Origin of the sequence: Planomonospora sp. ID82291, assembly GCF_015711645.1 — a bacterium.
In the GTDB taxonomy this organism is placed as follows: domain Bacteria; phylum Actinomycetota; class Actinomycetes; order Streptosporangiales; family Streptosporangiaceae; genus Planomonospora.
Window position 1 is genome coordinate 284,359 of the sequence record NZ_JABTEX010000002.1, and the last position, 57,263, is coordinate 341,621.

General features: G+C 72.5%; 53 protein-coding genes and 1 tRNA gene (2 of these 54 only partly in view). 35 read left to right on the forward strand and 19 right to left on the reverse strand.

Annotated features, from left to right (window positions below; translation table 11 throughout):
- From pth to HS045_RS12280, 8 genes are all read left to right on the forward strand, one after another.
- Nucleotides 1-387, forward strand: partial view of an aminoacyl-tRNA hydrolase gene (gene pth / locus HS045_RS12245; RefSeq protein WP_196451402.1) — the 3' portion only. The gene continues 228 nt to the left of window position 1, outside the view; only the last 387 of its 615 coding nucleotides appear in the window; the start codon falls outside the window, past its left edge; its stop codon occupies nt 385-387.
- Between the two features lie 126 nt (nt 388-513).
- Nucleotides 514-1,959 carry a sugar transferase gene (locus HS045_RS12250; RefSeq protein ID WP_307827485.1) on the forward strand — a complete coding sequence of 482 codons (1,446 nt, stop codon included), beginning with the start codon at nt 514-516 and terminating at the stop codon, nt 1,957-1,959.
- Complete coding sequence (locus HS045_RS12255) at nt 1,959-2,813, forward strand: 3'(2'),5'-bisphosphate nucleotidase CysQ (protein ID WP_196451404.1); 855 nt, start codon at nt 1,959-1,961, stop codon at nt 2,811-2,813. The genes HS045_RS12250 and HS045_RS12255 overlap by 1 nt, the downstream gene beginning before the upstream one ends.
- A 33-nt stretch (nt 2,814-2,846) precedes the next feature.
- Nucleotides 2,847-3,761 (forward strand): sulfate adenylyltransferase subunit CysD, encoded by a 915-nt coding sequence (gene cysD, locus HS045_RS12260; RefSeq protein WP_196451405.1) that lies wholly within the window; start codon nt 2,847-2,849, stop codon nt 3,759-3,761.
- Between the two features lie 61 nt (nt 3,762-3,822).
- Entirely contained in the window at nt 3,823-5,085 is a 1,263-nt protein-coding gene (cysN, locus tag HS045_RS12265) for a sulfate adenylyltransferase subunit CysN (protein ID WP_196451406.1), read from the forward strand.
- A gap of 111 nt (nt 5,086-5,196) precedes the next feature.
- Nucleotides 5,197-6,159, forward strand: coding sequence for a sulfotransferase (locus HS045_RS12270; protein WP_196451407.1), 963 nt, complete (start codon nt 5,197-5,199; stop codon nt 6,157-6,159).
- The gene (locus tag HS045_RS12275; RefSeq protein WP_196451408.1) at nt 6,156-7,100 is read left to right on the forward strand and encodes a glycosyltransferase family 2 protein; all 945 of its coding nucleotides are present in this window, start codon (nt 6,156-6,158) and stop codon (nt 7,098-7,100) included. The genes HS045_RS12270 and HS045_RS12275 overlap by 4 nt, the downstream gene beginning before the upstream one ends.
- Nucleotides 7,101-7,210: 110 nt before the next feature.
- Complete coding sequence (locus tag HS045_RS12280) at nt 7,211-8,116, forward strand: WecB/TagA/CpsF family glycosyltransferase (protein ID WP_307827486.1); 906 nt, start codon at nt 7,211-7,213, stop codon at nt 8,114-8,116.
- A 16-nt stretch (nt 8,117-8,132) separates the two neighbouring features.
- On the opposite strand, the gene HS045_RS12285 is transcribed toward HS045_RS12280, so the two are convergent.
- The 5 genes from HS045_RS12285 to HS045_RS12305 are packed head-to-tail and all read right to left on the reverse strand — an operon-like array spanning nt 8,133 to nt 13,290.
- Nucleotides 8,133-9,035 (reverse strand): sulfotransferase, encoded by a 903-nt coding sequence (locus tag HS045_RS12285; protein ID WP_196451409.1) that lies wholly within the window; start codon nt 9,033-9,035, stop codon nt 8,133-8,135.
- Nucleotides 9,036-9,060: 25 nt separating this feature from the next.
- On the reverse strand, nt 9,061-9,918 hold the full coding sequence (locus HS045_RS12290) for a sulfotransferase domain-containing protein (protein WP_196451410.1): 858 nt from the start codon (nt 9,916-9,918) through the stop codon (nt 9,061-9,063).
- Complete coding sequence (locus HS045_RS12295; protein WP_196451411.1) at nt 9,915-10,814, reverse strand: hypothetical protein; 900 nt, start codon at nt 10,812-10,814, stop codon at nt 9,915-9,917. Before HS045_RS12295 ends, HS045_RS12290 begins: the two co-directional genes overlap by 4 nt.
- Nucleotides 10,811-12,106 (reverse strand): O-antigen ligase family protein, encoded by a 1,296-nt coding sequence (locus tag HS045_RS12300; RefSeq protein ID WP_196451413.1) that lies wholly within the window; start codon nt 12,104-12,106, stop codon nt 10,811-10,813. Before HS045_RS12300 ends, HS045_RS12295 begins: the two co-directional genes overlap by 4 nt.
- Complete coding sequence (locus HS045_RS12305; protein WP_196451415.1) at nt 12,103-13,290, reverse strand: YveK family protein; 1,188 nt, start codon at nt 13,288-13,290, stop codon at nt 12,103-12,105. Before HS045_RS12305 ends, HS045_RS12300 begins: the two co-directional genes overlap by 4 nt.
- 325 nt (nt 13,291-13,615) lie before the next feature.
- On the opposite strand from HS045_RS12305, the gene HS045_RS12310 reads away from it, so the two are divergent.
- Nucleotides 13,616-14,689, forward strand: coding sequence for a hypothetical protein (locus HS045_RS12310; RefSeq protein WP_307827487.1), 1,074 nt, complete (start codon nt 13,616-13,618; stop codon nt 14,687-14,689).
- Here HS045_RS12310 and HS045_RS12315 read toward each other — a convergent pair.
- From HS045_RS12315 to HS045_RS12325, 3 genes are all read right to left on the reverse strand, one after another.
- A complete protein-coding gene (locus HS045_RS12315) occupies nt 14,573-15,526 on the reverse strand; it encodes a sulfite exporter TauE/SafE family protein (RefSeq protein WP_196451417.1) in 954 nt (317 codons plus the stop codon). The two genes, HS045_RS12310 and HS045_RS12315, sit on opposite strands and share 117 nt — an antisense overlap.
- A gap of 133 nt (nt 15,527-15,659) precedes the next feature.
- A complete protein-coding gene (cysC, locus tag HS045_RS12320; protein WP_196451419.1) occupies nt 15,660-16,946 on the reverse strand; it encodes an adenylyl-sulfate kinase in 1,287 nt (428 codons plus the stop codon).
- A 78-nt stretch (nt 16,947-17,024) separates the two neighbouring features.
- Nucleotides 17,025-17,741, reverse strand: a complete 717-nt coding sequence (locus tag HS045_RS12325) for a bifunctional 2-polyprenyl-6-hydroxyphenol methylase/3-demethylubiquinol 3-O-methyltransferase UbiG (RefSeq protein ID WP_196451421.1) — start codon at nt 17,739-17,741, stop codon at nt 17,025-17,027.
- A 155-nt stretch (nt 17,742-17,896) separates the two neighbouring features.
- Between HS045_RS12325 and mfd the strand changes: the two genes are divergently transcribed.
- From mfd to HS045_RS12395, 14 genes are all read left to right on the forward strand, one after another.
- Complete coding sequence (gene mfd / locus HS045_RS12330; RefSeq protein WP_196451423.1) at nt 17,897-21,481, forward strand: transcription-repair coupling factor; 3,585 nt, start codon at nt 17,897-17,899, stop codon at nt 21,479-21,481.
- A gap of 28 nt (nt 21,482-21,509) precedes the next feature.
- A complete protein-coding gene (locus tag HS045_RS12335; RefSeq protein WP_196451425.1) occupies nt 21,510-22,136 on the forward strand; it encodes a SurA N-terminal domain-containing protein in 627 nt (208 codons plus the stop codon).
- Nucleotides 22,137-22,157: 21 nt separating this feature from the next.
- Nucleotides 22,158-23,108, forward strand: a complete 951-nt coding sequence (locus tag HS045_RS12340; RefSeq protein WP_196451427.1) for a MazG family protein — start codon at nt 22,158-22,160, stop codon at nt 23,106-23,108.
- A 147-nt stretch (nt 23,109-23,255) separates the two neighbouring features.
- Nucleotides 23,256-24,533: a phosphopyruvate hydratase gene (eno, locus tag HS045_RS12345; protein ID WP_196451429.1), complete on the forward strand. Its 1,278-nt coding sequence runs from the start codon at nt 23,256-23,258 to the stop codon at nt 24,531-24,533.
- A 423-nt stretch (nt 24,534-24,956) separates the two neighbouring features.
- Nucleotides 24,957-25,457 (forward strand): septum formation initiator family protein, encoded by a 501-nt coding sequence (locus tag HS045_RS12350; protein ID WP_196451430.1) that lies wholly within the window; start codon nt 24,957-24,959, stop codon nt 25,455-25,457.
- 67 nt (nt 25,458-25,524) lie between these two features.
- On the forward strand, nt 25,525-26,070 hold the full coding sequence (locus HS045_RS12355) for a DUF501 domain-containing protein (protein WP_196451431.1): 546 nt from the start codon (nt 25,525-25,527) through the stop codon (nt 26,068-26,070).
- On the forward strand, nt 26,067-27,026 hold the full coding sequence (locus HS045_RS12360) for a Ppx/GppA phosphatase family protein (protein WP_307827488.1): 960 nt from the start codon (nt 26,067-26,069) through the stop codon (nt 27,024-27,026). Before HS045_RS12355 ends, HS045_RS12360 begins: the two co-directional genes overlap by 4 nt.
- A gap of 167 nt (nt 27,027-27,193) precedes the next feature.
- Complete coding sequence (locus HS045_RS12365; RefSeq protein ID WP_196451433.1) at nt 27,194-28,396, forward strand: hypothetical protein; 1,203 nt, start codon at nt 27,194-27,196, stop codon at nt 28,394-28,396.
- Nucleotides 28,397-28,540: 144 nt separating this feature from the next.
- Entirely contained in the window at nt 28,541-29,338 is a 798-nt protein-coding gene (locus HS045_RS12370; RefSeq protein ID WP_196451434.1) for a uracil-DNA glycosylase, read from the forward strand.
- A 171-nt stretch (nt 29,339-29,509) separates the two neighbouring features.
- Nucleotides 29,510-30,826 (forward strand): NAD(P)/FAD-dependent oxidoreductase, encoded by a 1,317-nt coding sequence (locus HS045_RS12375; protein ID WP_196451435.1) that lies wholly within the window; start codon nt 29,510-29,512, stop codon nt 30,824-30,826.
- Between the two features lie 149 nt (nt 30,827-30,975).
- Nucleotides 30,976-31,048: transfer RNA gene (locus HS045_RS12380), tRNA-Leu, on the forward strand.
- 219 nt (nt 31,049-31,267) lie between these two features.
- Nucleotides 31,268-32,050, forward strand: coding sequence for a Bax inhibitor-1/YccA family protein (locus HS045_RS12385; protein WP_196451436.1), 783 nt, complete (start codon nt 31,268-31,270; stop codon nt 32,048-32,050).
- 182 nt (nt 32,051-32,232) lie between these two features.
- Entirely contained in the window at nt 32,233-32,469 is a 237-nt protein-coding gene (locus HS045_RS12390; RefSeq protein ID WP_374191379.1) for a DUF4287 domain-containing protein, read from the forward strand.
- A 70-nt stretch (nt 32,470-32,539) separates the two neighbouring features.
- A complete protein-coding gene (locus tag HS045_RS12395) occupies nt 32,540-32,950 on the forward strand; it encodes a PPOX class F420-dependent oxidoreductase (protein ID WP_196451437.1) in 411 nt (136 codons plus the stop codon).
- A gap of 19 nt (nt 32,951-32,969) precedes the next feature.
- On the opposite strand, the gene HS045_RS12400 is transcribed toward HS045_RS12395, so the two are convergent.
- From HS045_RS12400 to HS045_RS12410, 3 genes are all read right to left on the reverse strand, one after another.
- On the reverse strand, nt 32,970-34,190 hold the full coding sequence (locus tag HS045_RS12400; RefSeq protein ID WP_196451439.1) for an acetyl-CoA C-acetyltransferase: 1,221 nt from the start codon (nt 34,188-34,190) through the stop codon (nt 32,970-32,972).
- Nucleotides 34,191-34,403: 213 nt separating this feature from the next.
- Complete coding sequence (locus tag HS045_RS12405; protein ID WP_307827489.1) at nt 34,404-35,747, reverse strand: PQQ-binding-like beta-propeller repeat protein; 1,344 nt, start codon at nt 35,745-35,747, stop codon at nt 34,404-34,406.
- Nucleotides 35,748-35,805: 58 nt separating this feature from the next.
- Nucleotides 35,806-36,780, reverse strand: a complete 975-nt coding sequence (locus HS045_RS12410) for an SGNH/GDSL hydrolase family protein (protein ID WP_307827490.1) — start codon at nt 36,778-36,780, stop codon at nt 35,806-35,808.
- Nucleotides 36,781-36,973: 193 nt separating this feature from the next.
- Here HS045_RS12410 and HS045_RS12415 point away from each other — a divergent pair, with 193 nt between their 5' ends.
- A complete protein-coding gene (locus HS045_RS12415; RefSeq protein ID WP_196451444.1) occupies nt 36,974-38,344 on the forward strand; it encodes a cystathionine beta-synthase in 1,371 nt (456 codons plus the stop codon).
- Nucleotides 38,345-38,520: 176 nt separating this feature from the next.
- Here the strand turns inward: HS045_RS12415 and HS045_RS12420 are convergent, their stop codons facing one another.
- Complete coding sequence (locus HS045_RS12420; RefSeq protein WP_196451446.1) at nt 38,521-39,666, reverse strand: sensor histidine kinase; 1,146 nt, start codon at nt 39,664-39,666, stop codon at nt 38,521-38,523.
- A 138-nt stretch (nt 39,667-39,804) separates the two neighbouring features.
- Between HS045_RS12420 and HS045_RS12425 the strand changes: the two genes are divergently transcribed.
- Both HS045_RS12425 and HS045_RS12430 read left to right on the forward strand, forming a co-directional pair.
- Nucleotides 39,805-40,068, forward strand: coding sequence for a hypothetical protein (locus HS045_RS12425; protein ID WP_196451448.1), 264 nt, complete (start codon nt 39,805-39,807; stop codon nt 40,066-40,068).
- A gap of 223 nt (nt 40,069-40,291) precedes the next feature.
- Entirely contained in the window at nt 40,292-41,431 is a 1,140-nt protein-coding gene (locus HS045_RS12430; protein WP_196451449.1) for a cystathionine gamma-synthase, read from the forward strand.
- 41 nt (nt 41,432-41,472) lie between these two features.
- Here HS045_RS12430 and HS045_RS12435 read toward each other — a convergent pair whose 3' ends face one another.
- Nucleotides 41,473-41,895, reverse strand: coding sequence for a DUF2269 family protein (locus tag HS045_RS12435; protein ID WP_196451450.1), 423 nt, complete (start codon nt 41,893-41,895; stop codon nt 41,473-41,475).
- A gap of 389 nt (nt 41,896-42,284) precedes the next feature.
- Here HS045_RS12435 and HS045_RS12440 point away from each other — a divergent pair, with 389 nt between their 5' ends.
- Nucleotides 42,285-42,707 carry a DUF6292 family protein gene (locus HS045_RS12440; RefSeq protein ID WP_196451451.1) on the forward strand — a complete coding sequence of 141 codons (423 nt, stop codon included), beginning with the start codon at nt 42,285-42,287 and terminating at the stop codon, nt 42,705-42,707.
- A 320-nt stretch (nt 42,708-43,027) separates the two neighbouring features.
- On the opposite strand, the gene HS045_RS12445 is transcribed toward HS045_RS12440, so the two are convergent.
- Both HS045_RS12445 and HS045_RS12450 read right to left on the reverse strand, forming a co-directional pair.
- The gene (locus HS045_RS12445; RefSeq protein ID WP_196451452.1) at nt 43,028-43,174 is read right to left on the reverse strand and encodes a hypothetical protein; all 147 of its coding nucleotides are present in this window, start codon (nt 43,172-43,174) and stop codon (nt 43,028-43,030) included.
- A gap of 13 nt (nt 43,175-43,187) precedes the next feature.
- Nucleotides 43,188-43,445 (reverse strand): hypothetical protein, encoded by a 258-nt coding sequence (locus HS045_RS12450; protein ID WP_196451453.1) that lies wholly within the window; start codon nt 43,443-43,445, stop codon nt 43,188-43,190.
- Between the two features lie 199 nt (nt 43,446-43,644).
- Here HS045_RS12450 and HS045_RS12455 point away from each other — a divergent pair, with 199 nt between their 5' ends.
- The 3 genes from HS045_RS12455 (at nt 43,645) to HS045_RS12465 (ending at nt 45,600) form a co-directional block, all read left to right on the forward strand.
- Entirely contained in the window at nt 43,645-44,436 is a 792-nt protein-coding gene (locus HS045_RS12455; RefSeq protein ID WP_196451454.1) for a GntR family transcriptional regulator, read from the forward strand.
- 78 nt (nt 44,437-44,514) lie between these two features.
- Complete coding sequence (locus HS045_RS12460) at nt 44,515-44,925, forward strand: DUF6292 family protein (protein ID WP_196451455.1); 411 nt, start codon at nt 44,515-44,517, stop codon at nt 44,923-44,925.
- Nucleotides 44,926-45,042: 117 nt separating this feature from the next.
- Complete coding sequence (locus HS045_RS12465; protein ID WP_196451456.1) at nt 45,043-45,600, forward strand: N-acetyltransferase; 558 nt, start codon at nt 45,043-45,045, stop codon at nt 45,598-45,600.
- Here HS045_RS12465 and HS045_RS12470 read toward each other — a convergent pair.
- Nucleotides 45,566-47,590 carry a hypothetical protein gene (locus HS045_RS12470; RefSeq protein ID WP_196451457.1) on the reverse strand — a complete coding sequence of 675 codons (2,025 nt, stop codon included), beginning with the start codon at nt 47,588-47,590 and terminating at the stop codon, nt 45,566-45,568. The two genes, HS045_RS12465 and HS045_RS12470, sit on opposite strands and share 35 nt — an antisense overlap.
- Nucleotides 47,591-47,693: 103 nt before the next feature.
- Nucleotides 47,694-49,091: a sigma 54-interacting transcriptional regulator gene (locus HS045_RS12475; protein ID WP_196451458.1), complete on the reverse strand. Its 1,398-nt coding sequence runs from the start codon at nt 49,089-49,091 to the stop codon at nt 47,694-47,696.
- Between the two features lie 186 nt (nt 49,092-49,277).
- On the opposite strand from HS045_RS12475, the gene HS045_RS12480 reads away from it, so the two are divergent.
- The 3 genes from HS045_RS12480 (at nt 49,278) to ilvA (ending at nt 52,847) form a co-directional block, all read left to right on the forward strand.
- Nucleotides 49,278-50,477, forward strand: coding sequence for an FIST N-terminal domain-containing protein (locus tag HS045_RS12480; protein ID WP_307827491.1), 1,200 nt, complete (start codon nt 49,278-49,280; stop codon nt 50,475-50,477).
- On the forward strand, nt 50,478-51,512 hold the full coding sequence (locus HS045_RS12485) for an ROK family protein (RefSeq protein WP_196451459.1): 1,035 nt from the start codon (nt 50,478-50,480) through the stop codon (nt 51,510-51,512).
- 126 nt (nt 51,513-51,638) lie between these two features.
- Complete coding sequence (gene ilvA, locus HS045_RS12490; protein WP_307827492.1) at nt 51,639-52,847, forward strand: threonine ammonia-lyase; 1,209 nt, start codon at nt 51,639-51,641, stop codon at nt 52,845-52,847.
- Nucleotides 52,848-52,932: 85 nt separating this feature from the next.
- On the opposite strand, the gene HS045_RS12495 is transcribed toward ilvA, so the two are convergent.
- Entirely contained in the window at nt 52,933-54,420 is a 1,488-nt protein-coding gene (locus HS045_RS12495) for a M1 family metallopeptidase (RefSeq protein ID WP_196451460.1), read from the reverse strand.
- An 82-nt stretch (nt 54,421-54,502) separates the two neighbouring features.
- On the reverse strand, nt 54,503-55,612 hold the full coding sequence (gene hppD, locus HS045_RS12500) for a 4-hydroxyphenylpyruvate dioxygenase (protein ID WP_196451461.1): 1,110 nt from the start codon (nt 55,610-55,612) through the stop codon (nt 54,503-54,505).
- 102 nt (nt 55,613-55,714) lie between these two features.
- On the opposite strand from hppD, the gene HS045_RS12505 reads away from it, so the two are divergent.
- Complete coding sequence (locus HS045_RS12505) at nt 55,715-56,194, forward strand: Lrp/AsnC family transcriptional regulator (RefSeq protein ID WP_196452750.1); 480 nt, start codon at nt 55,715-55,717, stop codon at nt 56,192-56,194.
- 104 nt (nt 56,195-56,298) lie between these two features.
- Nucleotides 56,299-57,263, forward strand: the 5' end (the start) of a protein-coding gene (locus tag HS045_RS12510) for a transglycosylase domain-containing protein (protein WP_196451462.1). 1,258 nt of this gene lie beyond the right edge of the window; the window shows 965 of its 2,223 coding nt (coding positions 1-965); the start codon lies at nt 56,299-56,301; its stop codon lies beyond the right edge, outside the window.

The following is a 57,263-nucleotide window of genomic DNA, read 5'->3' on the forward strand; positions in this document are numbered from 1 at the left end:
GGCGGCCCGGTGAAGGCGCTGGCGGACTTCTACAAGGCCGATCCGGCGCGGGTGGTCGTCGTCCACGACGAGCTGGACGTGCCGTACGGCGCGCTGCGGGCGAAGTTGGGCGGGGGCGACAACGGCCACAACGGGCTGAAGTCGATCACGAAGTCGCTGGCGACCCGGGACTACCTGCGGGTGCGGTTCGGCATCGGCCGCCCGCCGGGCCGGATGGACACCGCGGCGTACGTCCTGCGGGACTTCGCGACCGCGGAGCGCAAGGACCTGGCGTTCCTGGTGGACCGGGCGGCGGACGTGGTGGAGTCGCTGGTCCGGGTGGGGCTGGAGGCGACGCAGAACGCCTTCCACGCCGTCGATCTGAAACCGTCGGGTCCGCCCCGCTAGCGGAGGCGCCCCGCGGGCCGGGGGCGGCTCGCGGAGGCGGGTGTTCGGGCGTTCGCCCCCCGTTCCTTCTCCTCGCCGATACCATTCCATTACTGTCCGTAGGTGAATGGTTACGCGGAGGGGTGCGTGCGCGACGTAACGGCTCTCCATGTGGTGTCGGGGCCCGTGCCGGCGGCGCGCTGGCGGGAGCCGGGCTGGGTGCGCGGCCATCGGGTACGGGCGGTCGTCGCCGACTTCGGGTGCGCCTCCCTGTCGGGCGCCCTGGCGTTCTTCGTGCGGTTCGGCGAGGTCACGCCGTACGTCGTCCCCTATGTGGTGCTCAGTGCGGCGCTGCCCGTCGTGTGGGTGTGCGTGATCGCGCTCAACCGGGCCTACGAGGCGCGGTTGATCGGTCTGGGACCGGAGGAGTTCCAGCGGGTCCTGCAGTGCGGCTTCATGATCACCGCGGCGCTCGCGGTCGGTGCGTACGTGACGAAGACCGAGGTGGCGCGCGGTTACGTGGTGCTGGCGGTCCCGCTGGCCACGGCCCTGACGCTGCTGGCGCGCTACCGCCTGCGCCGGGCCCTGCACCGCAGGCGGGTGCGGGGCGGGTGCATGCGGCGGGTGGTGGCGGTGGGCCACCGGGCGGCGGCGGCGGAACTGGTCGGCCGGCTGCGCCGGGAGCGCTACCACGGCATGGAGGTCGTGGGGGTGTGCGTGCCGCGCGGCGGCGGTCCCGAGGTGGCGGGGGTGCCCGTGCTGGGCGGCCTGACGGACGTGCCGCTGGTGGTGGGGCAGGCGGAGGCGGACACGGTGGCGGTGCTGGCCTGCCCGGAGATGGACGGCACGGCGCTGCGGCGGCTGGCCTGGCGGCTGGAGAAGACGCACACGGACCTGGTGGTGGCTCCGGCGCTGATGGACGTGGCCGGGCCGCGGACCACGATCCGCCCGGTGGCGGGCCTGCCGCTGCTGCACGTGGACCACCCGGAGCTGGCGGGGCTCCGCCAGGTGGTCAAGACGCTCTTCGACCGGGTGGGGGCGGGGGCGCTGCTGGTGCTGCTGGCGCCGCTGCTGCTGGTGCTGGCGCTGGCCGTACGGGCGTCGGGGCCGGGACCGGTGCTGTTCCGGCAGACACGGGTGGGCCGGGACGGCGCGGAGTTCACGATCTACAAGTTCCGGACGATGGTGACCGACGCGGAGCAGCGGAAGATCACCCTGATGAGCGACGACGGGGGGGTGCTGTTCAAGATCCGGAACGATCCGCGGGTGACCCCGGTCGGCGCCTGGCTGCGCCGCCACTCCATGGACGAGCTGCCGCAGCTGATCAACGTGGTGCTCGGCCACATGTCGCTGGTGGGCCCCCGGCCGCCGCTGCCGGAGGAGGTGGCCCGGTACGGTGACGACGTCCGGCGGCGGCTGCTGGTCCGGCCGGGGATGACGGGGCTGTGGCAGGTGAGCGGGAGGTCCGACCTGGGCTGGGAGGAATCGGTCAGGTTGGACCTGCGTTACGTGGAGAACTGGTCCCTCATGCTGGACCTGCAGATCCTGTGGAAGACTTGGTCGGCTGTCGCGCGAGGGGCTGGAGCTTACTGATGACGATTCGCGACGATCATGTCCTGGCCGGGGATCTGGCGGCGGAGGCCGGTGAGAGGCTGCTGGCGCTGCGGGAGAAGGAGGGTTTCGGCGATCCGTCCGCACTGCGGGCGAGAGGCGACGCCGAGTCCCACCGGTTCCTGACGGAGGCCCTGGCGCGGCTGCGCCCGAGCGACAGCGTGCTGTCGGAGGAGGCGACCCAGCAGGAACGCCTCGCCTCCCGGCGGCTGTCGGCGGAGCGGGTGTGGATCGTCGACCCGCTGGACGGCACCCGCGAGTTCGCGGAGGAGGGCCGGGCGGACTGGGCGGTCCACGTGGCGCTGTGGGAGCGGGGCGCGCTGACCGCCGGGGCGGTGGCGCTGCCCGCGCAGGGCAGGACGCTCTCCACCGCGGAGCCGCCGGTGCTGCCCGGCCCGCTCCCCGCTCCGGCGGCGGGCACGGTAGCGGGCGCGGTGGCGGGCGCGGTGGCGGGTACGGAGACGGGCGCGCGGGCGGTCATCCGGCCGGGCGGCGGCCGGGTGCGGATCGCGGTGAGCCGGACGCGCCCGCCGGAGTTCGTGCAGAAGCTCGCCTACCTCGTCGGCGCGGACCTGGTGCCGATCGGCTCGGCGGGAGCGAAGATCTCGGCGGTGCTGACCGGCGAGGTGGAGGCGTACGTGCACGCCGGCGGCCAGTACGAGTGGGACTCGGCGGCTCCCGTCGCGGTGGCGCTGGCCTCCGGGGCGCACGCGAGCCGGATCGACGGCTCCGCGCTGACCTACAACCAGGACGACCCCTCGCTACCGGATATTCTGGTATCCCTACCAGGACTGGCGCCAACGCTGCTCGCCGGAATCCGGGATCTGCACCGATAGGGGCCCGCCCCCAATCCCCGATGGGAGAGTCAGATGCTTCAGCGCGACTACACCACGTCGCAGCTCGACGTCCTCGAGGCGGAGGCCGTCCACATCATGCGTGAGGTGGCGGCGGAGTTCGAGCGCCCCTGTCTGCTCTTCTCCGGGGGCAAGGACTCCATCGTGATGCTCCGCATCGCGGAGAAGGCGTTCTGGCCCGCGCCGATCCCGTTCCCGCTGATGCACGTGGACACCGGCCACAACTTCTCCGAGGTCATCGAGTTCCGCGACCGGCGGGCCGCGGAGCTGGGCGCGCGCCTGGTCGTGGCGTCCGTCCAGGACTCCATCGACGCCGGGCGCGTGGTGGAGGAGACCGGCCGCCGGGCCTCCCGCAACCGCCTGCAGACCACCACGCTGCTGGACGCGATCGAGGACCACGAGTTCGACGCGGTGTTCGGCGGCGCCCGCCGCGACGAGGAGAAGGCCCGCGCGAAGGAGCGGGTGTTCTCCTTCCGGGACGACTTCGGCCAGTGGGACCCGAAGAACCAGCGGCCGGAGCTGTGGAACCTCTACAACGCGAAGATCCGCAAGGGCGAGCACATCCGGGTCTTCCCGCTCTCCAACTGGACCGAACTGGATATCTGGGACTACATCCGGCGTGAGGGCATCGAGATCCCGTCGATCTACTACGCGCACACGCGCAAGGTGTTCGAGCGCGACGGCATGCTGCTGGCCGACAGCGAGTTCGTCACCCGCGACGAGGACGAGCCGCTGCTGGAGATGACGGTCCGCTACCGCACGGTCGGCGACATCACCTGCACCGGCGCCGTGCAGTCCACCGCCGCGACCGTCGAGGAGATCATCGAGGAGATCGCCGCGACCCGGATCACCGAGCGGGGCGCCACCCGTGCCGACGACCGCGCGTCGGAGGCCTCGATGGAGGACCGCAAGCGGATGGGCTACTTCTGATGCGGCTCCTCCCCTCCCCGTCCCCCAGCGCACGCCGTACGACCTCTGGAGAGCAGAACTGATGGACATCCTCCGCTTCGCCACCGCGGGAAGTGTCGACGACGGGAAGTCGACCTTGATCGGCCGGCTGCTCTTCGACTCCAAGGCGATCTTCGAGGACCAGCTCGAGGCGGTCGAGCGCACCTCCCGCGACCGGGGCACCGAGTACACCGACCTGTCGCTGCTCACCGACGGCCTGCGGGCCGAGCGGGAGCAGGGCATCACGATCGACGTGGCCTACCGCTACTTCGCCACGCCCAAGCGCAAGTTCATCATCGCCGACACCCCCGGGCACATCCAGTACACCCGCAACATGGTCACCGGCGCCTCCACGGCGGACCTGGCGGTCGTGCTGATCGACGCGCGCAAGGGCGTGCTGGAGCAGTCGCGCCGGCACGCGTTCCTGACGACGCTGCTGCGCGTCCCCCACCTGGTGCTGGCCGTCAACAAGATGGACCTGGTCGACTACTCCCAGGAGCGGTTCGAGGAGATCCGCGAGGAGTTCACCGCGTTCGCCTCGAAGCTCAACGCGCCGGACCTGACGTTCATCCCGATCTCGGCGCTGCACGGCGACAACGTGGTCTCCCGGTCGGAGAACATGCCGTGGTACAACGGCTCGTCGCTCCTGCACCACCTGGAGAACGTGCACATCGCCTCCGACCGGAACCTGGTCGACGTGCGCTTCCCGGTGCAGTACGTCATCCGCCCGCAGAAGGCGACCGACCCCGCCTTCCACGACTACCGCGGCTACGCGGGGCAGGTGGCGGGCGGCGTGCTCAAGCCCGGCGACGAGGTCGTGCACCTGCCGTCCGGGCTGACCACGCGCATCGCCTCCATCGACACCTTCGACGGGCCGGTGGAGGAGGCGTTCGCGCCGATGTCGGTCACCCTCCGGCTGGAGGACGACATCGACATCTCGCGCGGCGACATGATCTGCCGCCCGAACAACCAGCCGCACGTCGCGCAGGAGGTGGAGGCGATGGTCTGCTGGATGACCGACGCCTCCAAGCTGGCCCCGCGCACGAAGCTGACGATCAAGCACACCACCAGGACGGCCCGCGCGCTGGTGCGCGACCTGCACTACCGGCTCGACGTCAACACCCTGCACCGCGACGAGTCGGCGACCGCGCTCGGCCTGAACGAGATCGGCCGGGTCTCGCTGCGCGTCACCCAGCCGCTGTTCGTGGACGACTACGCCCGCAACCGGCTCACCGGCGGTTTCATCCTCGTGGACGAGGCCACCAACAACACCGTCGCGGCCGGCATGGTCGTCGACGCGCGGTAGCCGGTCGGTCACTCGGCGCAGGTAGATCCTTTGACCGTTCACTGACTGCGAGGTTACTCTCCGCGATATCGTCGGCACGTTCCGTATCCATAACGGTGAGGATTCGTGCCTGTGTCTGTTCGTCCGTCGCCCACCCGGGTGGTCTTCCTGGGCGGGCTTGGCCGTAGCGGGACCACGCTGCTGGAGCGCCTGCTCGGCGAGCTCCCCGGCTGCGTCGCCCTCGGCGAGGTGGTCCACCTCTGGGCACGGGGGGTGCTGGCGGACGAGGCCTGCGGCTGCGGCGAGCCGTTCGGCGCGTGCCCGTTCTGGCGGAAGGTCGGCGACCAGGCGTTCGGCGGCTGGTCCGCGGAGCGGGCCGAGCGGGTGCTCGAACTGCGGCGCCGGGTGGACCGCACCCGGCGGATCCCGGGCCTGGCCCGGCTGCTCGCCGAGGAGCGGGCCGGCGCCGGGGCGTGGCGGTCGCCGACGGCGACCGAGGAGCTGGGCGAGTACGCCACCGCCTACCGCCGCCTCTACGAGGCGGCGGCCGAGGTCGCCGGCAGCCCGGTCGTCGTCGACTCCAGCAAGCACGCCTCCCTGGCGTTCTGCCTGGCGGCGGCCGGAGTCGACGTGCACGTCGTGCACGTCGTGCGCGACCCCCGCGCGGTCGCGCACTCCTGGCGCCGCAGGGTCGTGCGCCCGGAGAACGGCACCCTCATGACCAGCTGGTCGCCCGCCTGGACCGCGCTGCACTGGCTGACCCAGAACCTCGGCCTCGAACTGCTGGCCCGCGAGGGCGTGCCCGTCACCCGCATCCGCTACGAGGACCTGCTGGGCTCTCCCGCCAGGACGCTGCGCCGCCTGGCCGCCGGGCTCGGCGTCCGCCCGAGCCTGGGCTTCCTCGGCGACGGCGAGGCCGAGCTGTCGGTGGCGCACACCGCGTCGGGCAATCCCATGCGGTTCACCGCCGGCCGGATCGGCCTGACGCGGGACGACGGCTGGCGCACCGGCGCCCCGCCCCGGCAACGGAGTCTGGTCACCGCACTGACCTGGCCCCTCATGCTCAAGTACGACTATCCCTGGAGGCTCTCGTGAGTCCATCGGTGGGCGTGGTCATCCCCACGCGCGGAGACCGGCCCGACCACCTGCGCGCGGCCACGTGCGCCGCTCTCGCGCAGGACTACCCGGGCTCCGTCGAGATCGTCGTCGTCGTCGACGGCGGGGAGCCGTCACGGGTGGCCGGCCAGGTGGCCGACCTCCTCGCGGGACGGGCCCTGGCGGTCCGGGGGCGGACCTCACCGGGGGAGCGCGGCGTGCGGGTGCTGGCCAACCGGCTCACCCCCGGCCTGCCGGGTGCGCGCAACACCGGCATCGCCGCCCTCGGCACCGATCTGGTGGCCTTCTGCGACGACGACGACCGGTGGCTGCCGGGGAAGGTCGCCGCTCAGGTCGCGGCGGTGGAGGCGGAGCCGGGAGCGGAGTTCGCCAGCTGCGCCATCGAGGTGGAGCACGGCTCCCGCCGGATCCCCCGCCTGGCCGGCACCCGCCGGGTGACCCGTGAGCAGCTCGTCCGCTCGCGCATGGTGATGGTCCACTCCTCGACGTTCCTGTTCCGGCGCGGAGCCCTCTGGGTGGACGAGAGCGCCCCCGCGGGCCAGAACGAGGACTGGGACCTGGCCCTGCGCGCGGCCGGCCGCCGTCCGATCGTGCATGTCGACCGCCCGCTGGTGCGGGTGCGCTGGGGCGGTTCCATGTACGCGACCCGCTGGGCCGATCGCATCGCAGGTCTGGAGTGGATGCTGGCCCGGCACCCGGATCTGGCCGTAGACCCGCGCGGCGCGGCGCGGATCTACGGCCAACTCGCCTTCCACCACGCGGCCCTGGGCCGCCGGAGGGAGGCGGGCCGCTGGGCCTGGCGGGCCTTCACCGCCAGGCGCGGCGAACCCCGCGCGCCGATCGCCCTGGCCGTGGCCCTCGGCCTGGTGCCCGCGCAGGCGGTCCTGCACCGCCTGCACCACCACGGACACGGCATCTGATGCGGGCCGGGGCGGGCCACGCGCCGGTGGTCGCGGACGGGCGTCTGGCGATGGCCCTGACACCGGACGCCCCGCGGGGCCCGGCAGGGCCGGCGGGAGCGGCGAAACCGGTGAAGGCGGTGAGGTCGGCGCTCGCCGCGGACCCGGTGCGGGCGGTGCGGCCGGGACGATCCGGGAAACCGGAGAAGGCGGCCTCCGCGGGCGCGCCGGTCCCGCGGCAGCGGCCGCGACCCGACAAGGCCACCCGCAGGCGGCTCCGCCGCCGCGTCCGGGTGGCGGGTCTCGCGATCGACCCGATGACCGAGACCGAGGTGGTCGACCACGTGGTGGCCGCGTTGAAACGGGGCGAGGGCGGTCACATCGTCACCCCGAACGTGGACATCAGCCGGGCCGTGGCCCGCGATGCGGCGCTGCGCCGGCTGGTCGAGGGCGCCGATCTCGCGGTCGCCGACGGCATGCCGCTGGTGTGGGCGGCGAGGCTGCTCGGCACCCCTCTGCCCGGCCGGGTCACCGGTGCGGACCTGATCTGGTCCCTGTCGGAGGCGGCGGCCTTCTACCGCTACCCGATCTACCTGCTGGGCGGCCCGCCGGGCGTGGCGGAGCAGGCGGCGGTCAGGCTGGCGGACCGCCATCCGGGACTGCTCGTCTCCGGGGTGGACGCGCCGCCGTACGGGTTCGAGGACGTCCCCGGCGGCTACGACCGCATCCGGGAGGCGATCGTGGCCGCCGGTCCCCGGGTGGTCTTCGTCGGGCTGGGCTTCCCCAAGCAGGACCGGCTGATCGCCAGGCTCCGTGAGGAGCTGCCGGGCACCTGGTTCATCGGCTGCGGGTCGGCCATCGCCTTCGCCGCCGGGGCCGTGCGCCGTGCGCCGACGTGGATGCAGCGGTCCGGCCTGGAGTGGCTCTTCCGGCTGCTCAGCGAGCCGGGCCGGCTGGCCCGCCGCTACCTGGCCGAGGACCTGCCGTACGCGCTGAAACTGCTCACCGTCTGCCTGGTCAAGCGGCTGTTCTCCTGAGACCCGGGCCGCCCGCTCAACCGCGGGCCAGCTCCCTGACCCGCCGGGCCTCCTCCTCGCTGAGGCGACCGCCCGCCTCGGCGAGGGCCCGGCGGGAGTCCATCGGCCGGTAGGCCGTGCGGGACAGGCCGTGCCAGGCGAAGCCGCGGGCGGTGGAGCCCGGGGCCGTGCAGGCGTGGCGGATGCGGCCCTCGGCCCGCGCCGACCAGGTCAGTCCGGCCCAGTCGTACAGGCGGCGGAACCCCTCCACCGGGGCGGCGGCCAGCTCCTCGTAGCGGACCAGCAGGATCTCCGGGTGCCGGGCGGCCAGGTCGGCGGCGACGGCGGCGGCGGTCCGCCAGAGGGCGACGTTCTTGACCAGCGGGTCCTGGCAGCCGACCAGCGGACGCAGTTCCTCCACCCGGGGGTGGTCCCGGACCAGCAGCGGCTGCTCCAGCAGCTCGTGGAAGTACACCGTCCAGCCGAGCCGCCGCCAGCTCCCGGCGAACGCCACCGGGTCGCGGACCAGGATGATCACCCGGCAGCCCAGCCGGTGGGCGAACCAGCCCGCGGAGAACAGCGCGAACGGGTCGTCGAGCAGCGCCCGGCGGCCGGTCAGCCGCCCGAAGGTGAACGCGGCGCCGTACCGGACCATGCGGGCCAGGTCGTACGGCGCGCGGTTGCGGCGCAACTCGGCCAGGAACCGGTAGCGCAGGGAGACGGTGTCGGTGAAGGCCCGCAGCCAGGCCTCGTCGTCGTCGGCGCAGATGTACTGGAAGCGGTGGGTGACGTCGGCGTCGAGCACGCCGGGGGAGCGGCCCGGCCGGGGCAGCGGGTTGAGCGGCTCGTTGACGTAGACCAGCTCGCCGCCCGCCGCGAGCATCCGGCCCGTCCAGCTGGTGCCGCTCCGGGGCAGCCCGGTCACCAGCACGGGGGTCACCGGCCGCCTCCGGCCGCGCGCGGTGTCAGGACCGCCACGACGGCTCCGCGCCGAGCCAGGAGGTCAGCAGGGCGTCGGACGCCTCGAAGCGGGCGGCCAGCTCGCGGCGGAGCGACGGGGGCATCGGAGCGGGCCGGGGACGGGCGTTGTGCCGGTCGACGACCGGGTCGCCGAGGTGCGGCAGGCCGAGGAACCGCAGGACCCGGTCGTAGACGGGCGCCGGCCGGGCGAAGAACTCCCCGCTGTCCAGCACGAGGACCCGGTCCCGGCCGACCAGCGGCTCCAGCCGGGCGAGCTGCTCGGCGTAGCGGCCCCGGGCCAGGTAGGCGTGGTGGCGGTGGGCGTGGTGCGCCGAGTACGGCGCGGCGACGAGGGACTCCTCCGCCCCGGCCAGCCGCTCCTCCTCCAGCTCCACGGCCCGGGCGAAGCAGGGTTCGGTCTCGAAACCCCGGGCCAGCTCGTGGGCGTGCGCGGAGAAGGCGCGCTCGACCGGGTCGCGGACCAGCACGATCAGCTTCACCCCCGGCAGGTCCGCGGCGATCCGGGCGGCGGCCAGCGGGTGGAACAGGTAGTAGGGCGCCGACTCGAAGGCCTGGGGACGCTGGCCGTACCGGCGGGACAGGCGCAGGGTCGCCCCCCGCAGCGGGAAGTGCGCCCGGTACCAGGCCAGGCCGCGGTCGTAGGCCACGTCGAAGTAGTGCACGCCCTTGTGCAGGACGGGCTTGAGGACGAGCGGATGGCGGGCCAGCGCCCGGTAGAGCGAGGTCGTGCCGGAGCGCTGCGCCCCGACGACCAGGAAGGACGGCAGGACCCGGTTGCCGGAGGTGAGCCGTCCCGTGGTCCGGGAGACGGCGTGCACGGAGCGTTTGAGCGCGGGTCTCACGTCAGGACCTCCTGGGCGTCGACGGCGGGGTTGAGCCACGTGGCGGGCGGGCCGAGCGGCTCGTGCCCGTCGGCGGCGTGCCGGTGGGCCAGCGCGGTCAGGTAGTGGACCGCGGCCGACCGGGCCTCGCCCGCCGACAGGCCGAACGGGGCCAGCAGCGGCAGCGCCTGCGCCAGGCACGCGCGGGCGGCGGTCGCCGGGTCCATCCGGCGCAGGGCCCGCTGCAGGAAGTGGTGGAGCGCGTCGAAGCCGGGCGGCACGCCGGTGCCGAACCGCTCCCAGTCCCACACCAGCAGCCGGTCGTCCGGGCCGCGCGCGATGTTCCACGGGGAGAAGTCGCCGTGCCAGGCGAAGGGCTGCTCGCCGATCCCGCTGATCTCGCGGATCGCCTCGGTGCGCAGGTCCTCCCCGGCGGTGCCGCGCCGGACGGGCAGGGGGGACAGCGCGAGGACCGACAGGCCGCGCCAGGAGCCGTGGTGGAGCACGGTCGGCGGGACGACGGTCTTCAGCGGCGTCTCGGCGAGCAGGGCGAGCGTCCGCGCCTCGTGCGCGACGAGCTCCCGGGCGCGCTCGGTGTCGCCGATCTTGACGAAGGCGATCGGGCCGTCCGGTCCCCGGGCCTCCAGGATCGGTTTGCGGTTGGCCCGCCGGGCGGGGCGCACGTGGAGGATCACCCGGATCGGGGTGTCCAGCACCTCGCTGAGGTGGGTCTCGATGCTGTCCCGCCCGGCGGGGACCATGACCCTGCCGCCGGGGTGCCACCAGGCCCGCGGGACGAGCCGGCGGGGGAGCAGGGGGTGCGGGAGCAGGCTGTACGGCCGGGCCTCGCCGGGACCGGGGAACAGCAGGCCGATCGTCCGGTCGAGGTAGCGCAGCCGGACCCGCGCGTCGTTCATACGGTGGCCCCCCGTGCCATGGTGTTCCTCCAGAGCAGTGCGAAGGAGATCAGATAGAGGCTGAGCGGCGTGACCAGCCCGTCGTAGACGAACATGTAGAGCAGGGTGAGGATCATCACCAGGACGCCGGCCATGCCGATCGGCGACCGGTCGGACCAGTGGCGGCGGACGGCTCCGGCGAAGAACGCGACGTAGAGCGCGGCGCCGACGAAACCCTGAGTGATCATCAGATGCCAGAGCTGGCCGTCGCTGCCCAGCGGCGGGTGGCCGCAGGTGTCGCACCAGTCGCTCTTGCCGGTGGTGATCGTCCGGTAGTTGCCCCGGGCGCTGCGGTTGTTGCCGTAGCCGATGAAGGGGGAGGTGCGCGCCGCGGCGATGGTGGCCGACACGGTGAAGGCGCGGATGTCGTTGCTGTGCGGGTTGTCCAGCCGCTGGGCGACCAGCGGCTGGAGCGGGCTGAGCGCGAAGGCCAGCGCCCCGGCCGCGACGGCGGCGCAGATCGCCAGGCGGCGCCGTGCGCCCGTCCTCAGGACCAGGTAGGCGGCGGCGACGCCCAGGCCGATCCAGAGGCCGCGGTTGAGCGAGTAGACGACCGGGATCGAGGCGAGGGCGAGCAGCGCGAGCGCGGCCAGGCGCCGGTGCGGCCCGCCGTACACCCACCAGCCGACCGCGAACCAGACGAGCAGGACCGAGAGGTTGCCGCCCCAGGCGTTGGCCCACTCGAAGGGCGCCTCGGGGCGCGGGGAGGCGTGGCCGAGGACCTTCTGCATCTGGGCGGCGGTGGGGTGGATCAGGTTCTGGACGAAGGCGTTGCCGCTGATCCACCCGGGCAGGAGCCGCTCCAGGGGCGAGGTGAACTGCACGTGCGGCGCGAACACGCCCAGCAGGCCGCCCGCGACGGTCGTGACGAACAGCGCGCCGAGCATGCGGACCAGCGCGAGCTGCGGCAGTTCCTGCTCGGTGAGGTTCCCCAGGTAGAGGACCATGATCGTCAGAGAGAGGTAGAGGGCCAGGCGCATCAGGTAGCCGATCACCCGTCCCGCGCCGAACTCGCCGTAGGTGTCCGGGGGCATCTCGCCGAGCATGAGCGCGCTGACCAGGTAGCCGGCGAGCAGCAGCAGCCAGATCCCGAATCCCTTCGGCACCCGGACCGGCCGTCGCCGCCACAGGACGACCGCCATCGGGGGAGCGAGCACGATCACCGCCAGCCCGCCGAAGCCCAGCATCCACCAGACGGGGTAGCCGACGAGGAACGCGGCGATGGGCCAGCTCGCCGGGTGGGGGCCTCTCACGGGGGGAACACCCGCCTGCCGGTGGGCGGCGTCCCGTGCAGGGCGGCGCGCATGTCGGAGAGGGCGATCTCGGCGGTGGCGTCGGCCTCGGGGAGGGGGGCGCGGGGGTTCCCGCCGCCGGAGGGGATCAGCGTGCCCCCGGTGGGCTCGACGAGGCGCACGGCCCGCGGCCTGTCGGGGGCCGCCTCCGTGGCGACGACCGCACCGGCCACCGGGACGCGGCTCTCGCGCAGCTGCCGTACGGCCCGCGCCACGTCCCGGGACGACGTCCCGGGAAGGGGGATCAGCAGCACGGCGCCGTCCGCGCCCGTCAGGTCCGCCACCTCCTGGCCGGTGACGAGGTCGATGCCGGTCAGGCGGGCGAGGTCGCGGGGCTCGCGGATCCGGGTGTCGAGGCGGTCGCGGATCCAGGCGAGGCCGACTCCGGCGAGCAGGCCGATCATGAACCCGCTGCCGAGGTACAGCGGGGGGCTGGGGGTGCTGGGGCGGTCCGGGGCGACCGCCTCGCTGATCACCGAGCCCGGGGTGACCGCGACGGTCTTGAGCGCGTCGTACTTGACGGTGAGGTTGTAGACCTGGCGGCTGAGGACGCTCCGCCGCTGCAGGGCGATGGTGTGGCCGGCGGTCCCCCGGTCCAGTCCGGGCAGGTCGGCGACCACCTCGGTGAGGCTCTCGTTGACCTGCCGGAGCTTGCTCAGGAGCGTCTTGAGCTGGACGGCCAGGGCCTCGTCGGCGGCCTCGCGGCGGTGGGCCAGGTAGGCCTGGGCGTACGCGCTGGCCCCCGCGGCGGCGCTGTGGGGGTCGGCGGCGGTGTAGGAGATCTCCAGGACCGAGGTGTTGGGCGGCACGGCGACGTCGACGGGGCCGGGGCTGCTCTTGAGCGCGGCCTGGGCCTTCCTGGCGACCACGGCGGACCGGGCGATCTGGGCCTCGGTGTCGAGGTTGAGGGCCTCCCGCTGCCGGTTGGTCACCTGGTTGGTCTGCTCCTGCACGCCGGTCGGGGTCACCAGGACGTAGGTGGAGGCGGTGTAGGCGGGCGGGGTGGCCCAGAGCAGGGCGCCGCCGCCGCCGGTCCCGGCGACGAGGCAGAGCAGGAGGGTCAGCCAGCGGCGGCGGAGCAGGGACGCGTAATCCGCCAGGTCTCCGCCGGAGCGGCGGACGGGAGGGTCCGGCGACAGGCTCATGCGTGTGGTCCCTCTCGGGGCTGGGCCTCGCGGGGGGAGGCTGACGCTGGGAACCCTAGGACTATAGGCCGGAATGCTATTTTCCTGACCGCATACCTAAGATTTTCTTGGTGCGCCGACGGCCGATCACGTCGAGATAACGGGCGTTCATCCGATATTTCCCCGTCGCTGCGCCGCGCGGGCGGCACGGTCCGGCAAAGTATGCGACGCGGCACGTCGGAGAGGTGGGAGGGTGTGACCCGCGGAAGGTAAAGAAATGTGCGGACGGACCGGCTGCGAGGAACCGTTGTATCGGATAAATGCCGATTTAAGGCCAATTCTGAGGGTGTCCCTGGCCGCCGGCGCCGGCCTGGCCCTCGTACTGGGGCTGGGCGCGTGCGGCCAGGCGTCGGGCGTCGCCTCGGAGACGCCGCGGCAGAGCGCGCCCCGCGGCAGGCTGCTGGACCTGCACGCGACGTCGGCGGCGGCCTGCGAGGCCAGTGTGAAGCTCATCCCCTCGTGCGGAGCCTGGTGGGGCCTGGCCCCGGAGGTCTTCACCGGCCGGCCGCCCGACCGGGCGCTGGCCCGGGCCGAGAAGCGCATGGGCCGCAGGGCCGGTGTCGTGCACGTCTACCACCGGGAGGGGGAGCTCTTCCCCACCCCGCAGGAGCTGGCGATCGCCCGCGACCCCGCCGGGCGCAGGCTGCTGCTGGTCAACTGGAAGCCGTCGTTCGACCGCACCTGGGCGGAGATCGCCGCCGGGGCCCTGGACGAGCGGATCGACCGGCTGGCCGCGCACATCCGCACGACCTTCCCCGAGCGGTTCTTCCTGACCGTCCACCACGAGCCGGAGAACGACGTGCGGGACGACCCGGCCTCCGGGATGACCGCCCGCGACTACGCGGCGATGTACCGGCACGTGGTGACGCGCCTGCGGGCCGGCGGCGTGCGGAACGCGATCACCGTCATGACCTACATGGGTGCGCCGAACTGGGCGGCCGAGCCCTGGTTCGAGCAGCTCTACCCCGGCGACGACGTGGTCGACTGGGTCGCCATGGACCCCTACGCCGACGACCGGGTCCAGACCTTCGACGGACTGGTCAACAAGACCCGCAAGGAGTTCCCCGACTGGCCGGGGTTCTACCGCTGGATGCAGTGGCGCTTCCCGGGCAAGCCCATCATGGTCGCCGAGTGGGGGGTGTTCGAGCGCCGGGAGCAGCCGTGGTTCAAGTCGGCGTTCTTCACCTCCGTCCGCCAGGAGCTGCGGCGCTACCCGCAGATCAAGGCGCTGGTCTACTTCGACTCACCGAGCGCCCCGCGGGGCGACACCCGGTTCGACACCACTCCCGCCGGACGCCGCGCCTTCCGGGAGCTCGCCCGCGATCCCCACCTGGGCGCCACCGCGGTTCCGCAGAAGTGACCAGCCGGCCGCCCCGGCGGCCGTCGCGCCGCCCAGGATCCAGAGCGTGGCCGCGTTGCCCACGCCGAGGAGCTTGAGCGCCGAGGCCAGCAGCACCACCGCCAGCAGCGCGCGGATGACGCCGCCGGGGGCCCGGGAGGAGATCCGCGCGCCGAGGTAGACGCCGGGGATCGAGCCGACGAGCAGCGAGGTGGTGAGGTCGAGCTGGAAGTCGCCGAAGAACAGGTGGCCGAGGGCGGCCGAGGCCACCAGCGGGACCGCCTGGACCAGGTCGGTGCCGACGAGCTGGTTGGCGCGCAGCGCCGGGTAGAGCGCGAGCAGCGCCACGATGATCAGGGATCCGGAGCCCACCGAGGAGATGCCGACCACGACGCCTCCGACCATACCGACCAGTAAGGTCGGGATGGGGCGCACGGTGATCTCGTCGAGGTCCGCCGCGGCCGGGCCCTCGTGCCGGGCCAGCCAGGCCTTGGCGACCAGGCCCGCGACGGCCAGCAGCAGCGCGACGCCCAGGGCGTACTTGACCGTCTGCTGGACCTGCTCGCCGTCGCCGAAGGCGCGCGCGATGAGCACCCCGCTGAAGGCGGCCGGCACCGACCCCGCGCACAGCCAGCCCACCAGCCGCAGGTTCACGGTGCCGCGGCGCATGTGCACGACCCCGCCGACCGGCTTCATCACGGCCGAGGCCACCAGGTCGCTGGAGACCGCGGCGAGCGGCGGCACGTTGAAGAACAGCATCATCATCGGCGTCATCAGCGCGCCGCCGCCCATGCCGGTCAGGCCGACGACGATCGCGACGAAGAACGACCCGATCACCAGGGGAAGGTCGATGCCCATCAGGCGCTCACCGCTTCCTCGCCCGCTCCGCGGGCGGTCCGTGTCCTCGGCGTCCCCGGCGTGCTCGGCGTCCCCGACAGTCCAGACATCCCGGAAATCCCCGGCATCCCCGGCGTCCGGGCGGAGGTCCCGCTCATCGCACCCAGCCCCCCTGCAGGAGGGGGTCCAGTACGGCCGCCACGGCCTGCCCGACCGTGATGCCGGTGGTGTCGACGACCAGGTCGGCGTCGTCGGGCTCCTCGTAGGGGGCGGAGATCCCGGTGAACTCGGGGATCAGCCCCGCCCTCGCCTTGGCGTACAGGCCCTTGCGGTCGCGCCGCTCGCACTCGGCCAGCGGGGTGGCGACGTGGACGAGCAGGAAGTCGGCGCCCACGGCCTCGACCATCGCGCGGACCTCGTCCCGCGTCGCGGCGTAGGGCGCGATGGGCGCGCAGATCGCCAGGCCGCCGTGCCGGGCCGCCTCGGCGGCGACGAAGCCGATCCGCCGGATGTTGAGGTCGCGGTCCTCGCGGGAGAAGCCCAGCCCGGCCGAGAGCAGGTGGCGGACCACGTCGCCGTCGAGGTAGGTCACCGTACGGCTGCCGCGCTCGGCGAGCGCGTCCCGCAGGCCCCGGGCGACGGTCGACTTGCCCGAGCCGGACAGGCCGGTGAAGAAGACCACCAGCCCGCGCCGGTGCGGCGGCCCGGGGAGCGTCACCGGCTCCGGGCCGGCCAGGTGCTCGGCGGCGCCGTAGGCCTCGGCGACGCGCTCGCGCAGTTCCAGGTCGACGGCGTGGTCCTCGCGGGGCGCCAGCGGCACCACGGCGACCGAGACGCCCTTCACGGCGCTCCCCGTGCCTCGGGCGCCCTTGGCACCCTCGCCGTCCCCGCCGCCTGCCAGGAGCCGGTCGCGGGCCCGCAGCGCGGCGCGGACCACCGCGGGGCCGCCCTCGCCGAAGGCCAGCGGCAGCAGCAGGACCGCCGCGCCGAGCTCCTCGGCGGTCGCCTCGATCTCCGCCAGGTCGTCCAGCGGGCCGCGCATGGTGACGGCCAGGACCTCCCGGCCGGCCAGCTCCTCGCGGACCTCGGCGGGGGTGCGGCGCAGCCGGGCGAACGGTCCGTGCTCGGGGGCGCCCAGCGCCTCGACCGGCCCGGCGGCCAGGCCGCCGGCGCGCTCGGTGACGGTCAGCGCGGCCAGCGGGGCGCCCTCGGGGTCGCGCAGGACGACCCGGTCGCCGGGGGCGGCCGGGTGGTCGCCGGGCAGCGCGAGCGTGACCGGGGCCGGCCACGGCGTGCCGTCGGCGAGCGTGCCGTGCTCGGCCACGGAGTGGGCGTCGGTCGGTCCCATGAAGCCCGTCAGGGGGTGGTAGGCGCCGGAGAGCAGCAGCTCCAGGTCGGCGAGCTCGCGGGCGTCGGGGGTCCACTCGAAGGGCGCCGTCATCTGCTCCACATTCCCGATCGACTTAGTCGGATATGGCCACTGTAGCCACTCCGGTTGTCCCACATCAACCGGTCGGGTTCAGAGCACTCGGGTGAAATAGTCCTCCGGCTTTCGAATGATCATGGTGATCTCGTCGTGCGAGGCGGGGATGCGGCCCCGCGAGACGGCCTCGATCACCGAGCACGCGGCGCGCACCAGCGGCCGGTCGGCCGCCGGGCTGCTGGTGCCGAGGAACTCGTCGGTGACCACCAGCCCCCGGGTCAGGCAGTAGGCGCGGATGCCCTCCCGTGAGATGGCCGGGCCGTACACCTTGGGCAGCGGCCCCGGCGTGCCCGCGGGGACCAGCTTGGGCCACAGCAGCCGCCGCAGCGGCCACGGGGTCAGCCGGGCGCACGTGCCGTAGGCCGACTCCCGGTCGCGCATCCGCAGCAGCAGCAGCCCGTTCGGCCGCAGGCCCCCGAGCAGCCGGTCGAGCACGAGCTCGGGGTGCTCCAGCCGCTCCAGCAGGAAGGGCGCGTAGACCACGTCGAAGGCCCGGGGCGGCACCGGGACCGACCGCAGGTCGCCCAGGGCCCAGGAGGTGAGGTCCCCCCGCGCCGAGGTGTTCGCCCGCACCACCGGGTGGTCCTCGTCGATCCCGACGACGCGGCTCTCCATCTCCAGTTTCAGCGGGTCGGGCCAGCCGCAGCCCGCGATCAGGACGTCGAGCCGGCGCCCGCGCCGCTCCGTCCACCGCTCCTGGATCCGTCGCTCGAAGAGGTCGCCCTGTGCGGCGACCGGTCGCATTCCTCTCATATCACCTAGAGTAGTCGATTGACTACGATCGGTCACATGCCCCCCGATCGTTCCCGCGGGCCGGACCCGGGCAAGTAGTCTGGGACGCGCAACCCCCGTGCCCTGCGTTCCGGGGGCCTTTCGTGTTGCCGTCATGGGGGCTGTGGGCGATTTCAATGAGCCTTTCCGGACTGCTCGACCTCGTCGTGGCCGACCCGGCCCTGGCCTCCGCGCTGGCGGACCTGCGCCGGGGCGACCCGTCGGGCGTCTCCCTCGTCGCGCCGCCCGCGCTGCGGCCCTTCGCCGCGGCCGCGCTGGCCGGCGGCGGGACCGCCGGGCGGGACGGGACGCCCGGGCCCGGCCCGCGGACCGTGCTCGCGGTGACCGCGACCGGGCGCGAGGCCGAGGACCTCGCCTCGGCGCTCTCCAGCCTGCTGGGAGAGAACGCCGTCGCGGTCTTCCCCGCCTGGGAGACCCTGCCGCACGAGCGCCTGTCGCCGCGCAGCGACACCGTCGGCCAGCGCCTGGCCGTCCTGCGGCGGCTCTCGCACCCGGTGGCCGGCGACGCCTCCGCCGGGCCGCTGCGCGTCGTCGTCGCGCCGGTCCGGGCGGTGCTCCAGCCGATCGTGCGCGGCCTGGGCGACCTGCCGCCGGTACGGCTGCGCGCGGGCGACGACGCCGACCTCGACGGCGTGGTCCACGCCCTGGTGGGCAGCGGCTACCACCGGGTGGACATGGTCGAGAAGCGCGGCGAGGTGGCGGTGCGGGGCGGCCTGCTGGACGTCTTCCCGCCGACCGAGGAGCACCCCCTGCGCCTGGAGTTCTGGGGCGACACGGTCGAGGAGATCCGCTGGTTCAAGGTCGCCGACCAGCGGTCGCTGGAGGTGGCGCAGGACGGGTTGTTCGCCCCGCCCTGCCGGGAACTGCTGCTCACGCCCGAGGTGCGCGAGCGGGCCGCGGCGCTGGCCGCCGAGCACCCGGCGCTGGCCGAGACCCTCGACCGGCTGGCCGAGGGCGTGCCGGTCGAGGGCATGGAGGCGTTCGCACCCGTGCTCGCCGGAGAGATGGACCTGCTCGTCGACCACCTGCCCGGACCGGCGGCGGTCCTCGTCTGCGACCCCGAGCGGATCAGGAGCCGGGCCGAGGAGCTCGTGCGGACCAGCCAGGAGTTCCTGGAGGCCTCCTGGATCAACGCCGCGGCCGGCGGGGAGGCCCCGATCGACCTGGGCGCGGCGGCCTTCCGGACGCTGGAGGAGATCCGCGACCACGCCCGCACGCTGGCCCAGCCGTGGTGGTCGATCGCCCCGTTCGGCGGCGGCGACGACCTCGGGGACGGGTCCGGGGGCGACCTCGGGGGCGCGACCGGCGCCCTGGTCCTGGACGCCCAGGAGGCGGAGGCCTACCGGGGCGACACCCAGCGGGCGCTGGCCGACGTCAAGGGCTGGCTGGAATCCGGCCGGACCGTCGTGCTGCTCAGTGAGGGCCACGGCCCGGCCGAGCGCATGGTGGAGCTGCTCAAGGGCGTCGACCTGCCCGCGCGGCTGGACCCGGAGATCGGCCCGGCGCCCGACCCCCGGGTCGTGCACGTCACCACGGGCCTGGTCGACCACGGCTTCACCACCCCGTCGCTGGCGGTGCTGACCCACCTGGACCTGGTCGGGCAGAAGGCCTCCACCAAGGACATGCGCCGGCTCCCCAGCCGCCGCCGCAACATGGTGGACCCGCTCCAGCTCAAGGTCGGCGACCACGTCGTGCACGAGCAGCACGGCGTGGGCCGCTACGTCGAGATGGTGCAGCGGACCGTGCAGGGCGCGACCCGCGAGTACCTCGTGATCGAGTACGCCAAGGGCGACCGGCTGTACGTGCCGACCGACCAGCTCGACGAGGTCACCCGCTACGTCGGCGGCGAGTCGCCCACCCTCAACCGGATGGGCGGCGCCGACTGGGCCAAGGCCAAGACCCGGGCCAAGAAGGCCGTCAAGGAGATCGCCGGCGAGCTCATCCGCCTCTACAGCGCCCGGATGGCCTCGCCGGGGCACGCCTTCGGGCCGGACACGCCGTGGCAGCGGGAGATGGAGGACGCCTTCCCCTACGCCGAGACCGGCGACCAGCTGGAGGCCATCGACGAGGTCAAGCGCGACATGGAGCGCCCGATCCCGATGGACCGGCTGATCTGCGGCGACGTCGGCTACGGCAAGACCGAGATCGCGGTGCGGGCGGCGTTCAAGGCCGTGCAGGACGGCAAGCAGGTCGCGGTGCTGGTGCCCACCACGCTCCTGGTCCAGCAGCACCTGTCCACCTTCGCCGAGCGGTTCTCCGGGTTCCCGCTGAACGTGCGGCCGATGTCGCGCTTCCAGACCGACGCCGAGGTCAAGGAGACCCTGCGCGGGCTTTCGGAGGGGTCGGTGGACATCGTCATCGGCACCCACCGGCTGCTCTCGCCGGAGGCCAGGTTCAAGAACCTCGGGCTGATCATCATCGACGAGGAGCAGCGCTTCGGCGTCGAGCACAAGGAGGCCATGAAGCACCTGCGCACGCAGGTCGACGTGCTGGCCATGTCCGCCACGCCGATCCCGCGCACGCTGGAGATGGGCCTGACCGGCATCCGCGAGATGTCCACCATCCTCACCCCGCCGGAGGAGCGGCACCCGATCCTCACCTTCGTCGGCCCCTACGACGAGAAGCAGATCGCCGCCGCGATCCGGCGCGAGCTGATGCGCGACGGACAGATCTTCTTCGTGCACAACCGGGTCGCCAGCATCAACAAGGTGGCGGCCCGCCTGCACGAGCTCGTCCCCGAGGCGCGCATCGCCGTCGCGCACGGCCAGATGAACGAGCAGCAGCTCGAAAAGATCATGGTGGGCTTCTGGGAGCGCGAGTTCGACCTGCTCGTCTGCACCACGATCGTCGAGTCCGGCCTCGACGTGCCCAACGCCAACACGCTGATCGTGGACCGGGCCGACAACTACGGCCTGTCCCAGCTGCACCAGCTCCGCGGTCGCGTCGGCCGGGGCCGCGAGCGCGGCTACGCCTACTTCCTCTACCCGCCGGAGAAGCCGCTCACCGAGACCGCCCACGAGCGGCTGGCCACCATCTCCCAGCACACCGAGATGGGCGCGGGCATGTACGTCGCGATGAAGGATCTGGAGATCCGCGGCGCGGGCAACATCCTGGGCGCCGAGCAGTCGGGCTTCATCGCCGGCGTCGGCTTCGACCTGTACGTGCGGATGATGTCCGAGGCCGTGCAGGAGCAGAAGGCGAAACTGACCGGGGCCGAGCCGGAGGAGCGGCCCGACGTCAAGGTCGAGCTGCCGGTCAACGCGCACATCCCGCACGACTACGTGACCTCCGAGCGGCTGCGCCTGGAGGCCTACAAGCGCCTCGCGGCGATCTGCACCGACGACGACATCGCGGCGGTCCGCGACGAGCTCACCGACCGGTACGGCCGGCCGCCCCAGGAGGTCGACAACCTGCTGGCGGTCGCGCGCTTCCGGATCCGCGCCCGCCGGGCGGGACTCACCGACGTCACCCTGCAGGGCCAGCACATCCGGTTCGCTCCCGTGGACCTGCGCGACTCCCAGCAGGTCAGGCTCCAGCGGCTCTACCCGAAGGCGCTGCTGAAGCAGGCGACCGGTACGTTGCTGGTGCCCGTCCCCAAGACCAGACCGCTCGGCGGCCAGCCGCTGCGCGACCTGGACCTGCTCAAGTGGTGCGGCGACCTGGTCGAGGCGATGTTCCTGGAGAACATGCCGGTAAAGTGAAGCGGCGTTTGTCGTGAAGGGATCGCAAGTGAAGTCGACTCGAGTGCGCGTCATCCTGGCGGCCGTGGCCGTGGCGGCCACCCTGACGGCCTGTTCCCAGGAGCAGATCGGGGCCGCCGCCGTCGTGGGCGACCAGCGGATCGGCTCCGGCGAGCTGGAAGCCGACGTCAAGGAGTACGAGGCGGCGGTGGTCGCCTCCGGTCTGGACAAGAGCCAGCTCCAGCTCCGGGGGTCGGTCCCGCAGGCCGTGCTGACCAACGTGATCGCCATCGAGCAGCTGGAGCAGCTCGGCGCGCGCAAGGGCGTCACGGTCACCGAGACGGAGGTCGACACCTTCCTCAACCAGATCGCCACCCAGGGCGGGCAGAGCCGGCGCATGCCCGACGAGCAGATCGCCGTCAACGTCGGCGTGCCCCCGTCGAAGCTGCGCGACCTGGTCCGCATCACCCTGGTCGAGCGGAAGCTGCTGGCCGGGTTCGGCGCCGGACAGGACGAGGCCTCGCAGCAGGCCGCGTCCCAGAAGCTCGCCCAGGAGGCGGCGACCATCAAGGTCGTGCGGAGCCCGCGCTACGGCGTGGTCAATCCGCAGTCGCAGGGCGGCGCGGACTCCTACGTCGACGCCGGCCGCTTCGGCGCGATCCCCGCGTCCTCGTAGCCGTCGACGGGCGCGACGGACATGCCGCTGATCCTCGTCACCACCTCGCCCCGGGTCGCGCCGGGCCTGCTGAGCCACCGCGCCTGGCAGGTCCTGGCCGCCGGCCCGGTGCGCACCGCCTCGCCGGACCACCCGCACCTGCCGTTCCTGGCCGAGGCGGGGATCGAGGTCGAGGTCACGGCGCCGGATCCGGCCGCCCTGGTGCGCGAGGCGCAGGGCGGGGACGTGGTCTGGCTGGAGGCCGACGAGGCGCTGATGCGCCTGATCGGGCACGCGGCGGTCGCCCTCGACGACCCGCCGGTGATCGAGGTCGTGCCCGGCTCCTACGACCTGCCGGGCGCGCGCCTGCTCGACCTCGTCGCGGTGATGGACCGGCTCCGCACCCGGTGCCCGTGGGACGCCGAGCAGACCCACGAGTCGCTGGCGCCGTACCTCCTGGAGGAGGCCTACGAGGTGCTGGAGACGATCGAGGAGGGCGACCGCGGCGCGCTCCGCGAGGAGCTGGGCGACCTGCTCCTGCAGGTGGCCTTCCACGCGCGCGTCGCGGCCGACCGCCCCGCCGACGAGGGCGGGTTCGACGTCGACGACGTGGCGGCGGGCATCGTGGACAAGCTGGTCCGGCGCCACCCGCACGTGTTCGCGGCCGTCGAGGTGGACGGCGCCGAGCAGGTCAGCGACAACTGGGAGACGATCAAGGCGGCCGAGCGCGCCGCCAAGAGCGGCGGCGACGCCGGCTCCCCGGTCGACGGCGTGCCCATGGGCCAGCCCGCGCTCTCCCTCGCCGCGCAGCTGCTGCGCCGCGCCGGACGCGCCGGCCTCCCCGCCGGTCTGCCGGAGGGCGTCCCGGCCGACGGCCTCGGCGCCCGCCTGTTCGCGCTGGTACGGCAGGCGCAGGCCGAAGGGCTGGACCCGGAGGCGGAACTGCGGGCGGTGGCCCGCGCCTACCGCGACATGGTCCGCCGACGACCCTGAGCGGACGGTCCCGGCGGGCGGCTTCCGAGGGCGGTCACCGGGGCGGGGCCGTACGCGGAAGGCTCTGCGGTGGGGCGGTCGCCGTGCTGGGAAGCAGAGGTCGATAGGCTTTTGCAGCAAGCTATTCTACGACCTTAGGAGCACTTCGTGGCTTCCATCGAGGGCGTACGCGCCCGCGAGATCCTTGACTCCCGGGGTAACCCGACGGTCGAGGTCGACATCCTGCTGGACGACGGCAGCGAGGGTCGCGCCGCCGTGCCGAGCGGCGCCTCCACCGGCCAGTTCGAGGCCGTCGAGCTGCGCGACGGAGACACGCGCTACGGCGGCAAGGGGGTCGAGAAGGCCGTCCTCGGGGTGACCGACGAGATCGCCGACGAGATCCTCGGCTTCGACGCCGCCGAGCAGCGCAGCATCGACCAGGTCATGATCGACCTCGACGGCACCCCGAACAAGGCCCGGCTGGGCGCCAACGCCGTCCTGGGCGTCTCCCTGGCCGTGGCCAAGGCCGCCGCCGAGAGCGCCGAGCAGCCGCTCTTCCGCTACCTCGGCGGTCCGAACGCGCACGTCCTCCCGGTGCCGATGATGAACATCCTGAACGGCGGCGCGCACGCCGACACCAACGTGGACATCCAGGAGTTCATGATCGCTCCGATCGGCGCGGAGAGCTTCCGCGAGGCCGTGCGGATGGGCACCGAGGTCTACCACGCGCTCAAGTCCGTGCTGAAGGAGAAGGGCTACACCACCGGCCTGGGCGACGAGGGCGGCTTCGCGCCGAGCCTGCCGTCCAACCGCGACGCGCTGGACCTGATCCTGGTCGCCATCGAGAAGGCCGGCTACACGCCGGGCGAGGACATCGGCCTGGCCCTCGACGTGGCCGCCTCCGAGTTCCACAACGAGGGCGTCTACACGCTCGAAGGCAAGGGCCTGTCGTCCGCCGAGATGATCGCCTTCTACGAGGACCTCGTCGCCAACTACCCGCTGGTCTCCATCGAGGACCCGCTGGACGAGAGCGACTGGGAGGGCTGGAACGCCATCACCAAGGCGCTCGGCGACAAGGTCCAGCTCGTCGGCGACGACCTGTTCGTGACCAACCCCGAGCGGCTGGCCCGCGGCATCGCCGAGGGCACCGCCAACGCGCTGCTGGTCAAGGTCAACCAGATCGGCACCCTGACCGAGACCCTGGACGCCGTGGACCTGGCCCACCGCAGCGGCTACCGCTGCATGATGAGCCACCGCTCCGGCGAGACCGAGGACACCACGATCGCCGACCTCGCCGTGGCCACCAACTGCGGTCAGATCAAGACCGGCGCCCCGGCCCGCTCCGACCGGGTGGCCAAGTACAACCAGCTGCTCCGCATCGAGGAGCTCCTGGACGACGCCGCCCGCTACGCGGGCCGCGCCGCGTTCCCGCGCTTCCAGCGCTAGCGTGACAGCGTACGACTCGCGCCCGTCGTCACATCCCGGGCGCGAGCCGTACCGGCACGGCCCCGGACACGACGCGCGGCGCCCGGACCGAGGAGCGAGGGAGCCCGCGAGGGGGCTCCGGCGTCCGGACCGAGGAGCGAGGGAGCCCGCGAGGGGGCTCCGGCGTCTGGACCGAGGAGCGAAGGAGCCCGCGAGGGGGCTCCGGCGTCTGGACCGAGGAGCGAAGGAGCCCGCGAGGGGGCTCCGGCGTCTGGACTGAGGAGCGAAGGAGCGCAGCGGATGAGCGACGAGGGAAGACGCCGGTCACCGGCCCCCGAGCCGCGACGCGCAGCGTCGCAATCAGCACAGCGGATGAGCGACGAGGGAAGACGCCGGTCACCGGCCCCCGAGCCGCGGCGCGCAGCGTCGCAATCAGCAGAGCGGATGAGCGACGAGGGAAGACGCCGGTCACCGGCCCCCGAGCCGCGGCGCGCGGGCGTCGCCGCCGGCACGGTGAAACGGCCGCAGTTGACGGCGCGGGCCGCAGTGCTCGCGGTCGTGGTGTGCGCGATCGCGATGAGCCTCGCCTACCCCGTCAGGGAGTACATCGCACTGCGCCGCAACATCGCGCAGCTGGAGCAGGAGAAGGCCAGGGAGCTGGCGGCGATCAGGGCGCTGGAGGACCGGCGCAGGCAGCTGGAGGACCCCGGCTACAAGAAGCAGGTGGCCCGGGAGCGGTTGTTCTACTGCGAGCCCGGACGCAAGTGCTACGTCGTGATGGACGACGAGCCCGCGGGCGCGAAGGGCGCCGCCGCGCAGCGGAAGGCCGCCGTCCCACCGTGGTACCAGACGCTCTGGGAGTCGGTCGAGGCCGCGGACACGGGCAAGGGGCGCCGGGCGCCCGCCACCGGCGGCGGGACCGGCGCGGCGCGGCCCGGGGGGTGACCGGCCTCCCTCCGCGGGTCCGGGGAGGCGATAACCTGGACGCCGTTTTCCCGTGGGGGTGTGGCGAATGGTCGACGACCGCGATGTGGCCGCGGTGCGACAGCAGCTCGGCCGGGCGCCGAGAGGGCTGCGGGCGGTGGCGCACCGCTGCCCGTGCGGGCTGCCGGACGTGGTGGAGACCGCGCCGCGGCTGCCGGACGGCTCCCCCTTCCCGACGCTGTTCTACCTGACCTGCCCTCGGGCCAACTCCGCCATCGGGACCCTGGAGAGCACGGGGATGATGCGGGAGATGCGGGAGCGGCTCGCCGGGGACCCGGAGCTGGCCGAGGCCTACCGCCTGGCGCACGAGGACTACGTCGCGCGCCGCGACGAGGCCGCCGCGGCGGAGGGACTGGAGCCGCTGCCCCGGGGCATGCAGAGCAGTGGCGGCATGCCCGACCGGGTCAAGTGCCTGCACGCGCTGGTCGCGCACGAGCTGGCGGCGCCGGGGAGCAATCCCTTCGGCCGCGAGGCGCTCGACGCGCTCGGCGCATGGTGGGCCGACGGTCCGTGCTGCCGGGTGGAGGGGGCGGACCCGCCCCGCACGACCGACTCCGAGGAGGACGACCAGTGACCCGTGTCGCCGCGATCGACTGCGGTACCAACTCCGTCCGTCTGCTGATCGCGGACATCCATCAGGACTCGCTGCACGAGGTCGAGCGGCGGATGGAGATCGTCCGGCTCGGCCAGGGGGTGGACGAGACGGGGAGGCTGGCCCCGGAGGCGCTGGAGCGGACCTTCGCCGCGATGCGCGGCTATGCCGGGCTGATCGAGGGGCACGGGGCCGTCGCGGTCCGCGTGGTGGCCACCAGCGCCACCAGGGACGCGGCCAACCGGCAGGACTTCGCCGCCGGGGTACGGGAGATCTTCGGGGTCGAGCCGGAGGTGGTCACGGGCGCCGAGGAGGCGCAGCTGTCGTTCACCGGGGCGACCGGCGATCTGGTGAGCCTCTCGCCCGAGACCGGCCTGCCCACCCCCGTCGGCACCCGCCCGCCGTACCTGGTGGTGGACATCGGCGGGGGCTCCACGGAGTTCGTGGTCGGCTCGACGCACGCGGAGGCGGCGCTCTCGGTGGACATCGGCTGCGTCCGGCTGGCCGAGCGGCACCTGCGCGGGGCGGGCGACCCGCCCTCGGCCGAGGCCGTCGAGGCGATGACCGCGGACATCGACGACGCGCTCGACCGGGTCGCGGAGGAGGTGCCGGTGGAGCGGGCGCTGACCATGGTCGGGCTCGCGGGTTCGGTGACCACGGTCGCCGGGATGGCCCTTGAGCTGGACGAATATAACGCGGATAAAATCCACCACGCGCGGATTCCGGCAGATCGGGCGCATGGAATAGCGCGCCGCTTGCTGGAGATGTCCCACGACGAGCGGCTGGCCGTGCCGGTCATGCATCCCGGCAGGGCCGACGTCATCGGGGCGGGCGCGCTCATCCTGGACCGGATCCTCCAGCGGTACGGCTTCGCCGAGGTCGTCGTCAGCGAGAGGGACATCCTCGACGGGATCGCCTGGTCGCTCAGCAAATCTTGACAATATCCGGACAAAACGCCATTCGTTATCAATTGAGTGGTCCATCCGTTTTATGGTTAGGTAAAGAAGCTTTAGTGAGGCTCTGCCGTAGGCCCGGCACGGCTGGTGTCGGGGCGGCAACCGTCTCCGGAGCGCACCCGCTTCCTAACGAAACGGAGCATCCCCTCATGAAGTCCGGTCTAGCGCGCAAGCTGGCCGCCGTCGGAGCCGGCGCGGCCATGCTGGCGACGATGGCGACGGGCCTGCTGGCCACGCCCGCAGCGGCGGCCACTGGGTCCACCGCGGGGAAGGCGACTTCCTCGCACACCAAGCCGGCGGTCTCCGTCGGCACCCCCAAGGTCTCCCTCTCGAACTACGAGGGAGAGTGCCCGGTGCGGGTCACCTTCTCCTCGTGGATCAAGGTGAAGGCCGTCAAGGGCAAGACCACGGTCGCCTACCGGTGGCTGCGCGGCAACGGCTCCCAGAGCTCGGTCAAGACCCTCACCGTGGGCAAGGGCGTCAAGTACGTCACGGTGAAGGAGACCCACAAGATCGGTGGCGACACCAAGGGCTGGGAGGCGCTGCAGGTCCTGGCGCCGCGCAAGGTCACCTCGAAGAAGGCCTACTTCAAGGTCTCCTGCGATGAGGGCGACGGCGTCGGCCACAAGGAGGAGGTCCACGACCGCCGCCTGTACACCAAGGTGTGGGCGGACGAGGGCAACTGCAAGGCCACCCTGGTCGGCCGTATCAGCACCTCCGGCCCGAGCTGGGTGCGCTACCGCTGGGTGGTCAACGGCCACGTCGTGGACCGCGGCACCGTCCGCGTGGACGGCTCGCGCAACGTCTACCACGTGATCCGCGCGCGGGAGACCGTACGCGGCTGGGCGGCCCTGGAGGTCGGGGACCGCTACCAGAGCAGCTCCGACCGCACCTGGTTCAAGATCACTTGTAGGGACTGGTCGAGGCCGCACGTGCCGGGCCACGACCACAACGTGGTCACCAAGGTCGGGAACGTGTCCGCCGGCCAGAGCGCGGCGGAGTGCCCGAAGGCGACGGTGACCGCCGTCGGCAGCATCTACGCCAGCGGCCCGGCCAAGGTCAGGTACCAGTGGCTCGCCAACGGCAGCGTCGTCGGCGGCGGCGTCGTGGAGATCGGTCGCCACGGCGGCACCCAGACGGTCTCCTACGGCGGGTCGTCGGACGGTCTGAAGGGCGGCGTCATCGTGCTGAAGATCGACGGTGACTCCAAGTCGGACGACTACGCCGCGGTCTGCCCCAAGCCCGAGCCGAAGCCCGAGCCCGAGCCGAAGCCCGAGCCGAAGCCCGAGCCGAAGCCCTCCGCTTCCACTCCGGCGACGGAGGAGAAGCCCGCGACGCCGACCGGCGTCTGACTCCGGGACTGAGCGCTCCGGCATGAGCCGGGGGAGCTGAGCCGGGGAGGTTCGAAGAGGCGGTGCCCGCTCCGTGCGGGTGCCGCCTCCGTCGTTTCGCCCCTCTCCGCCGTGAGCGGAGCGCGGCGGTGGCACGATCGGGACATGACCTTCGTTCCTCCGGGGTCCGGATGGCCGGACGACCCGGCCCGGCCCGACACGCCCGTCGCGAACGATCCCGGCGAGGTGGAGGGGCTCGCGTCGGCGAGCCGTACCCTCGCCGAGCTCACGGCCCGCCAGTCGGTCTGCCGCGCCTGCCCCCGCCTGGTGGAGTGGCGCGAGGAGGTCGCGACCGTCAGGCGGCGGGCGTTCGCCACGGAGACCTACTGGGGCAGGCCCGTCGCCGGATGGGGCGAGGACAGGCCGCAGATCCTGATCGTGGGACTGGCCCCGGCCGCGCACGGCGGCAACCGCACCGGACGGATCTTCACCGGGGACCGGAGCGGGGACTGGCTGTTCGCCTCGCTGCACCGGACGGGCCTGGCCGCGCGGGAGACCAGCGTCCGGGCGGGGGACGGGCAGCGGCTCCTCGGCACCCGGATGGCGGCCGCCGTCCGCTGCGCGCCGCCGGAGAACAAGCCGGCGCCGCAGGAGCGGGCCGCCTGCTTCCCCTGGCTCGCCCGTGAGGTCGAGCTGGTCGCGGAGAGCCTGCGGGTGGTGGTGGCGCTGGGCGGCTTCGCCTGGCAGGCCGTCTGGCCCGCGTTGCGGGAGGCGGGGTACGCCCTGCCGCGACCGAGACCCGCCTTCGGGCACGGAGTCGAGGTCGAGCTCTCCCGCGGTGGAACCTCCGCGCGTCTTCTCGGCTGCTACCACCCCAGCCAGCAGAACACCTTCACCGGCAGGGTGACGGCGGAGATGCTCGACGAGGTCTTCACCAGGGCCGATGTGCTCCGAGGCCTGTGAGGTCCATCACAAAATAGAATAATTGCAGAATTTTCCCGCGAAACTACGGAAAAAAGTCCGTTACGTGTAATTTTCGATGAAGTTGCCCGGGGGGCCCCTGGTGTCATCGGAAAGTCCGACGTATTCTTGTGAAAGCTTTCACAAGGCCTCGGACCGAAGGATGGCACCGAAGTGAACCGCAACTCCAAGCACATCGTGGTCGTCGGCGGCGGCTATGTCGGCCTCTACACCGTGCTGCGGCTGCAGCGCACGCTCCGCAGGGAGCTGCGCGAGGGCAGTGTGCGCATCACCGTCCTGACCCCCGAATCCCACATGACCTACCAGCCCTTCCTCCCGGAGGCGGCGGCCGGCAACCTCTCCCCCCGTCACGTGGTGGTCCCGCTCCGCCGAGTCCTGCCGAAGGCGACGATCCTCAACGGCAAGGCCACCAAGATCGATCATGCGGCCAAGCGGGTGTGCTTCGAACCGAACGTGGGCGCCCCCTACGAGCTCGACTACGACATCGTGGTGATGGCCGCCGGTTCGGTCTCCCGCACGCTGCCCATCCCGGGCCTGGCGGACGCCGCGATCGGCTTCAAGACGGTCGGTGAGGCGATCGCCCTGCGCAACCGGGTGCTCGGCCTGCTCGACCGGGCGGAGAGCAGCGGCGACGAGGCCCTGCGCCGCAGGGCGCTGACGTTCGTCGTGGTCGGCGGCGGCTTCGCGGGCATCGAGGCGCTGGCCGAGCTGGAGGACATGGCGCTCGACGCGGCCCGCTACTACCACGACGTCCGGCGCGAGGACATGCGCTGGGTCCTGGTCGAGGCCACCGACCGCATCCTGCCCGAGGTCGGCCCCGAGATGGGCATGTGGACCGCCGAGCAGCTGCGCGAGCGCGGCATCGAGGTCAAGATGAAGACCCGGCTGGAGTCCTGCGAGGGCGGCCTGGTCACGCTCTCCGACGGTGACGAGTTCGAGTCGGCCACCATCGTGTGGACCGCCGGCGTGAAGCCGAGCCCGGTCGTGAACGCCGGGGACCTGCCGCTGGACGAGCGCGGCCGGATCAAGACGAGCACCCGGCTGACCGTGGTCGGGGTCCAGGACGCCTTCGCCGCGGGAGACGTGGCGGGGGTGCCCGACATGACCAACCCGGGCCAGTACTGCGCGCCCAACGCCCAGCACGCGGTCCGTCAGGCCAAGGTGCTCGCCGACAACATCACCCGTCGGCTCCGCGGACAGGAGATGGTCGACTACCGGCACAGGTACGTCGGCTCGGTCGCCGGTCTGGGCCTGTACAAGGGCGTCGCCAACGTCTACGGCGTCAAGCTCCGCGGACTGCCCGCATGGTTCATGCACCGCACCTACCACCTGTCGCGGGTGCCGACCCTCAACCGCAAGGTCCGGGTGATGGCGGACTGGACGCTGGCGCTGTTCTTCAAGCGTGAGACCGTCTCGCTGGGGGAGATCGAGGCCCCGCGCGAGGAGTTCCGCGCGGCGGCCACGGCCTGAGCCGCCGGCCCTCGGGCGGCCGGTCACGGGGGGCGCGCCGATCACCGTGCCCGCGCGGTCGCCGGTCCGTCCACCGGACGGACCGGCGACCGCGGGGACGGATGGCGCGAGCGGTTACGCCTGAGTGGTCCGTTACGTATGATTGCGGCGCCCCCGTAGCCCAATGGCAGAGGCATACCCCTTAAAAGGGTCGAGGTGCGGGTTCGAATCCCGCCGGGGGCACTCGCGCGGTCCGGCCGCGGGCTCCGCCGGTGGGGCGGTGCGCTCCCCAGGGTGTCGTGAGGTCGTGGCGGGAACCGGGAACTCAGAAGAGGAACCGGTCGTTGGAAGAGGCGGCGGTAGCCGTACGGCCAATCGCGCACGATGGATATGAGCACGATACGGCTGTGTGACGAACGATCGAATACGCTGATCGTGTTAGGTCGCAGCGTGGAGGCAGCGATGGAGAGCAAGAACCCCGTATTCAAGAGGCAGTCCCAGGGCCAGCAGGCCTGGGGCGGGCCGACCCCGACCCCTGAGCAGCTTCAGGGCATGTACGACACCCCGTCGTACGCACCGCCCGCGCAGCGGGCCATGACGATCGACGACGTGGTCGTGCGGGGCTTCATCACCCTGGGCACGCTCGTCGTCTCGGCCGCCGCGGCCTGGGTGCTCAACCTCGGCTGGGGCGCGGCGATGGTCGGCGTGCTCGTCGGCCTGGTGCTGGCGCTGGTGATCTCGTTCAAGCAGAGCACCAACCCGGCGCTGATCCTCGGCTACTCGGTCGCCTACGGCGTCGCCGTCGGCGTGATCAGCCACTTGATGGAGGCCCGCTTCCCGGGCATCGTCATCCAGGCGGTCCTCGGCACGGCCATGGCCTTCGGCGGGATGCTGACCGTCTACTCCCTGCGCATCGTCCGGGTGACGCCGAAGTTCACCAAGTTCGTCGTGGCGGCGACGCTCGGCCTGATGGCCGCGCTGCTCGTCAACTGGATCGCGAGCTTCTTCGTCGCCGGCGGCCTCGGCCTCCGTGAGGCGGGTCCGATCGGCTACCTCGTCAGCGTCGCGGCGATCCTGATCGGCTGCTTCTTCCTGCTGCTCGACTTCGACGAGGTCGAGCGGGGCGTCCGGGCCGGCGCTCCGGCGAAGTACTCCTGGCTGATGGCCTTCGGTCTGACGGTGACCCTGGTCTGGATCTACCTGGAGATCCTGCGCCTGCTGAGCTACTTCAGCAGCAGCGACTGATCGCACCCCAGAAAAACGGACAAACCCCACCGGATCGCCCCGGTGGGGTTTTTCTATGCAAAAACGGGAACATTATGAGCGAAACGCAGCTGGAGATCAACGAAATGTGACAGGAGAGACCCTCCGCAGGTCTTGCCATTCCGTAGTGCCGTGAGGCACTGTCGAGCAAAGGAGCCCTATCCGTGGAGGTGCCCATGCCGATGAACCACTCACCGGAGACGCATAGCAAGCTGATCGCAAGAGTCCCGGACATCACGGGGCGCGCGCTCCCCGAGTGGTTTCAAGCCATCGACAACGGTCCGTCGTTCCTTCGCTGCGACGAGCGCGCCAACTGGCTCGCCGCAGAGCACGGACTGACCCACGGCTACGCCGCCGCCATCGTGCACGAGCACGAGCGGCACCGCCGTCACCACTTCTGACTCGCCGTCCTCATGAGGGCTCCGCCGCCGCCGGTGGCGGAGTCCTCGCCTGCGCGGGGATGATGGGCCCATGGATCTCGACAGAGCACGTGAGTTCATCCGGAGCAACCACCGGGCGGTCATGCTGACCTGGCACGCCGACGGGCGGCCCCAGCTCTCCCCGGTCACGGTGGGGCTGGACTCCGCGGGAAACCCCGTCATCAGCACCCGGGAGACGGCGGCGAAGGTCCGCAACCTCCGCAAGGACCCCCGGGTGGCGCTCTGCGTGACCACGGACGCGTTCTTCGGCGAGTGGATCCAGATCGAGGGGACGGCCGAGGTCGTGCCGCTGCCGGAGGCGATGGACCTGCTGGTGGCGTACTACCGCGACATCTCCGGGGAGCATCCCGACTGGGACGACTACCGGGCGGCCATGGAGCGGGACCGGCGGGTGATCGTGAGGATCGACCTCACCCGCGCCGGTCCCGACGTCCACGGCTGACGGCTCCGGAGCGCGCAGGCTAGCCGAGGCGCTCCAGGACCATGGCCATGCCCTGGCCGCCGCCCACGCACATGGTCTCCAGGCCGATGGACTTGTCGTGGAACCGGAGGCTGTTGATCAGCGTGGAGGTGATCCGGGCGCCGGTCATGCCGAACGGGTGGCCCACCGCGATGGCGCCCCCGTTGACGTTGAGCCGGTCGAGGTCGATGCCCAGTTCCTTGTAGGACGGGATGACCTGGGCGGCGAAGGCCTCGTTGATCTCCACGAGGTCGACGTCGTCGATGGACATGCCCGCCCGCGCCAGGGCCTGCCGGCTGGCCTCGACCGGGCCCAGGCCCATGATCTCGGGGGACAGCCCGCTCACGCCGGTGGACACGACGCGGGCGAGTGGCGTGATGCCCAGTTCCGCGGCCTTGGTGTCGCTCATCACGATCACGGCGGCGGCGCCGTCGTTGAGCGGGCAGCAGTTGCCCGCCGTGACGGTGCCGTCGGGGCGGAACACCGGCTTGAGCCGGGAGACGGCCTCGTAGGTGGTGCCGGCGCGGGGGCCGTCGTCCTTGCTGACCACGGTGCCGTCGGGCAGGGTCACCGGGGTGATGTCCTGCTCCCAGAAGCCGTTGGCGATCGCCTTCTCGGCGAGGTTCTGGGACCGGACGCCGAACTCGTCCTGCTCCTGGCGGGAGACGCCCTTGAGGCCGGCCACGTTCTCCGCGGTCTGGCCCATCGCGATGTAGACGTCCGGCAGCGCGCCGTCCTCACGGGGGTCGCGCCAGGCGGGGGCGCCGCCCTCGGCGGCCTTCTTCCCCCGGGCCTGCGCGTCGAGGAAGAGCGGGTTCTGCGTGTCGGACACGCCGTCGGCGCTGCCCTTGGCGAGGCGGGAGACGCACTCCACACCGGCCGAGATGAAGACGTCCCCCTCGCCCGCCTTGATGGCGTGCATGGCCATCCGGGTGGTCTGCAGCGAGGACGAGCAGTACCGGTTGACGGTGGTGCCGGGCACGCCGTCCAGACCGAGCAGGGTGGAGACCACCTTGGCCATGTTGAAGCCCTGCTCGCCGCCCGGCTGGCCGCAGCCCAGCATCAGGTCGTCGATGGTGTTCGGGTCGAGCTGGGGGACCTTGGCCAGTGCGGCCTTGATCATTTGCGCCGTCAGGTCGTCAGGACGGATGTCCTTGAGCGATCCCTTGAAGGCGCGTCCGATGGGCGAGCGCGCGGTCGCGACGATGACTGCCTCGGGCATGTGGCCTCCTGTGGTGACGGCGACGCCGCGCGTCGCGGCTCGCGGGTCCTTCGTCGATCGCTTCTCTGCGGAGGTTACCGTGCGGTAGCCCGGAAGCCACGACCCGGGGCGGGAAGAAACAGAACTTTGTTACGGAATGCCAAAGGGTCCCGCTGTTCGGCGGGACCCGGGCACAGTCGCGGACGGGGGAGCCGTCGGCGGGGCGCCGGAACGCTAGCCGTACATCCCCGGAGCGGTGGCGGTGGCGTCCTGGACGCCGTGCAGGCCGCCCTTCTCGTCGCGCCAGATGCGCCAGCCGTTCTGGCTGCCGGTGAACCAGCCGGGCGGGGCGCCGGCGCCGGTCACCCGCTTCCCGGTGGCCAGGTCGAACTCGCACAGCGAGGCCACGGAGTAGAACCCGGGGGCCTGGCCCTTCAGCGCGAGGGGCTGGGGGTCGGTGACGCAGAAGGACCAGCCGCGTTCCTCCTCGACCTCGGCCGGCCTGCCGGTGGCGAGGTCGAAGGCGGTCCCGCGCTTGCCGTGCTTGAGGAAGCCGATCCGGTCCATCCGCGCGGGGAAGGCCAGCCACCAGCCCGACCCCGGGACGTCGGTCGCCGGGATCTGACCGAGGACCCGGCCGCTCTCGGGGTCGAGCCGGGCGAACCCGCCGTACTGGCCCTGCTGGTCGACCGGGCGGACGACGGGGGCGAACCCCGGGCTGCCGCTGGGGTAGACGCGCACGACCGAGGGGCGGATCCAGTTGACCGAGCCGTCGGAGAGCTTCACGGAGAAGAGCCCGAAGGCGGAGACCTTCTTCGTCCTGGGGTCGGTGTAGGGGGCGACGTAGCCGATGAGGTTCTCGGCCGTCGAGCCGAACGACCACCCGCCCGACATGTTGACGCCGGAGCCGAGGGCCTGCTCGACGGGCTGCTGCCAGACGACCTTCCCGGTCCGCAGGTCGTAGGCCTCCAGCAGGGGGTTGCGGGCCAGTCGCAGGAAGACCGCGCGCGAGGCGTTGGACCACTGCACCTCCGCGATGCCGGGGAGCCTCCACCGCGGCCTCCCGGTGGCCGGATCGAGCACGACGACCCGCGCCGTGGACAGGGCGGTGTTCTCCGACAGGCACACGAACATCCCGCACTTCTGCGGCCCGAAGGTGGAGTGGAGCGGCCGGGTCCACCGCGTGTTCCCGGTCTTCGCGTCGCGGCCGACGAGCGCGGCGGTCCGCCGCCGTTTCACGGACGGGTCGACGGTGACGACGACGGTCTGGTCGCGGCCCGTCTCGATGATCGCCGGAGCGGGGATCCCCATCCCGGGCAGCCGGCCCGCCATGGTCGCGGGAGCGGACCACAGCCGCTTGCCGGAGCCGAGGTCGAGGGCGACGGTCTCCAGCGTGCCGTCGGGTCGGAGCGACGTCGTCGCGGCGACGTCACCGGCGATGGCGGTGCGGCTGACCGCGTTCACCTCGGCGGTGTGCCAGCGGGGGTAGTCGGGGGTGGCCGCTTCACTGCCGGAGCAGCCGGCCAGGGTCAGGGCTCCGGCGAGCACCATGGCTGGTTTCGCGTGAGGCCGGATCACAGGCAATCCACTCCAAAGAGGCGAGGCGTCACGACATCGCCGCGGAGGGTGACCGGGCTCAGGCGTCGTGAGGCAGCGGCTCAGGCCTCCGGCGGAGCAGCGTCACCCATCGTCCGTGGGGACCCGTGGCTCGACCGGCGACCCGGGTCGCGGACACCTCGGCGCCGGGCTCCTCCGCGGCCTTAGCCGCAGCAAGGTAAATCGACTGACCGCGCACGGGCTGCGGTTCGGGCCACAGCTCCAACGCAGTGCAAACAGAAGGTAGCACCGCGTAAGCGACTTGCGTGTAGCCTCGGCGAGATGGATGGTAACGGTCGGGTCCGAACATTTCGTGGGGGTTTGCCGCGAATTCCTCACCCAGGAGGTCGGCGAAGGCCACCGTCCGCCCGCCCGCCTCGATGACCGCGACGGTCTGCGCGGCGGCGAGCTGCCGGCTCCAGCGCCTGGTCACCCAGCGCAGCGGCTGCGGGAGCGGCCGGACCGTGCCCAGGTCCGGGCAGGTGCCCACGACCACCTCGGCTCCGGCCTCGCGCAGCCGCCGCACCGCCTTCTGCAGATGCCGTACGGCCTGCGCCGGGAAGGTCTGCGTGGTGACGTCGTTGGCCCCGATGAAGACGACCGCGACCTCCGGGCGCGCCTCCAGCGCCCGGTCCACCTGCTCGTCGAGATCGGCGGAGGCCGCCCCCGACACGCCGGCCACGGTGAGCCGTACCGGCCGCTCGGCGACGGCGGCCACGCCGCACGCGATGAGCACGCCGGGGGTGTCGGCGGGGTCGGTCATGCCCAGGCCGACCGAGGTGGAGTCGCCGAGCATGGCCATCCGGATCGGCTCGCCGCCGAACTCGCCGTAGAGCCCGTCCGAGGGCGGCCCCTCCATGCCGTGGGGGCGCCCGACGATCCGCCGGGCCAGCACGCCCTCGGCGAACAGGATCCCGTAGGTGGCCGCGCCGAGCAGGGTCAGTCCGCCCCCTCCCACGGCCGCCGCCGCCGCGATGCGCCGCGCGGCCCGAGCCGCGCCGGGTGTCCAGGCCACGTGTCCGCGTCCTCCTCCGCTGTCGTGCTCCCCAGATGACCGGTTGACTTCGTCGTACCCGTGGCGACACGGTGCGTCGCGGTGCGACGGTAGCGTTTGAGGGGAAACCGACCGGGTCCCGGTCACCCCCTGGGATCTTGGCATCCGACAGAACAAGCTGACAAAGCTTCGGTATTTCGAGGTGATCAACGCGATGCGCGTACATGACTCGCTGGTGGAGCTGATGGGCGACACCCCGCTCGTCAGGCTGCACAAGGTGACCGCGGGCCTGCCGGCCCAGGTGCTCGCCAAGGTCGAGTACTTCAACCCCGGCGGCTCGGTGAAGGACCGCATCGCGGTGCGCATGATCGACGCCGCGGAGAAGTCGGGCGCGCTGCGTCCGGGAGGCACGATCGTGGAGCCCACCTCGGGCAACACCGGCGTCGGCCTGGCCATCGTGGCGCAGCAGCGCGGGTACAGGTGCCTGTTCGTGGTGCCGGACAAGGTCGCCCAGGACAAGATCGCCGTGCTCCGGGCCTACGGGGCCGAGGTCGTCGTCTGCCCGACCGCCGTCTCGCCCGACCACCCCGACTCCTACTACTCCGTCTCCGACCGGCTGGCCAGGGAGGTCCCCAACGCCTGGAAGCCCGACCAGTACTCCAACCCGCAGAACCCCGAGAGCCACTACCACACCACCGGTCCGGAGATCTGGGAGCAGACCGAGGGGCGGATCACCCACTTCGTGGCGGGTGTCGGCACGGGCGGCACGATCAGCGGCACCGGCCGCTACCTCAAGGAGGTCTCCGGCGGCCGGGTGAAGATCATCGGAGCCGACCCCGAAGGTTCGGTCTACTCCGGCGGCACCGGCCGGCCGTACCTCGTGGAGGGCGTCGGCGAGGACATCTGGCCGGCCACCTACGACACCGGGATCTGCGACGAGATCATCGCGGTCTCCGACAAGGACTCCTTCGGCATGACCCGCCGGCTGGCCCGCGAGGAGGCCCTGCTGGTGGGCGGCTCCTGCGGCATGGCCACGGTCGCGGCGCTGCGCGTGGCGCAGCAGGCCGGGCCGGACGACGTGGTCGTGGTGCTGCTGCCCGACGGCGGCCGCGGCTACCTGTCCAAGATCTTCAATGACGAGTGGATGGCCGACTACGGCTTCCTGACCACCTCCTCCGAGGAGGGACTGGTGCGGGACGTGCTGGTCCGCAAGGGCACCGGTCTGCCGGAGTTCGTGCACACGCACCCGCACGAGTCGGTGGACACCGCGATCGCCATCATGCGGGAGTACGGCGTCTCGCAGCTCCCGGTGATGAAGGAGGAGCCGCCGGTCATGGCGGCGGAGGTGGTCGGCTCGATCGTGGAGCGCGACCTGCTCGACGCCCTCTACCGGGGACGGCTCCGCCCGGACGAGCCGCTGGCCGGGCACATGTCGCCGCCGCTCCCCATGATCGGCGCCGGCGAGCCCGTCGCGCACGCGGTCGAGGCCCTGGAGAAGGCCGACGCCGCCGTGGTCCTCGACGACGGCAAGCCCGTCGGCCTGCTCACCCGCCAGGACCTGCTGGCCTTCCTGGTCACCCACTAGCCGCCGCCCCCGACCCGCGGCGCGCAGCGTCGCGATCGACCCGCGAGGGGGCTCCGGTGTCTGGACTGAGGAGCGCGCGCAGCGAAGCGAGCACGCGACGAGGGAAGACACCGGTCACCGGCCCCCGAGCCGCGGCGCGCAGCGTCGCGATCGACCCGCGGCGCGCAGCGTCGCGATCAAACAGGGAATTCGGCGAACACCTCCCAGGCGCCCTCGGGGGTGGGACCCGCGTAGAGACGGCCGCCGAGCGCCTCGACGCGCTCGGCCATGCCGACCAGGCCGAAGCCGCCGCCGAGGCGGGAGACCCTGATGTCGGAGGCCGAGGCGTAGTTGCGCACGCGCAGCCGTACGCACCGGTTCACCAGCCGCAGGTCGGCCTCCACCCAGCCGGCGCCGGGAGCGTGGCGGCGGACGTTGGTGAGGGACTCCTGCAGCACGCGGTGGAGGGTGGTCAGCACCTCCGGCGGCAGGGTGTCGTCGGTGATGTCCTGGCCGACCTCGAAGGCGACCCTGGGACCACCGTGGGCCGAGAACCGCTCCGCGAGCACGCGCATGTCCGCCAGGCGCGTGCCGGGGGTGCGGGCGGCCTCGTCCGCCCGCAGGACGCCGACCAGACGGCGCATCGAGGTCAGCGCGTCGGCTCCGGCGTTCGCGATCGCGTCGAGCGCGGGGGCCACCGCCTCCGGCTTCGCCTCGGCGACGACCTTGGCCGCCTGCGCCTGGACCACGATCCCGGTGATGTGGTGGGCGACCAGATCGTGCAGTTCGCGGGCGAGCTCCAGCCGTTCGGCGCGCCGTACCGAGTGCACGGCTTCGCGGCGGCGCTCCAGTTGGAAGCGGAGGTAGGCGCCGACGCCGGCGGCCATGGACCAGGTGAAGAAGAGCAGGAAGCCCAGGACGAGGGAGGGCTCGGACTGGCCGACCCGGCCGGCCGAGGACTCCAGCATGAGCATCGCCACCACGGCGAAGATCGCAGCGTTCTTGACCGGCTCGATCCAGCGCAGCCCGCCGACGGTGAGGACGAGCAGCGCCCCGGTCTCGGCGAGACCGGGGCCGGCGTCGCCGGGCTGGATCGCCGCGGCGGCGACGGTGGCGGCGAACGACAGCCCCAGCAGGATCGCGTACGGCAGGACGCGGCTGCGGTGGCGGCGCCACACCGCGTAGATCCCGTAGGCGCCGCAGCCGAAGGAGAGCAGATGCTCCGGGTTCTCTCCCCCCAGCGCTATCGCGAGGTCCAGCAGGAGCAGCAGCCCGAGCCAGCAGAGCAGGACGATCTCGCTGAGCCGTCGGATCCAGTAGACAACGCGATGCGATTCCCCCACGGCCGATGAGCCTAATCCGGATGGTCGAGGTGACATATCGGCCGTTCGGCCGAAGGCCCTCCCGCGGGACCGGCCCTTCAGCGGAGGCGGGACCCCCGGTCCCCGGCGGATGCTTGAAGCGTCGAAGGGGAGAGGGAAATGATCGTCATCGGGATCGTGTTGCTGGCAGTCGGACTCGTCGTCGCGTTGTGCCTGGCGCTCGCCGACCCGGTCCTGCTCTCGCGCATCAACGGGGAGCCCGCCGTGGGGGCGAGCGGCCGGCACATCCAGGCACCGCCGGTCACCGCCATCGCCGGGGTCACCGCCATCGCCGGGGGCGCCGCCGGGGTCGGTGACGAGGGCGCCGAGGTGGTGCCGTTCAGGCCGCGGCGCCCGGGTGACGGCGAGCCGCAGGCCGCGTAGCAGACCACCGGACGCTCCGGGAGCACGGCGGTTGGGGGACCGTCGCCCGGAGACCGCCGGCCCGCGTCCCGCCTCTGGAACTCCAGGGAGGCGGAACGCGGGCCGGTCCGCGTTCGGGCGGGCGGACTCGTGCGGGATCGGTCCGTGTCCCGGCGGACCGGCCCCGCACGGACGCGGGCCGGGCCGCGTCCTGCGGGACGCGAAGCGGAGTAGCGTGACCCGTATGAGTGAAGGATTCGAGACCCTGGCCATCCACGCCGGTCAGGAGGCCGACCCCCAGACCGGGGCCGTCGTGCCGCCCATCTACGCGGTGTCCACCTACAAGCAGGACGGCGTGGGAGGACTGCGCTCCGGATACGAGTACAGCCGGTCGGCCAACCCGACCAGGACCGCCCTGGAGGAGGCGATCGCCGCCGTCGAGGGCGGCGTCCGCGGCCTTGCCTTCGCCTCCGGCCTGGCGGCCGAGGACACCGTGCTGCGCACGGTCTGCAGGCCGGGCGACCACGTGATCATCCCGAACGACGCCTACGGCGGCACCTACCGCCTGTTCGCGAAGGTCCACGAGAACTGGGGGCTGCACTACGACCCGGTGCCGCTGGGCGACCTGGCCGCGGTGGCCGCCGCCATCACCCAGAAGACCCGGGTCATCTGGGTGGAGACGCCCACCAACCCGCTGCTCGGCATCGCCGACATCGCCGCCCTGGCGCAGCTGGCGCACGACTGCGGCGCGCTGCTGGTGGTGGACAACACCTTCGCCTCGCCGTACCTGCAGCAGCCGCTGGCGCTGGGCGCGGACGTCGTGGTGCACTCCACCACCAAGTACGTCGGCGGTCACTCCGACGTGGTCGGCGGGGCGCTCGTCGCCCGGGACGCCGAGCTCGGCGAGCGGCTGGCCTACCACCAGAACGCGATGGGCGCGGTGGCCGGTCCGTTCGACGCGTGGCTGACGCTGCGGGGGCTCAAGACGCTCGCGGTGCGGATGGACCGCCACTGCGACAACGCCGAGCGGGTGGTCGACCTCCTGCTCGCCCACCCGAGGGTGACCTCGGTGCTCTATCCGGGCCTGCCCGAGCACCCCGGCCACGAGGTGGCGGCCAAGCAGATGCGGCGCTTCGGCGGCATGATCTCCTTCCGGGTCGCCGGCGGCGAGGCGGAGGCGGTCGAGGTCTGCAACCGGGCCCGGCTGTTCACCCTGGGCGAGTCGCTGGGCGGCGTGGAGTCGCTGATCGAGCACCCGGGCCGGATGACCCACGCCTCCGCCGCGGGCTCGCCGCTGGAGGTCCCCGGCGACCTGGTCCGCCTCTCGGTCGGCATCGAGACGGTCGACGACCTGCTCGCCGACCTCACTCAGGCGCTCGGCTAGCCGTACCGGCCGCGCGGGTCAGGGCCGGCCCCAGACCGGGATCAGGGGTTGCCCCAGACCATCAGCACGAGGATGACCATCCAGATCCCGGTGATCAGCCCGGAGAGGGTGGCGATCCGGCCGGTCTGCACCTTGGCGTCGTCCTGAGGGTCCTCACTGGTCAGGGCCCGCAGGGCGGCGCGCTGGTCCCGCTCGACGACGGCCAGGAGCACGGCGGCGACGATGAAGAGCGTCATGGAGACCGACAGGTACGGCCTGCCGAGGTAGTCCAGGCCGACCAGTACGCCGAACAGGAAGACCCCGGCGGAGGCGATGGCGTAGATGCGCGTCGTCTTGTGCAGGTAGCGCAGGACGTCGACGTTGCGGGCGCGGATGAACCGGGGCGTGGACATGGTCACGGCGACGACCGGCCCCAGAGTGAAGATCGCGAAACCGATGTGCAGCCAGAGCAGCAGATCTGTCATGGACCGACCTTAGCCGTCGGCGATCTCGCCGGGGTACGGCTCGGGCGGCATCCGCGGTCCGGGCGCGCCGTACTCCTCCCCGCCGGGCGGCCGGGGCCGGGTCCGTGCCGGGGGCGGGTCCGTGCTGGGGCGAGGTCGGGGCCGGGTCCGTGCCGGGGCGAGGTCGGGGCGGGGTCCGTGCCGGGGCGAGGTCGGGGCCGGGTCCGTGCCGGGGCCGGGTCCGTGATGAGGGCGAATCGCCCGTTCCCGCCCTGAGCACCCCGGCCGAGTGAGTAGGATCACCCCGGAGCCCGTTCCCGTGCAGAGGGGCCGCCGGCGGCGGAGCCCGGACCGTGCCGGGCGGGCCGTCGAGATCGAGATCGTGCACAAGGCACAAGGGAGTGCCCGTCGTGGCTGTAAGACATGTCGAGCCGTACACCGACGAATGGCGGCACCAGCCCGTCTCCTACCTGCGACTGGTCGCCGAGGCGCTGGGCGCGCAGGCCGAGGCGTGGTGGGAGGGACCGTGCGACCCCCGGGCCGGGACGATCCGGCTGACCGGCGGGGACGCGCTGGTGTGGGACGAGGAGAGCGGCTGGCGCTGGGGCCGGTTCGTCTCCGGCGGCCCGGACCGCTGCACCGTCCTGACCGGCCACCGCTACCTCGGCGGCGGCCTGCTGCTCCGCCCCGACCGGGTCCCCGGCGCGGTCGCCGAAGCCCGCGCAGGCGTGGGCAACAGTACGGCCTGGCGTCCGTGCTACCGCTCCTACCGCCACTACCGCGACGGCTTCGACGTCGCCCTGGACCACTACGCGGCCCTCAGCGGCTCGTGATCCGGTTCCTGGTTCGAGGGCCTGTTCCTCCTGACGTTCCCGTCCGGCTCATGCCAATGGGTAGCCCAGGATCATTACCCGGTTGAGGGGTAAGCGAGGAAGCGGCGGAGATATCATCTGCAAGCCATCTCCGACGGGTGGGAGAAACCGGCATGGCGACTGAACCGCGTGGTCCGCCGAGAGACCCGTCCGGCTGACGGTGACCGTGTACGAGGGCTCCAGCACCCAGCTCGCCTATGAGATCGACGACCTCTCCTGATCCGGCGAGCCGGGATCTTCCGGCTCCGTCTGAAGGCGGGCCACGCTGGAGGCCGGCGTCGTCACTCCTCCGCTGATTCCTCCTCGGCCCGGTTCTCCTGCCCTGGACCTTGCTGGAGGCTGTTCCGGTCGGCTCCTGACCGGAGAGTGACGGTCAGCTCGCACCCGGCGGCGAGCAGGACGAGGACGGCGAGGATGGTCTCGTTCATGGGTTCACCTCCTTCAGTGGCGTGCCTGGGGCTGGTGGAACGCGCGGTGGCATTTGGGGCAGGCGTACTCGGGATTGCTGACATACCGGCAGCAGGTGTGGTCGACGTGCAGGCCCAGGATCCGCCGGACCCCGGCGGTCACGCGGCCGGGTGCGCGACCGGTGGCGGAACCCTTGCTGTCCTCGGTGCGGATACCGATGATGACCACCGCGAAGGTGCCGCTCATGATCCCTGTAAGGATCAGGGCGATGACGACGACCAGATTCCACATGCCGGCTCCTCTCCTGTCTCTGTGGAGTTTTTGATCCTGGGTGAATGACAGGAGACTCGGAACCGGACTACATTGGCCTTGTCCTTCTTGCGCCTGCCGTACTTCTCGTCTTACTTGTACCAACGAGTAGATCGGGACTAACCGGTCCATATGGTGAGAGGCATCTATCGGCGGGGATTCGACCGGGAGGAGGGACAGGATGCCTGAACCTCTCTATCGGCAGCTCGCGGAACGCCTCCGCGCCCGGATCGACGCCGGTGACCTGCGGCCGGGCGATCAGATCCCTTCGGAGGCGGAGCTCGGCGAGGAGTTCGGCGTCTCCCGCAACACGGTGCGACTGGCCGTCACGGCGCTGGCGAACGAGGGCCTGATCGAATCACGGGCGGGCCGGGGGACCTTCGTCCGGCAGCGCCGGACGGTCACCGTGCTGCACCCGCTCGATCCCAGCGGTGTGCCACCGGGTCCCAAGGACGCGTTCAAGTCCACGCTGGAGCGTGAGGGCGTCAAGCCGACCCAGGAGAACTTCCGGGTGGAGTTCCGACGGGCCACCGCGGAGGTCGCCGCCCGTCTGGGGATCGAGGAGGGCGACCGGGTCGTGGTCCGCCGGATGGACAGGCTCGTCGACGGGGAGCCCTGGTCGCGGCAGGAGTCGTTCTATCCGGTGGAGATCGCGGAGGGGACGGAGCTCATGTCCCCGGACGACATTCCGCGGGGAACGATCCGGGTGCTCAAGGAGAACGGGCACGCCCAGGTGGGCTTCCGCGATGAGATCAACTGCCGGATGCCGACCCGGGACGAGTCGGGCTTCCTGGGGAGTCCGCCCGGCGTCCCCGTCCTGGAGCTCTTCCGGGTCGCCTATTCGGAGGAGCGTCCGATCCGGCTCACGATCACCGTCTACGCCGGCGACAGCACCCAGTTCGCCTATGAGGTCGGTGACGTCTCCGCGCGGGGGGAGACCGGTCGGGGCAGTCGCGACAGAGAGGACGGCTGATCGCAGCGGCGAGGATGCTGCGCGGTCCGCCTCGTTCCCATGCTTCCCCCTGATCATTCCAGAGAAAGGAGAACCGCCATGACTCCCTACAGCGAGGAATGGCTCGACCTTCCCGTCGCCTACGTCCGGCAGGTCGCCGAAACCCTCGGCGACCTGGTCGCGACCTGGTGGGACGACCCGTGCGACCCGCGGGACGCCACGATCCGCCTGACCGACGGTACGGCGCTCGTCTGGGACGAGGAGTCCGGTTGGAGGCGCGGTCGTTTCTTCTCAGGCGAGAAGGGAGAACGTACCGTTTTGACGGAGACCCTTTACCTGGGCGGTGGAGTCCTGCCTGAGCCCACGAAGGTGGCGAGGTCGCTCGCGCCGCTGCGGGCCGGGAGAAACGGAGGCACGGTCGACCGTCCGATCTACCGTTCGTTCCGTGACCATCACGACGGATTCGACGCGCTTCTGGCGCACTACGCCGAGGGCCTGGTGACGGCCTGACAGAGTGCCTGCCGTCCCCCGGACATCCGGAGGGCGGCAGGACACGCCGGAGCGCGCCGCGCCGAGGCTGGAGTCAGGTTGTGCATCCCGCAGATGCGTCAGGCGGTCGAGGATGACGTGGAGTCCATCCTCTCCATGCGGGCGGAGGCCTCCGAGTGGCTAGCCCTGCGGAAACAGGTCAACCAGTGGGAGAAAGCGTGGCCGACCTCAGAGGCGCAGGAGCGGCGCATCCTGGAGGCGATCCGCAAGGGGCGGACGTGGATGTTCCACGCCGTGCGGGGGCATCCCTGCGCCACCGTCACTCTCTGCGATGAGGACGGGGCCGGTTTCTGGCGCAGAACCGTGGACGACGAGCCCGCCGTCTACGTCCACCGGCTGATCGTCCGGCGTGAGTTCCACGGGAGAGCGCTCGGCGCGCGGATCCTGGACTGGGCGGCCGAACGGGGGAGCCGCCGGGGGATGAAGTGGATGCGCATCGACATCTGGCGAGGCAACCCCGGTCTGGAGGAGTACTACGTCCGGCAGGGGTTCGCCAAGGCCGGAGACATCCCCCAGCGTGTCCTCGACGAGCTCGGCATGCCGGACTACCCTTCGACGGTGCTCATGCAGCGGGCGGTCCGGTGCCGGAGCGGTCCGCGGGTCAGCGCTTACGGCGGGTGCGCAGGAAGTCGCTGACGACGTACTCGCCCAGGCGGTCGGCGCCGGCGGAGAAGACCCGGCCGCCGTTGCGGCGGGCGACCTCGTCGACGAACTCCTTCAGCCGTTCGTCCTCGGCCAGCATGAACACGTTGAGCGTCGCCCGGCGCCGGGTCATCTTGTCGACCTCGGCGAGCGTCAGCTCCAGCGTCTCGCGGGTGGGCGGCCACTCGAAGGCGTAGCTGCCGTTGCGGCGCAGGTGCGAGGTGGGCTCGCCGTCGGTGACCACGAGCACGACCGGTTCGAAGTCGGGGTGGCGGTCCAGGTGGCGGCCCGCGATCAGCAGGGCGTGGTGCAGGTTGGTGCCCTGGACCATGTCCCACTCCAGCCCGGCCAGCTCGTCGGGCTGGAGGACCCGGGCGTAGTTGGAGAAGCCGACGATCTGCACCGAGTCCTGCGGGAACGTGGAGCTGACCAGCGCCTGCAGGGCCATCGCGGTCTGCTTGGCCGCCGCCCAGGTGCCGCGCAGGGCCATGGAGTAGGACAGGTCCACCAGCAGGCAGACGGCCGCCGCGGTGCGCCGTTCGGTCTCGGCCACCTCGAAGTCGTCCACCGACAGGGTCACGGCGCCGCGGCGGTCTTCCCGGTGGCTCTCCCCGCGGCCTCCGGCGGGACCGGGGCCGCGCCGTACGGCGTTGACGACCGTGCGGACCACGTCGATGGGCTGCTCGTCGCCGAACCGCCAGGGGCGGGTGGAGCCGGTGAGCTCCCCGGCCGCGCCCGCGTCGACCTGGTCGTGGTCGCCGCGGCGGCCCGACTCCAGGGAGGCGAAGACCCGGCGCAGGGCGGTCTCGCCGAGGCGGCGGACGGCCTTGGGGGTGAGTTCCAGCTTGCCGCGCCGACGCTGCAGGTAGCCCTGCTGCTCCAGCTCGCGCTCGATCCGCCGGAGCGCCCGCAGGTCGTCGACCGCCGAGCGGCCGAGCGCGCGCCGGATCGCGGCCTCGTCGACGTCGTCCAGCCGGGCGCCCGGGTAGTCCTGGCGGAGGACGGCCTCCAACTGGGTCAGGTCGGCGAGCTCGTCCAGCGCGGTCACCGCGTCGGCCATGCCCAGCGGCTCGTCGCCGCCGAGCCGCTCCGGGGTGTTCCAGGCCAGGTCGGGACGGCGGGACCGGAGGGACTCGCCCAGGCGGTGCATCTGGTCGGCGAGCCCGGCCTGCTCCAGGGCCTGGTTGATCAGGCCCGCGAGCTCCTCCCGCTGGGCCGGGGTGAGCGAGGCCAGCAGGCGCTGGGTCGCGGCGGCCCGGCGGGCGAGGACGTCGACCAGCTCCTCCAGGTTTCGCGGCCTCTCCGGGAACATGTCCCCGTATTCCGACATGAAGTCATCGAAATCGCGCTGGGTGTGCTCGCCCCGCGCGTCCCGGTCGAGCATGTCGTTCAGCGCGGTCATCATCCGGCGGACCCGTTCCAGCGCGGCCGGGTCGGAGCCGGCCAGTGCCTGCCGCATGCCCCGGAACTGGCTGTCGAGCACCTCCCTGCGGAGCAGGTCGCGCAGCTCCGCGAAGGTCTCCCGGGCCGCGGCGGAGCGCCAGTCGTAGGCGCTCAGCGACTGGATGGCGCCCGCCGGGTCGTCCGGCACACCGTCCAGCACCGACAGACGCAGCCGCGTCTCGTCGTCGGACGGATCCGGACCGCGCCCACCCGGGGGAGACCCCCCGGAGCCCCCCATGAGCTCCGCCCGCTCCTGGCCGATCGCCTTGTCCAGCAGCGCCCTGGCCCGCTCCAGCGTCCCGTCCAGCCGCCCGCGCTCGCGCAGCTCGCGGCGGCGGCGGCGCACCTCCCGAAGCAGGTCGTCCAGGCCGCGCCGGTCCTCCGCGCCGGGCAGGCCCCGCCTGAGCAGGTCGCGCAGGGCGTGGCCGGGGTTGGAGCCGGACAGGACGGCGTCGCCCATCTGGTCGAGCGCGGCGCGCACGTCGTACGGCGCGGCGAGCGGGTCGGGCCCGTCCCGGTACTCGCCGTAGCGGTAGCTCATCGCCCGCCCCCTCTCCGGCGGCGCGGTGCGGGCGGGGCGGAGGGCACGGAACGGTCGGGCATGGCGGTCTCCTCGGTCGTCCTGGAGTGCGGCACGGGCACCGCTAGGTGCGGTAGACCGTGGTGCCGTCCACCTCGTCCTTGGACAATCGGCGCAGGAGGTAGAGGCCCTCCAGCGCGAACTCCAGGGCGGCCGCGGCGTGGCCGGGGGACTCGTCGCCGATGCCGAGCCGGGACATGATCCTGGCCAGGCCGTTCACCGGGCCGATCCGCTGCAGCAGCTCGGCGGCGGGCACCAGGGGGCCGGACTCGACCTGGACCCCCTCGGAGAAGCGCTCCAGCAGCGCCGACAGGTCGGCGCCGCCGAGCGTGCCGCGGAACGTCTCGGCGACGGCCCGGCGGAGCAGGTGCGCGAGGACCTCGGTCTCCCGCCCCTCCTCGCTGACCTCGAACTCCACCTTGCCCCGGAGGGTGTGCACGATGCCCGGCAGGTCGGCGACCCGGGCCACCGCGCGCTCCTCACCGGTCAGCGCGGCCCGCCGCAGCGCGGAGGCGGCGGCGGTCTCGGCGGCGGCGATGGAGAAGCGGGCCGAGACCCCGGAGCGCGAGTCCACCGCGGTGGACTCGCGGACCAGCCGGGTGAAGCGGGCGATCACCTCGACCAGGTGGTCGGGCAGGTCGGCCCCCACGTGGTCGAGCGCCGCCTCCTGCCGGATGAGCACGAGCTCGTCCTCGACGGAGGCCGGGTAGTGGGTGCGGATCTCCGCGCCGAAGCGGTCCTTCAGCGGGGTGATGATCCGGCCGCGGTTGGTGTAGTCCTCGGGGTTGGCGCTGGCGATCAGCAGGATGTCCAGGGGCAGGCGGAGGTTGTAGCCCCGTACCTGGACGTCGCGCTCCTCCAGCACGTTGAGCAGCGACACCTGGATCCGCTCGGCCAGGTCGGGCAGCTCGTTGACGGAGAAGACGCCCCGGTTGCTCCGCGGCACCAGGCCGTAGTGCACGGTCTCCGGATCGCCGAGCGTGCGCCCCTCGGCGATCTTGATCGGGTCGACGTCGCCGATGAGGTCGCCGACGGAGGTGTCGGGGGTGGCGAGCTTCTCGCCGTAGCGCTCGTCGCGGTGCCGCCAGGAGACCGCGAGCTCCTCGCCCTCGGACCCGGCCAGGCGGCGGCAGCGGACGCAGGAGGGCGCGTAGGGGTGGTCGTTGATCTCGCACCCGTCGACGACCGGGGTCCACTCGTCGAGCAGCCCGGTGACGGTGCGGATGAGCCGGGTCTTGCCCTGGCCGCGCTCACCGAGCAGGACCAGGTCGTGACCGGCGAGCAGGGCCCGCTCCAGGTGGGGCAGGACCGTGTCGTCGAAGCCCACGATGCCGGGGAAGCGCGTCTCGCCGGACCGGAGCCGGGCCAGGAGGTTCTCCCGGATCTCCGCCTTCACCGTGCGGTGGATATGGCCGCTCGCGCGAAGCTCGCGCAGAGTCCGTGGCTCTGGGATGTGAGGCACGGGATCGAGCCTACGTGGCCTGAGCCGAAACCGGCAGTCTCATCCTGATTGCGAGTCTCCCGCATTGCGTGGAGGCGGACGCGCGTGCCCGCCGTCCCAGTGGGGAGAATCGCTCAAGGGAAGCCGGGGCGGTCCGGAGAGGACTCCGGGCGGGAAGGCTTCGCACACGAGAGGGAGGCGAGACGAGTGGCGCTGTTGACGAGCCGCTTCGCCGATGGTCTCGCCGTGGGCTCCGACCTGGTCGCGGCGGCGGAATCCGCGGTGAACCAGGCCCTGCGCGGACTGGACACGTCGCCGGACCTGGTCTGTTTCTTCGTCTGCGGTGACGACCCCGACGACGTCTCCCGCGCGGGGCTGCGCGCGATGGACATGGTCCAGGGAGCCTCGGTGGTCGGCTGCAGTTCCACCGGGGTGATCGGTGACGGGCAGGGGGTGGAGATCACTCCGGCGGTGAGCGTCTGGGCCGCCGTCCTCGACGGGGCCAGACTGACGACCTTCGCCCTGGACAGCCTCCGCACGGAGGACCAGTTCGTCGTGGTCGGCCTGCCCGAGTGCGCCCCGGACGACCAGGTGGCGATCATGTTCGCCGACCCCTACAGCTTCCCGACGGACGGCTTCGTCGAGCGCTCCGGGGAGGTCCTCGGCGGTCTCCCGCTGATCGGCGGCCTGGCCAACTCGCTGCAGGGCCGGGGCGCGGTGCGGCTGTTCGCCGACGGCAAGGTCTACACCGAGGGCGCCGTCGGGGTGCTGATCGGCGGCGCGGTCAACGTCAGCACCGTGGTCAGCCAGGGCTGCCGCCCGATCGGCCCGTCCATGGCCGTCACCGGGGTGGAGGACAACCTCCTGCTCGAACTCGCCGGGCAGCCCGCCCTGGCGCGGCTGGAGGAGATCGTCAGCGCGCTGGACGAGGACGACCGCGACCTGGTCGCCGCCGGGCTGCAGATCGGCATCGCCATCGACGAGTACGCCGAGCGGCACGAGCGCGGCGACTTCCTGATCCGGGGCGTGCTCGGCATCGACCCCGACCGCGAGGCCGTGGCCATCGGGGACGTCGTCGACATCGGCCGCACCGTCCGCTTCCAGGTGCGGGACGCGGCGACCGCCGACGAGGACCTCTACGAGCTGCTCGACGCGCACCGCGAGGAGTTCGGCAGGGTGGAGGGCGCGCTCCTGTTCGCCTGCAACGGCCGGGGCTCGGCCATGTTCGGCAGCGCCGACCACGACACGACGGCGGTCAACGACATCCTGGGACCCGTCGGAGTGGCCGGGTTCTTCTCGGCGGGGGAGATCGGCCCGGTCGGGGGCCAGAACCACGTGCACGGGTTCACCGCGAGCCTCCTGGTCTTCTCGTCCCGCTCGTCCGCCGGTCAGCCGTATGATCGCTGAATGCCGGGATCAGTGCTTGCCGTCGACATCGGCGGGACGAAGTTCGCCGCCGCGCTGGTCGGCTCCGACGGGGGCGTCCGGGCGGCGGAGCGGGTCGCGACCCCGCCGGGCGGCGACGCCGAGACCCTGTGGACGGCGCTCGACGCGCTGATCACCGCCGTCGTGGGCGACACCCCGGTCGACGGGGTGGGGATCGGCTGCGGCGGCCCGATGACCTGGCCCGAGGGAGCCGTCTCCCCGCTCAACATGCCCGGCTGGCGGGCCTTCCCGCTCCGCGACCGGCTGGCCGCCCGCTTCGCCGGCGTCCCGGTCCGCATCCACAACGACGCCGTCTGCGTGGCCGCCGCCGAGCACTGGCGGGGCGCCGGCCGGGGCAGCGCCAACATGCTCGGCATGGTCGTGTCCACGGGCGTGGGCGGCGGGCTGATCCTCGGCGACCGGCTGATCGACGGCGGCAGCGGCAACGCCGGACACATCGGGCACGTCGTGGTCGACCCGGACGGACCCGCCTGCGCGTGCGGCGGGCGCGGCTGCCTGGAGGCCGTCGCCCGCGGCCCGGGCCTGGCCGCCTGGGCCCTGGCGCAGGGCTGGACCCCGGGCGGGGCCGCGGGGTCCGGTACGGCGGGCGTCGCCGACCCGGCCTGTGTGGAGGCCGCGGGGTCCGGTACGGCGGGCGTCGCCGTACCGGCCTATGTGGAGGCCACGGCGGCCAGCGGGCGGCGGCTCGCGCTCGACGCCGCCGCGGGGGACCCGATCGCCCTGGCCGCCATGGACCGGGCCGGGCGGGCGGTGGGCCTGGCCGTGGCCTCCGCCGCCCACTTGTGCGACCTCGACGTCGTCACCGTCGGCGGGGGCCTGTCCCAGGCCGGGCGGCTGCTGTTCGACCCGCTGGAGGAGACCCTCCGCGCGCACGTCCGGCTGGACTTCGCCCGGCGGGTGCGCGTCGTCCCGGCCGCCCTGGGCCAGGACGCCGGCCTCGTCGGCGCCGCCGCGCTCGTCCTGGCCGCCGACCGCTACTGGTCGCCCCGTGACTGAGCGGATACGGCCCGCGGCGCGGTCCCGCCCGGCCTCCCCGGCCTCCCCGGCTTCCCCGGCCTCCCGCGCGGACGGCGGGGCACGCGACGACGAGACGGCGGGACACGCGACGAGAGGACGACCGCCGTGCCGGTGCCGCAGGTGACCTTCGAGGACGTGCTCGCCGCCCGGGAGCTCCTGGCCGACGTCGCGCTGCGGACCCCGGTGGTGCACTCGCGCGTGCTGTCCGACCTGCTCGGCGCACCCGTCCACCTCAAGTGCGAGAACCTCCAGCGCTCGGGCTCGTTCAAGGTGCGCGGCGCCTACGTCAGGATCGCCCGGCTGGGCCCCGGGGAGCTGCGGCGGGGCGTGGTGGCGGCCAGCGCGGGCAACCACGCGCAGGGGGTGGCGCTCGGTGCGGGACTCCTGGGGGCGGAGGCGACGGTCTACATGCCGGAGGGGGCGCCGCTGCCCAAGGTGGCCGCGACCCGCTCCTACGGCGCCGAGGTGGTCTTCGCCGGACACGGCGTGGACACCGCGCTGACCGGCGCGCGGGAGCACGCCGAGCGGACCGGCGCGGTGTTCATCCACCCCTTCGACCATCCCGACGTCGTCGCCGGGCAGGGCACCATCGGACTGGAGATCCTGGAGCAGCTCCCGGAGACCGGCACCATCGCGGTCTCCATCGGCGGCGGCGGGCTCGCCGCCGGGGTCGCGCTGGCGGCCAAGTCGCTCCGGCCGGGGGTGCGGGTCGTCGGCGTGCAGGCCGAGCGGGCCGCCGCCTACCCCGCCTCGCTCGCCGCGGGGCACCCCGTCACCGTGCGGCCCGCCACCACGATGGCCGACGGCATCGCGGTGGGACGGCCGGGCGACCTGCCCTTCGAGCTGATCCACTACCTGGTCGACAGCGTCGTCACGGTCACCGAGCAGCAGATCTCCCGGGCCCTGGTGCTCTGCCTGGAGCGCGCCAAGCAGGTGGTCGAGCCCGCCGGGGTGGCCGGGGTCGCCGCGATCATGGCGTATCCGGAGGTCTTCGAGCCCCCCGTGACGGCCGTGCTCTCCGGCGGGAACATCGACCCGCTGCTGCTGGTGAAGGTGCTCCGGCACGGCCTGGCCGCGGCGGGCCGCTACCTGACGCTGCGCCTGTCGCTGCCCGACCGGCCGGGCACGCTGGCGGCGCTGATGGCCGAGGTGGCGGCGCTGCGCGCCAACGTGCTGGACATCGCGCACGAGCGGGTCGGCGTCAACCTGGGCGAGGTCGAGGTCCAGCTCCAGCTGGAGACCCGGGGACCCGACCACGCCGAGGAGGTGCTGGACTCCCTCAGGAGGCAGGGCTACCGGATCGTCTCCACCTGACCCGCCCGCCGTACGGCCTGCCCGCCGTACGGCCGTACGGGGCGCCCGCCGTACGGCCGGCCGGGGCGCCGTGCGGGCCGGGGCGTCAGGCGGCGGGCTTGCGCTCCTGGAACAGCCAGGCGTCGAAGAGCGCGTCGAGCTCCTCACCGGAGACCTTCTCGGCCAGCGCGGTGAACTCCTCCGTGGTGACGTATCCGTACCGGTGCTCGCGGTTCCAGGTCTTCAGCAGCTCGAAGAAGTCGGCGTCGCCGATCTTCCGCCGGAGGGCGTGCAGGGTCATGCCGCCCCGGGTGTAGACCGAGTCGTTGAACAGGTCGTCGGCCCGGGCGCGGCCCGGGGCGTACGCCCAGATGGGGTCCCCGGCGGGCGCCGCGTAGTGCAGCCGGAAGGTCTGCTCGGCGGTGGCGTCGCCCTGGTGCTCCTCCCAGAGCCACTCGGCGTAGGTGGCGAAGCCCTCGTTGAGCCAGAGGTCCTTCCAGCGCTTGATGCTGAGGCTGTTGCCGAACCACTGGTGGGCCAGCTCGTGGGCGATGATGCCCTCGCCCGGGGAGAAGCCGCCGTACATCGGCTTGGTCTGGTTCTCCAGGGCGTAACCGGCGGAGAAGTCGTCCACCACACCGCCGGTCGAGGAGAACGGGTAGGGGCCGAAGACCGTGGCCCAGTGGTCGGTGATCTTTCCGGACAGGGTGTGGAGCTTGTCCAGCGAGCCGCGGAAGCGCGGGTCCACGGCGGCCAGGTTCCTGATGCCCGAGGCGGTCCTGCCCTCGCGCAGGGTGAACCTCCCCAGCGTCATGGTGGCCAGGTAGGTCACCATCGGGTGGTCCTCCCGCCAGGAGTAGGTCGTCTTCCCGCCGCGGGTCACCGGCTCGCCGGTGAGCTCGCCGTTGGCCAGCGCGGTGATCCCCTCCGGGACGGTGATCTCGAACGCGAAGAGCGCCTTGTCCGCCGGGTGGTCGTTGCCGGGGAACCAGGTCTTGGCGCCGTTGGGCTCGCAGGTGACGAAGGCCCCGTCCCGGGTGGGGATGAAGCCGTAGGTGCCGAGGTTGGACGAGCCGGTGACGGGCTTGGGCTCCCCGGCGTAGGCGACCTCGACGGTGAAGTCGGACCGGTCGGCCAGGGGCCGGTCGGGGATCACGGTGAGCTCGGTCCCGGACCGCTCGAACCTGGCGGCGCGGCCGTCCACGGTGACCCGGCCGACGGTGAAGCCGGACAGGTCCAGGTTGAAGCGGGTCAGCTCCTGCGTGGCCTTCGCGTGGATCGCGGCGGTGCCGGACAGGTGCCGGGTGGCGGGGTCGTAGCCGAGCGCGAGGTGGTAGCGGGCGACGTCGTAGCCGCCGTTGCCGTCGGTGGGGAAGTCGGGGTCGCCGATCCCGGGCGCGCCCGCGCCGGGCGGGAGGGAACCGGTCGCGGTCGGCTGCGGTGCGGTGGCGCCGGACGGCACGGTCCTCCCGGCGGAGGACGGGGAGGCGCCGCTCCCCCCGCCGGGGGAGGCGCAGGCGGCCGTTCCGGCGGTCGTGCAGAGCAGGACGGCGGCCGCCGCGAGGGCCTGCCGGCGTGACGGCGTCGTCGCCATGGTCTGGATGTCCCCCTTCCGGCCCGGACCGTGCCGGGGCGCGTTCGCAGACTACGCGAGCGGCCCCGGCCGGGTCAGGCCGTCAGAGGTTGCCGCGGCGCTCCTGCTCGCGCTCGATGGCCTCGAACAGGGCCTTGAAGTTGCCCTTGCCGAAGCCCAGGGAGCCGTGCCGCTCGATGAGCTCGAAGAAGACCGTCGGGCGGTCCTGCACCGGCTTGGTGAAGATCTGCAGCAGGTAGCCGTCCTCGTCGCGGTCGACCAGGATCCGGCGCTTCTTCAGCTCCTCGATCGGCGCGCGGACCTCGCCGATGCGCTCGCGCAGCTCCGGGTCGTCGTAGTAGGAGTCGGGCGTGTCCAGGAACTGCACCCCGGCCGCGCGCATGTGGTCGACCGTGGTCAGGATGTCGTTGGTGGCCAGCGCGATGTGCTGCACGCCGGGGCCGCCGTAGAACTCCAGGTACTCGTCGATCTGGGACCTCTTCTTGGCGACCGCCGGCTCGTTGAGCGGGAACTTCACCTTGCGGGTGCCGTCCGCGACCACCTTGGACATCAGCGCCGAGTACTCGGTGGCGATGTCGTCGCCGATGAACTCCGCCATGTTGGTGAAGCCCATGACCCGCTTGTAGAACTCCACCCACTCGTCCATCCGGCCGAGCTCCACGTTCCCGACGCAGTGGTCGACGGCCTGGAACAGCCGGCCGTTCCTGACATCCGGCGGGGCGACGAGCGGCTCGGCCGCGACGTAGCCGGGCAGGTACGGCCCGCTGTAGTTGGCGCGGTCGACCAGGGTGTGCCGGGTCTCGCCGTAGGTGGCGATGGCGGCGAGGACCACCTTGCCGTGCTCGTCCTCCAGCGTGTGCGGCTCGGCCAGCCCGCGCGCGCCCTGGGCGAGCGCGTGGGTGTAGGCGGCCTCCACGTCGGGGACCTCGATGGCCAGGTCGATCACACCGTCGCTGTGCTCGGCCACGTGCCGGGCCAGGTCGGTGCCCGGCCGCAGCGAGCCCCGGAGCTCGAAGCGGGCGCTGCCGGAGGTGAGGACATAGGCCACCTCGTCGCGGCTGCCGTTCTCGGGGCCGCGGTAGGCCACCAGCCGCATGCCGAACGCGGTGGAGTAGTAGTGGGCGGCCTGCTTGGCGTTGCCGACGGCGAAGACCACGGCGTCCATGCCGTTCACAGGAAAGATGTCGCTCATGCGGATACTGTCGGTTTCAATGGTCTTACTGCGCAAGAGTTACTTGTTCTGGTGGTCAATCTGCCCGGTTACCCGCTGGTCAGCGAGGAGTGGTTGGACATCATGACGATCGACGGGCTCGACGCCCGGCTCATCACCCTGCTGGCCGCCGAGCCCCGGCTCGGCGTGCTGGAGTGCTCGCGCCGGCTCGGGGTGGCGCGGGGGACCGTCCAGGCCCGCCTCGACCGGCTGACCGCCCGGGGCGTGATCACCGGATTCGGCCCCGACGTCGATCCCGCCGCGCTCGGCTACGACGTGACCGCCTTCGTCACGCTGCAGATCCGCCAGGTCAGCGGGCACGACCCGGTCGCCGTCCAGCTCGCGGCCATCCCGCAGGTGCTGGAGGTGCACACGATCACCGGGGGCGACGACATGCACTGCCGGGTGGTGGCGCGCAGCAACGCCGACCTGCAGCGGGTGATCGACCGGATCGTCGACGTCCGGGGCGTGGTCAGGACCTCCTCGGTGATCGCCTTGGACACACCTGTGCCCTATCGGGTGATGCCTTTGGTGTCAGAGGTCCCCCATCGGGCAGAGGGCTAGCCGTACCATCCCAAGAGGGAATCAGGCACCGTTATCCACCGTTTACCCTTAACGGTTCGCGCGGCGGGCGGGGGGTCGGCCGCGGAGCCGGATCGGGGGCACGCTTGTCGAAGGGCGCAGGGAAGGCGCGACCGCGCAGGAGGAGGTTCCTGCGGGTCGCGCTGGTCGTCTTCGGAGCCGGCGTCGTGGCGCTGCTCGGCCTGTTCGCCGTGGCGTGGGCGATGACCCCCATCCCGGAGAGCACGCAGGCCGCGGCCACCGCGCAGGGATCGGTGATCTACTACCGCGACGGCAGGACCGTGCTCGCCAAGCAGGGCGTCAACCGCCGGGCCGTCGCGCTGGACAAGGTCCCGCGGCACCTCAGGAACGCCGTCATCGCCGCCGAGAACCGCTCGTTCTACCAGGACCAGGGCGTCTCGCTGCGGGGCACCGCCCGCGCCGTGTGGTCGACGGTCAGCGGACGGCAGCTGCAGGGCGGCTCGACGATCACCCAGCAGATGGTCCGCAACTACTACAGCGGCCTCAGCCAGGAGCGCTCCGCGGTCCGCAAGCTCAAAGAGATCATGATCTCCCTCAAGGTGGACCGCTCGAAGTCCAAGGACTGGGTGCTGGAGCAGTACCTCAACACGATCTACTTCGGCCGGGGCGCGCACGGCGTGCAGGCCGCGGCGGACGCCTACTTCCGCAAGGACGTCTCCGACCTCACCCTCTCCGAGGGCGCCTACCTCGCCACGGTGATCCAGCAGCCGACCAGGTTCGCCGACCCCCGGGGCGACGACCTGGCCGCGGCCCGGTCCCGCTGGAGCTGGGTGGTCGGCGGCATGGTCACGACCGGCGCGATCACCCCGGCCGAGGCCGCGAAGGCCGGGTTCCCCAAGCTGAAGAAGCCCCGGGACGTCTTCGAGCCCGAGGGCCAGGAGGGCTACATGCTCGACCAGGTCATGGCCGAGCTGCGCCGCCGGGGCTACACCGACGAGGACGTCAACCAGGGCGGACTGAAGATCGTCTCGACGTTCGACAAGAAGCTGATGGAGGCCGCCGAGCGGGCCGTCACCTCGGTCCTGCCGGA

Coding starts and splice junctions, on each gene's coding strand:
- HS045_RS12340 (WP_196451427.1), top strand. CDS start 22,158: ATGCCGCTGATCCTCGTCACCACCTCGCCCCGGGTCGCGCCGGGCCTG.
- HS045_RS12355 (WP_196451431.1), top strand. CDS start 25,525: ATGGTCGACGACCGCGATGTGGCCGCGGTGCGACAGCAGCTCGGCCGG.
- cysC (WP_196451419.1), bottom strand. CDS start 16,946: ATGACGGCGCCCTTCGAGTGGACCCCCGACGCCCGCGAGCTCGCCGAC.
- mfd (WP_196451423.1), top strand. CDS start 17,897: ATGAGCCTTTCCGGACTGCTCGACCTCGTCGTGGCCGACCCGGCCCTG.
- HS045_RS12325 (WP_196451421.1), bottom strand. CDS start 17,741: ATGAGAGGAATGCGACCGGTCGCCGCACAGGGCGACCTCTTCGAGCGA.
- HS045_RS12460 (WP_196451455.1), top strand. CDS start 44,515: ATGACTCCCTACAGCGAGGAATGGCTCGACCTTCCCGTCGCCTACGTC.
- HS045_RS12495 (WP_196451460.1), bottom strand. CDS start 54,420: ATGGCGACGACGCCGTCACGCCGGCAGGCCCTCGCGGCGGCCGCCGTC.
- HS045_RS12450 (WP_196451453.1), bottom strand. CDS start 43,445: ATGTGGAATCTGGTCGTCGTCATCGCCCTGATCCTTACAGGGATCATG.
- HS045_RS12315 (WP_196451417.1), bottom strand. CDS start 15,526: ATGGGCATCGACCTTCCCCTGGTGATCGGGTCGTTCTTCGTCGCGATC.
- HS045_RS12295 (WP_196451411.1), bottom strand. CDS start 10,814: ATGAACGACGCGCGGGTCCGGCTGCGCTACCTCGACCGGACGATCGGC.
- HS045_RS12350 (WP_196451430.1), top strand. CDS start 24,957: ATGAGCGACGAGGGAAGACGCCGGTCACCGGCCCCCGAGCCGCGGCGC.
- HS045_RS12255 (WP_196451404.1), top strand. CDS start 1,959: ATGACGATTCGCGACGATCATGTCCTGGCCGGGGATCTGGCGGCGGAG.
- HS045_RS12365 (WP_196451433.1), top strand. CDS start 27,194: ATGAAGTCCGGTCTAGCGCGCAAGCTGGCCGCCGTCGGAGCCGGCGCG.
- HS045_RS12425 (WP_196451448.1), top strand. CDS start 39,805: ATGATCGTCATCGGGATCGTGTTGCTGGCAGTCGGACTCGTCGTCGCG.
- HS045_RS12415 (WP_196451444.1), top strand. CDS start 36,974: ATGCGCGTACATGACTCGCTGGTGGAGCTGATGGGCGACACCCCGCTC.
- hppD (WP_196451461.1), bottom strand. CDS start 55,612: ATGAGCGACATCTTTCCTGTGAACGGCATGGACGCCGTGGTCTTCGCC.
- HS045_RS12445 (WP_196451452.1), bottom strand. CDS start 43,174: ATGAACGAGACCATCCTCGCCGTCCTCGTCCTGCTCGCCGCCGGGTGC.
- HS045_RS12370 (WP_196451434.1), top strand. CDS start 28,541: ATGACCTTCGTTCCTCCGGGGTCCGGATGGCCGGACGACCCGGCCCGG.
- HS045_RS12305 (WP_196451415.1), bottom strand. CDS start 13,290: ATGAGCCTGTCGCCGGACCCTCCCGTCCGCCGCTCCGGCGGAGACCTG.
- HS045_RS12455 (WP_196451454.1), top strand. CDS start 43,645: ATGCCTGAACCTCTCTATCGGCAGCTCGCGGAACGCCTCCGCGCCCGG.
- HS045_RS12470 (WP_196451457.1), bottom strand. CDS start 47,590: ATGAGCTACCGCTACGGCGAGTACCGGGACGGGCCCGACCCGCTCGCC.
- HS045_RS12385 (WP_196451436.1), top strand. CDS start 31,268: ATGGAGAGCAAGAACCCCGTATTCAAGAGGCAGTCCCAGGGCCAGCAG.
- cysD (WP_196451405.1), top strand. CDS start 2,847: ATGCTTCAGCGCGACTACACCACGTCGCAGCTCGACGTCCTCGAGGCG.
- HS045_RS12400 (WP_196451439.1), bottom strand. CDS start 34,190: ATGCCCGAGGCAGTCATCGTCGCGACCGCGCGCTCGCCCATCGGACGC.
- HS045_RS12505 (WP_196452750.1), top strand. CDS start 55,715: ATGACGATCGACGGGCTCGACGCCCGGCTCATCACCCTGCTGGCCGCC.
- HS045_RS12430 (WP_196451449.1), top strand. CDS start 40,292: ATGAGTGAAGGATTCGAGACCCTGGCCATCCACGCCGGTCAGGAGGCC.
- HS045_RS12395 (WP_196451437.1), top strand. CDS start 32,540: ATGGATCTCGACAGAGCACGTGAGTTCATCCGGAGCAACCACCGGGCG.
- HS045_RS12485 (WP_196451459.1), top strand. CDS start 50,478: ATGCCGGGATCAGTGCTTGCCGTCGACATCGGCGGGACGAAGTTCGCC.
- HS045_RS12435 (WP_196451450.1), bottom strand. CDS start 41,895: ATGACAGATCTGCTGCTCTGGCTGCACATCGGTTTCGCGATCTTCACT.
- cysN (WP_196451406.1), top strand. CDS start 3,823: ATGGACATCCTCCGCTTCGCCACCGCGGGAAGTGTCGACGACGGGAAG.